Origin of the sequence: Bradyrhizobium sp. MOS002 (assembly GCF_003020115.1) — a bacterium.
In the GTDB taxonomy this organism is placed as follows: domain Bacteria; phylum Pseudomonadota; class Alphaproteobacteria; order Rhizobiales; family Xanthobacteraceae; genus Bradyrhizobium.
Map to the genome: position 1 here is coordinate 275,841 of NZ_PYFX01000007.1, position 54,261 is coordinate 330,101.

At 64.4% G+C, this 54,261-nt stretch carries 56 protein-coding genes, 3 tRNA genes and 1 pseudogene; 33 read left to right on the forward strand and 27 right to left on the reverse strand.

The genetic code is table 11. The annotated features are described in order from the left end of the window. Positions 1-386: 386 nt before the first annotated feature. The 4 genes and pseudogenes from C7G41_RS38325 to C7G41_RS22780 all read right to left on the reverse strand — a co-directional run bounded on the left by C7G41_RS38325 (position 387) and on the right by C7G41_RS22780 (position 3,177). Positions 387-608 carry a hypothetical protein gene (locus tag C7G41_RS38325; protein WP_245446630.1) on the reverse strand — a complete coding sequence of 74 codons (222 nt, stop codon included), beginning with the start codon at positions 606-608 and terminating at the stop codon, positions 387-389. A gap of 428 nt (positions 609-1,036) precedes the next feature. Then, a pseudogene (locus C7G41_RS39020) lies at positions 1,037-1,231 on the reverse strand (helix-turn-helix domain-containing protein); the annotation flags it as partial. A 267-nt stretch (positions 1,232-1,498) separates the two neighbouring features. Next, positions 1,499-1,732: a hypothetical protein gene (locus tag C7G41_RS22775; RefSeq protein WP_106944611.1), complete on the reverse strand. Its 234-nt coding sequence runs from the start codon at positions 1,730-1,732 to the stop codon at positions 1,499-1,501. A 191-nt stretch (positions 1,733-1,923) separates the two neighbouring features. Continuing rightward, complete coding sequence (locus C7G41_RS22780) at positions 1,924-3,177, reverse strand: site-specific integrase (RefSeq protein WP_106944612.1); 1,254 nt, start codon at positions 3,175-3,177, stop codon at positions 1,924-1,926. Between the two features lie 569 nt (positions 3,178-3,746). On the opposite strand from C7G41_RS22780, the gene C7G41_RS22785 reads away from it, so the two are divergent. Beyond that, positions 3,747-6,209, forward strand: a complete 2,463-nt coding sequence (locus C7G41_RS22785; RefSeq protein ID WP_106944613.1) for a bifunctional diguanylate cyclase/phosphodiesterase — start codon at positions 3,747-3,749, stop codon at positions 6,207-6,209. Here C7G41_RS22785 and C7G41_RS22790 read toward each other — a convergent pair. From C7G41_RS22790 to thrS, 3 genes are all read right to left on the reverse strand, one after another. Next, positions 6,195-7,463 carry a serine hydrolase gene (locus C7G41_RS22790; RefSeq protein ID WP_106944614.1) on the reverse strand — a complete coding sequence of 423 codons (1,269 nt, stop codon included), beginning with the start codon at positions 7,461-7,463 and terminating at the stop codon, positions 6,195-6,197. The two genes, C7G41_RS22785 and C7G41_RS22790, sit on opposite strands and share 15 nt — an antisense overlap. 63 nt (positions 7,464-7,526) lie before the next feature. Then, a complete protein-coding gene (locus C7G41_RS22795; RefSeq protein ID WP_199198544.1) occupies positions 7,527-8,090 on the reverse strand; it encodes a nitroreductase in 564 nt (187 codons plus the stop codon). Between the two features lie 93 nt (positions 8,091-8,183). Further along, on the reverse strand, positions 8,184-10,265 hold the full coding sequence (gene thrS / locus C7G41_RS22800; RefSeq protein WP_199198545.1) for a threonine--tRNA ligase: 2,082 nt from the start codon (positions 10,263-10,265) through the stop codon (positions 8,184-8,186). A gap of 186 nt (positions 10,266-10,451) precedes the next feature. Here thrS and C7G41_RS22805 point away from each other — a divergent pair, with 186 nt between their 5' ends. Continuing rightward, positions 10,452-11,624, forward strand: coding sequence for an MFS transporter (locus C7G41_RS22805; RefSeq protein WP_106944617.1), 1,173 nt, complete (start codon positions 10,452-10,454; stop codon positions 11,622-11,624). Positions 11,625-11,716: 92 nt separating this feature from the next. After that, entirely contained in the window at positions 11,717-12,106 is a 390-nt protein-coding gene (locus C7G41_RS22810; protein ID WP_106944618.1) for a hypothetical protein, read from the forward strand. 30 nt (positions 12,107-12,136) lie between these two features. Here C7G41_RS22810 and C7G41_RS22815 read toward each other — a convergent pair whose 3' ends face one another. Next, positions 12,137-12,463, reverse strand: coding sequence for a GrlR family regulatory protein (locus tag C7G41_RS22815; RefSeq protein WP_106944619.1), 327 nt, complete (start codon positions 12,461-12,463; stop codon positions 12,137-12,139). Positions 12,464-12,630: 167 nt separating this feature from the next. Then, on the reverse strand, positions 12,631-13,968 hold the full coding sequence (locus C7G41_RS22820) for an alpha/beta hydrolase (protein WP_199198546.1): 1,338 nt from the start codon (positions 13,966-13,968) through the stop codon (positions 12,631-12,633). Positions 13,969-14,295: 327 nt separating this feature from the next. Here C7G41_RS22820 and C7G41_RS22825 point away from each other — a divergent pair, with 327 nt between their 5' ends. Further along, positions 14,296-15,663 carry an APC family permease gene (locus C7G41_RS22825; RefSeq protein WP_106944621.1) on the forward strand — a complete coding sequence of 456 codons (1,368 nt, stop codon included), beginning with the start codon at positions 14,296-14,298 and terminating at the stop codon, positions 15,661-15,663. 2 nt (positions 15,664-15,665) lie between these two features. Further along, entirely contained in the window at positions 15,666-16,880 is a 1,215-nt protein-coding gene (locus tag C7G41_RS22830; RefSeq protein ID WP_106944622.1) for a hypothetical protein, read from the forward strand. A 21-nt stretch (positions 16,881-16,901) separates the two neighbouring features. Here C7G41_RS22830 and C7G41_RS22835 read toward each other — a convergent pair whose 3' ends face one another. Then, on the reverse strand, positions 16,902-17,465 hold the full coding sequence (locus C7G41_RS22835) for a helix-turn-helix domain-containing protein (protein ID WP_106944623.1): 564 nt from the start codon (positions 17,463-17,465) through the stop codon (positions 16,902-16,904). Between the two features lie 355 nt (positions 17,466-17,820). On the opposite strand from C7G41_RS22835, the gene C7G41_RS22840 reads away from it, so the two are divergent. From C7G41_RS22840 to C7G41_RS22850, 3 genes are read left to right on the forward strand one after another with little or no spacing between them, the layout of a single operon-like run. Then, complete coding sequence (locus tag C7G41_RS22840) at positions 17,821-19,134, forward strand: MFS transporter (RefSeq protein ID WP_106944624.1); 1,314 nt, start codon at positions 17,821-17,823, stop codon at positions 19,132-19,134. Between the two features lie 55 nt (positions 19,135-19,189). Continuing rightward, on the forward strand, positions 19,190-19,711 hold the full coding sequence (locus tag C7G41_RS22845; protein ID WP_106944625.1) for an MOSC domain-containing protein: 522 nt from the start codon (positions 19,190-19,192) through the stop codon (positions 19,709-19,711). After that, positions 19,708-20,664 carry a PDR/VanB family oxidoreductase gene (locus C7G41_RS22850; protein ID WP_106944626.1) on the forward strand — a complete coding sequence of 319 codons (957 nt, stop codon included), beginning with the start codon at positions 19,708-19,710 and terminating at the stop codon, positions 20,662-20,664. The genes C7G41_RS22845 and C7G41_RS22850 overlap by 4 nt, the downstream gene beginning before the upstream one ends. Positions 20,665-20,671: 7 nt before the next feature. On the opposite strand, the gene C7G41_RS22855 is transcribed toward C7G41_RS22850, so the two are convergent. Together C7G41_RS22855 and yidD are read right to left on the reverse strand one after the other, a co-directional pair. Beyond that, positions 20,672-20,884, reverse strand: a complete 213-nt coding sequence (locus C7G41_RS22855) for a hypothetical protein (protein WP_106944681.1) — start codon at positions 20,882-20,884, stop codon at positions 20,672-20,674. A 92-nt stretch (positions 20,885-20,976) separates the two neighbouring features. Next, positions 20,977-21,315 carry a membrane protein insertion efficiency factor YidD gene (gene yidD, locus C7G41_RS22860; protein WP_106944627.1) on the reverse strand — a complete coding sequence of 113 codons (339 nt, stop codon included), beginning with the start codon at positions 21,313-21,315 and terminating at the stop codon, positions 20,977-20,979. 241 nt (positions 21,316-21,556) lie between these two features. On the opposite strand from yidD, the gene C7G41_RS22865 reads away from it, so the two are divergent. Next, the gene (locus C7G41_RS22865) at positions 21,557-22,459 is read left to right on the forward strand and encodes a hypothetical protein (RefSeq protein WP_199198547.1); all 903 of its coding nucleotides are present in this window, start codon (positions 21,557-21,559) and stop codon (positions 22,457-22,459) included. A gap of 72 nt (positions 22,460-22,531) precedes the next feature. Here the strand turns inward: C7G41_RS22865 and C7G41_RS22870 are convergent, their stop codons facing one another. After that, a complete protein-coding gene (locus C7G41_RS22870; protein ID WP_106944628.1) occupies positions 22,532-22,987 on the reverse strand; it encodes an iron-sulfur cluster assembly scaffold protein in 456 nt (151 codons plus the stop codon). Positions 22,988-23,217: 230 nt separating this feature from the next. On the opposite strand from C7G41_RS22870, the gene folE reads away from it, so the two are divergent. The 4 genes from folE to C7G41_RS22890 all read left to right on the forward strand — a co-directional run bounded on the left by folE (position 23,218) and on the right by C7G41_RS22890 (position 26,997). Beyond that, a complete protein-coding gene (folE, locus tag C7G41_RS22875; RefSeq protein WP_085361751.1) occupies positions 23,218-23,910 on the forward strand; it encodes a GTP cyclohydrolase I FolE in 693 nt (230 codons plus the stop codon). Positions 23,911-23,937: 27 nt separating this feature from the next. Continuing rightward, entirely contained in the window at positions 23,938-24,360 is a 423-nt protein-coding gene (hisI, locus tag C7G41_RS22880; RefSeq protein WP_106944629.1) for a phosphoribosyl-AMP cyclohydrolase, read from the forward strand. An 84-nt stretch (positions 24,361-24,444) separates the two neighbouring features. After that, complete coding sequence (locus tag C7G41_RS22885; protein ID WP_199198548.1) at positions 24,445-25,524, forward strand: lytic transglycosylase domain-containing protein; 1,080 nt, start codon at positions 24,445-24,447, stop codon at positions 25,522-25,524. 297 nt (positions 25,525-25,821) lie between these two features. Beyond that, complete coding sequence (locus C7G41_RS22890) at positions 25,822-26,997, forward strand: DUF2336 domain-containing protein (RefSeq protein ID WP_106944631.1); 1,176 nt, start codon at positions 25,822-25,824, stop codon at positions 26,995-26,997. 109 nt (positions 26,998-27,106) lie between these two features. Here the strand turns inward: C7G41_RS22890 and C7G41_RS22895 are convergent, their stop codons facing one another. The 3 genes from C7G41_RS22895 to C7G41_RS22905 form a co-directional block, all read right to left on the reverse strand. Beyond that, a complete protein-coding gene (locus C7G41_RS22895) occupies positions 27,107-27,685 on the reverse strand; it encodes an Hpt domain-containing protein (protein ID WP_106944632.1) in 579 nt (192 codons plus the stop codon). A 31-nt stretch (positions 27,686-27,716) separates the two neighbouring features. Beyond that, positions 27,717-28,262, reverse strand: a complete 546-nt coding sequence (locus C7G41_RS22900) for a response regulator (RefSeq protein ID WP_007611745.1) — start codon at positions 28,260-28,262, stop codon at positions 27,717-27,719. Positions 28,263-28,350: 88 nt separating this feature from the next. Further along, a complete protein-coding gene (locus tag C7G41_RS22905) occupies positions 28,351-29,130 on the reverse strand; it encodes an NAD kinase (RefSeq protein ID WP_007602648.1) in 780 nt (259 codons plus the stop codon). Positions 29,131-29,385: 255 nt separating this feature from the next. Between C7G41_RS22905 and C7G41_RS22910 the strand changes: the two genes are divergently transcribed. Then, entirely contained in the window at positions 29,386-30,948 is a 1,563-nt protein-coding gene (locus C7G41_RS22910) for a S10 family peptidase (RefSeq protein ID WP_106944633.1), read from the forward strand. On the opposite strand, the gene C7G41_RS22915 is transcribed toward C7G41_RS22910, so the two are convergent. After that, complete coding sequence (locus C7G41_RS22915; protein WP_199198549.1) at positions 30,935-32,323, reverse strand: serine hydrolase; 1,389 nt, start codon at positions 32,321-32,323, stop codon at positions 30,935-30,937. The genes C7G41_RS22910 and C7G41_RS22915 overlap by 14 nt on opposite strands. Before the next feature lie 109 nt (positions 32,324-32,432). Continuing rightward, on the reverse strand, positions 32,433-32,975 hold the full coding sequence (locus C7G41_RS22920; protein WP_106944635.1) for a lipopolysaccharide assembly protein LapB: 543 nt from the start codon (positions 32,973-32,975) through the stop codon (positions 32,433-32,435). Positions 32,976-33,227: 252 nt separating this feature from the next. On the opposite strand from C7G41_RS22920, the gene C7G41_RS37910 reads away from it, so the two are divergent. From C7G41_RS37910 to C7G41_RS38800, 4 genes are all read left to right on the forward strand, one after another. Further along, positions 33,228-33,611 carry a His-rich protein BRANT gene (locus tag C7G41_RS37910; protein ID WP_199198550.1) on the forward strand — a complete coding sequence of 128 codons (384 nt, stop codon included), beginning with the start codon at positions 33,228-33,230 and terminating at the stop codon, positions 33,609-33,611. A gap of 237 nt (positions 33,612-33,848) precedes the next feature. Then, positions 33,849-34,244 carry a hypothetical protein gene (locus C7G41_RS22930; protein WP_106944683.1) on the forward strand — a complete coding sequence of 132 codons (396 nt, stop codon included), beginning with the start codon at positions 33,849-33,851 and terminating at the stop codon, positions 34,242-34,244. Positions 34,245-34,535: 291 nt separating this feature from the next. Then, positions 34,536-35,243 (forward strand): outer membrane protein, encoded by a 708-nt coding sequence (locus C7G41_RS22935; RefSeq protein WP_199198551.1) that lies wholly within the window; start codon positions 34,536-34,538, stop codon positions 35,241-35,243. Between the two features lie 252 nt (positions 35,244-35,495). Beyond that, positions 35,496-35,738 (forward strand): hypothetical protein, encoded by a 243-nt coding sequence (locus C7G41_RS38800; RefSeq protein ID WP_106944638.1) that lies wholly within the window; start codon positions 35,496-35,498, stop codon positions 35,736-35,738. Positions 35,739-35,786: 48 nt separating this feature from the next. On the opposite strand, the gene C7G41_RS22945 is transcribed toward C7G41_RS38800, so the two are convergent. Further along, positions 35,787-36,041 (reverse strand): hypothetical protein, encoded by a 255-nt coding sequence (locus C7G41_RS22945; RefSeq protein ID WP_106944639.1) that lies wholly within the window; start codon positions 36,039-36,041, stop codon positions 35,787-35,789. A 300-nt stretch (positions 36,042-36,341) separates the two neighbouring features. Next, on the reverse strand, positions 36,342-36,719 hold the full coding sequence (locus tag C7G41_RS22950; protein ID WP_106944640.1) for a hypothetical protein: 378 nt from the start codon (positions 36,717-36,719) through the stop codon (positions 36,342-36,344). A gap of 101 nt (positions 36,720-36,820) precedes the next feature. Here C7G41_RS22950 and C7G41_RS37915 point away from each other — a divergent pair, with 101 nt between their 5' ends. The 4 genes from C7G41_RS37915 to C7G41_RS22970 all read left to right on the forward strand — a co-directional run bounded on the left by C7G41_RS37915 (position 36,821) and on the right by C7G41_RS22970 (position 40,520). After that, the gene (locus C7G41_RS37915; protein WP_199198552.1) at positions 36,821-36,985 is read left to right on the forward strand and encodes a hypothetical protein; all 165 of its coding nucleotides are present in this window, start codon (positions 36,821-36,823) and stop codon (positions 36,983-36,985) included. 426 nt (positions 36,986-37,411) lie between these two features. Continuing rightward, entirely contained in the window at positions 37,412-39,109 is a 1,698-nt protein-coding gene (locus tag C7G41_RS22960) for a methyl-accepting chemotaxis protein (protein ID WP_106944642.1), read from the forward strand. A 255-nt stretch (positions 39,110-39,364) separates the two neighbouring features. Beyond that, positions 39,365-40,048: a class I SAM-dependent methyltransferase gene (locus C7G41_RS22965; RefSeq protein ID WP_106944643.1), complete on the forward strand. Its 684-nt coding sequence runs from the start codon at positions 39,365-39,367 to the stop codon at positions 40,046-40,048. 58 nt (positions 40,049-40,106) lie between these two features. Then, complete coding sequence (locus C7G41_RS22970; protein WP_106944644.1) at positions 40,107-40,520, forward strand: GFA family protein; 414 nt, start codon at positions 40,107-40,109, stop codon at positions 40,518-40,520. A gap of 17 nt (positions 40,521-40,537) precedes the next feature. Here the strand turns inward: C7G41_RS22970 and C7G41_RS22975 are convergent. Both C7G41_RS22975 and C7G41_RS22980 read right to left on the reverse strand, forming a co-directional pair. After that, positions 40,538-40,612 (reverse strand) — tRNA-Thr (locus tag C7G41_RS22975). 165 nt (positions 40,613-40,777) lie between these two features. Then, positions 40,778-41,287: a hypothetical protein gene (locus tag C7G41_RS22980; protein ID WP_106944645.1), complete on the reverse strand. Its 510-nt coding sequence runs from the start codon at positions 41,285-41,287 to the stop codon at positions 40,778-40,780. Between the two features lie 283 nt (positions 41,288-41,570). Between C7G41_RS22980 and C7G41_RS22985 the strand changes: the two genes are divergently transcribed. Both C7G41_RS22985 and C7G41_RS22990 read left to right on the forward strand, forming a co-directional pair. Then, positions 41,571-42,056, forward strand: coding sequence for a hypothetical protein (locus C7G41_RS22985; RefSeq protein ID WP_106944684.1), 486 nt, complete (start codon positions 41,571-41,573; stop codon positions 42,054-42,056). A 43-nt stretch (positions 42,057-42,099) separates the two neighbouring features. Next, entirely contained in the window at positions 42,100-42,636 is a 537-nt protein-coding gene (locus C7G41_RS22990; RefSeq protein ID WP_106944646.1) for a hypothetical protein, read from the forward strand. Between the two features lie 161 nt (positions 42,637-42,797). On the opposite strand, the gene rlmB is transcribed toward C7G41_RS22990, so the two are convergent. Then, positions 42,798-43,628 carry a 23S rRNA (guanosine(2251)-2'-O)-methyltransferase RlmB gene (gene rlmB / locus C7G41_RS22995; RefSeq protein WP_199198553.1) on the reverse strand — a complete coding sequence of 277 codons (831 nt, stop codon included), beginning with the start codon at positions 43,626-43,628 and terminating at the stop codon, positions 42,798-42,800. 205 nt (positions 43,629-43,833) lie between these two features. Between rlmB and C7G41_RS23000 the strand changes: the two genes are divergently transcribed. Beyond that, positions 43,834-43,919: transfer RNA gene (locus tag C7G41_RS23000), tRNA-Tyr, on the forward strand. A gap of 120 nt (positions 43,920-44,039) precedes the next feature. On the opposite strand, the gene C7G41_RS23005 is transcribed toward C7G41_RS23000, so the two are convergent. Further along, positions 44,040-45,071 (reverse strand): LLM class flavin-dependent oxidoreductase, encoded by a 1,032-nt coding sequence (locus tag C7G41_RS23005; RefSeq protein ID WP_106944648.1) that lies wholly within the window; start codon positions 45,069-45,071, stop codon positions 44,040-44,042. Between the two features lie 156 nt (positions 45,072-45,227). Further along, positions 45,228-46,157, reverse strand: coding sequence for a LysR family transcriptional regulator (locus C7G41_RS23010; protein ID WP_106944649.1), 930 nt, complete (start codon positions 46,155-46,157; stop codon positions 45,228-45,230). A 106-nt stretch (positions 46,158-46,263) separates the two neighbouring features. Here C7G41_RS23010 and C7G41_RS23015 point away from each other — a divergent pair, with 106 nt between their 5' ends. From C7G41_RS23015 to C7G41_RS23025, 3 genes are read left to right on the forward strand one after another with little or no spacing between them, the layout of a single operon-like run. Further along, positions 46,264-47,622, forward strand: a complete 1,359-nt coding sequence (locus C7G41_RS23015) for an MFS transporter (RefSeq protein ID WP_106944650.1) — start codon at positions 46,264-46,266, stop codon at positions 47,620-47,622. Beyond that, positions 47,619-48,116 (forward strand): GAF domain-containing protein, encoded by a 498-nt coding sequence (locus tag C7G41_RS23020; protein WP_106944651.1) that lies wholly within the window; start codon positions 47,619-47,621, stop codon positions 48,114-48,116. Before C7G41_RS23015 ends, C7G41_RS23020 begins: the two co-directional genes overlap by 4 nt. Positions 48,117-48,133: 17 nt before the next feature. Beyond that, complete coding sequence (locus C7G41_RS23025) at positions 48,134-49,381, forward strand: amidohydrolase family protein (RefSeq protein ID WP_106944652.1); 1,248 nt, start codon at positions 48,134-48,136, stop codon at positions 49,379-49,381. Here C7G41_RS23025 and C7G41_RS23030 read toward each other — a convergent pair. Continuing rightward, a complete protein-coding gene (locus C7G41_RS23030; protein WP_106944653.1) occupies positions 49,378-51,435 on the reverse strand; it encodes an ATP-dependent helicase in 2,058 nt (685 codons plus the stop codon). The two genes, C7G41_RS23025 and C7G41_RS23030, sit on opposite strands and share 4 nt — an antisense overlap. 129 nt (positions 51,436-51,564) lie before the next feature. Here C7G41_RS23030 and C7G41_RS23035 point away from each other — a divergent pair, with 129 nt between their 5' ends. Then, positions 51,565-52,155, forward strand: coding sequence for a TMEM175 family protein (locus tag C7G41_RS23035; RefSeq protein ID WP_106944654.1), 591 nt, complete (start codon positions 51,565-51,567; stop codon positions 52,153-52,155). A gap of 9 nt (positions 52,156-52,164) precedes the next feature. Here C7G41_RS23035 and C7G41_RS23040 read toward each other — a convergent pair whose 3' ends face one another. Then, entirely contained in the window at positions 52,165-52,551 is a 387-nt protein-coding gene (locus C7G41_RS23040; RefSeq protein ID WP_106944655.1) for a YciI family protein, read from the reverse strand. A gap of 166 nt (positions 52,552-52,717) precedes the next feature. On the opposite strand from C7G41_RS23040, the gene C7G41_RS23045 reads away from it, so the two are divergent. The 4 genes from C7G41_RS23045 to C7G41_RS39025 all read left to right on the forward strand — a co-directional run bounded on the left by C7G41_RS23045 (position 52,718) and on the right by C7G41_RS39025 (position 53,944). Continuing rightward, entirely contained in the window at positions 52,718-52,927 is a 210-nt protein-coding gene (locus tag C7G41_RS23045; protein ID WP_245446632.1) for a hypothetical protein, read from the forward strand. 29 nt (positions 52,928-52,956) lie between these two features. Further along, positions 52,957-53,160, forward strand: a complete 204-nt coding sequence (locus C7G41_RS23050) for a hypothetical protein (RefSeq protein ID WP_106944656.1) — start codon at positions 52,957-52,959, stop codon at positions 53,158-53,160. Positions 53,161-53,515: 355 nt separating this feature from the next. Beyond that, a tRNA-Gly gene (locus C7G41_RS23055) sits at positions 53,516-53,589 on the forward strand. Between the two features lie 142 nt (positions 53,590-53,731). Next, a complete protein-coding gene (locus tag C7G41_RS39025; protein WP_158268025.1) occupies positions 53,732-53,944 on the forward strand; it encodes a DUF2934 domain-containing protein in 213 nt (70 codons plus the stop codon). The last annotated feature ends 317 nt before the right edge of the window (positions 53,945-54,261 follow it).

Consider the following 54,261-nt stretch of genomic DNA (forward strand, 5'->3'; position numbering starts at 1 on the left):
TCCCGGCGTTCTATTGAGCGGATGTTTGCGCGGAAAATCCCTTGAGGTCAGCGTTCGGCCGATCCGCTGTTCGAGGCAACCGATGCATAGGCAGCCGTCCATTGGCCCAAGGCCCGCAGCTTTCCAAACCTCTTCCCTCACGATGTAGACCTCCGTGAGTTCACTGTAGATTTGCTCGACGCCACGATCGCTCCAATCAGCGGCGAAGGCCTGTTCCATTTCCGCGCGGTTCAAATGGCCAGGTGCGGTGTTGATGCGGCAGTCGACGCACCGCCAGGACTCAGGCACTCTGCCTCTCAGGTCCGCCGTTCATGATGACCATAGTCGTCCTCCTTGTTGCCGGCATCGCGCCGGTGCAGTCAGCCGATCGTATTCGGGGATCACGGTCATGGCGGCACCGACTCCGGTGGCGGCTTCGACTTGCGGACAATCACGTTGATCCGGTGCGCGCCGGTCAGATCCTCCAGATCGGTTGCGAACCAACTCTCGATACGCGCGGCGATGTAGCGAGCCGGAGCCGAAAGCTTGAGCAAACCGTCGCGCAACGAGACTTGCTCGACCTCATCGAACCACAGCAAATACGCCTGCTCACCGATCCGCTCGCGCAAGCGTGCTCCGAGCGGAATTCCGTTGAGCAAGCCGGCTGTCTCGCCGGCGTCGTTGATGCCGTTGGCTTCCGGCGCTCCTGGCTTCCTTCGGAGAGACTGCCTTGCTCTTGCCCGTTGAGGCCCGCGCCGAGCGCGTCAGCGCGCTGGCGAGGCGCAGGGCGGTCGTCGGTCGATCTCGCGCGCGAAGGTTCATTGATAGGTTCAAGGATAGGTTTAAGCCGCATGGTGCGGCCCGGTGGAGCCGCACGGTGCGGCTCGGTCAAACCGCATGGTGCGGCCCGGTCAGTATCCACCGAACCGCATGGTGCGGCTTGGTCCACCGAGCCGTATGGTGCGGCCCGGTCGATCAGCTTTTCGACGTTGATCTGGTATTCCCACGACGGCCATTGCCCGCGCACACGTCGCTTCCAGCGTTCGATCCACCCGTCCAGTTCGAGAGCCGCAAGCGCACGCTGGATAGTGTCGAGGGACAGTTCGGTTTCGCTCTCGATGACATCCTGCCCCGGAAAGCAGCTTCCCCCGAGCTTGTCGCAGTGGTTGGCGAGGGATAGCAGCACTGCCTTCGCTGCCCCGCCCAGGCCGACTCTGGCTTTGAATACGCGGTCGACAATTGCCCATGTCATGGCTTCCGTACTCTCGATCGAGGCCGGCCCTTGACGCACACGGTGAGCGGTTTGATATTCCAAGGCGTTAGTGTCCTCTGGAATATTGGAGCGGCCGTCCCGTTGTTTGCGCAGGGGCGGTCGTTTCTATGTGCTGGTGGTGGTTGGTTCGGGCTTGGCAAACATTGTGAGACGTCCCTCAACTTCGAGAAGGTGTCCCCTCATATTTGCTTGAACCGATGCCGGCCTCACACACCAGGCATCGGTCCTCGTACCATTCCGCAAAAGCTACTTTGCGGCGATGGTTTCGCGTTCGCGCCGCCACTCTGCACACGCCTCGATGCTGATCAACGTGCGGCTGCCGACCTTCATGATACGCGGCCCGAGGCCGGCGCGTCCCAGGCGATAATACAGAACTTCCGAAATGCCATGCGCCGCGCAAAATTCGGGGATCGAATAGGCGCCGTGCGGCACCTTGGGTTTCGCCTTGGGTGTTTTCTTGGGGTTCCGGCGTTCCGACATGGCGTGGCCTCGCGAGTGAAGGGGACCGTTGCCAGTTTATGCGGCGCATGTCGCTGACTTATCGTCAGCAAAACTGCATCCGTCGTTGCAGTTTGGCAAGCCCGCGCTAAACAAAAAAAAGGGTCAGTGCCAAGTGTTTGAATTCTCTACGCCCGCCAGTAGCAATTGTTACCTCACATTCGCCGGCGCCGTCACCGCGCCAGCGCCACGACGTTGTCGGTTCGTGAGTCGTGGTGGTGTAGCAGCGCAGCCCGCGAGAGGTCGTCACCGTGCTCGGCGATAAATTTTGAATAGTGCTTCTCGATCATCGCGACGCTGGTGTTGTGCAGCGACGCCACCAGCCTGATCGGGATGTTCTTCAACAGCATCCGAACAATCGAGCCGTGCCTCAACGCATACATCGTCACCTCGCTCGGATCGAGGCCGAGCGCCTTGACGATCCTGTCGACCTGGCGATGGCAACTCTGTCCGGGGTGCTGGTGCCAGCGGCTGCCGTCGCTTTGCAGCAATAACGGCGCATCGGCGCGGCCCTTGGCTGCCGCCCGCAGCTTGCCGGCGAGGTCGAGCGTGATCGGCACCGGATAGCGTTCGATACGCTTCTGCGCCCGGTTGCGGCCCCCGCCCTTCGCCGATTTCGGCATCATCAACCGCGGTCGCGCCGGGTGATGGTGCAAATCCTCGACCGACAGCCGCACAGCCTGGCTCGGCCGCGCGCCGGTGACCGCGAGCAAGTCGATCAGAAGCCCGAACTTATTGTCGAGCCCGTAGGCTTCGGCGACGAACGCGCGAACCTGATCATCGCCGAGGATGACATTGCGCACCTCGGTCGCATCGGGGAGCCCGGCGAGCCCGATTTCCCAAGCGTCGGGCTTGATGCGCTGATCGTGCTGCGCCGCCAGCGCCAGCGCTGCGTTGATGCAGCGGCACATCCGGTTGATTGTTGACGGCTTCATCGTGCCGATCAGCCCGTCGCGCCAGGCTGTCAATTCCTTCGAGGTCAACAGCGCCACCGGCTTCGACAACAGCGCGCTGGTGAGGTGCAGGCGGGGGTGTTCGGCGTTGTAGGGATTGCTTTGACGCGCGATAAGGTCGGCGCGGTAGTTTTTGAGCGCAGCGTCGACGCTGATCGGTGCGAACCCCGTGGCCGTGGTTTCGGTGTCGGCCTCGCCGCGCGCCAGCTTGCGGGACTGCGCCAGCGCCTGATCGTAGGAGTACACGCTCGTGTTGTCGGCAGGTTCGAGGTCGTCGGCGATGCCGAACTTTTTCAGCCAGCCCGAGGCGCTGCCATCCGCGAAACGCACCGACCAGGTGCCGAACCCGCTTTCATTGCGGCGATAGCCGAGAGCAATGTGCGGCGCGACGCGAACGAAATACGGCTGCTTGCGCGCGGCGAGCCTGGCGCGGGCGGTCAGGGTTTCCAGTGCGAGCTTGCGGGGTTTCGCCATGGTGATGCGGTGTCCTGTGTCGAGCCGGTGTCAAAAAAAGCCGAGGATAGCGCCTGATAAGCGCCCGATAAGTGGGCGACAGTAAACCGTGCTTTTACAATGACTTACTACCTATCTTACCCCTGTTTGGCACTTATCGGCAACTTGCAAAATTCCCCTGCGCCCTCTTTCATTTGAGGGTGAGGCGACCAAAGCAAAGCTCGGGCGAACACGCCGCGAGGATGCGAAGGTGTGGCTGCGAGTGAGATGCGAACCTAAGAGCGACGCTCTTGCCTATACTCCGTCATTGCGAGCGCAGCGAAGCAATCCAGAGTCTTTCCGCGTGTGCAGTCTGGATTGTCTCGCTGCGCTCGCAATGACGATGCTGATGCAGCGGTGCGCCAAAGCTTCGGTCCCACACGCTGCCTACGCAACGCCTTCGCACAACTGTCATAGTCTCTAACGCCCACTAACCAACGCCCGACTTTAAACTGTCATAATCGCGCAACGGAACCCGCACCCGCGCGCTCTTTACACGCCGTTAAGCGCGGCTGCATTGGATGCGGCGGGAAAGTGCGTTGGGGACTGCCATGAGTGCCGCGAAGAAAGTGTCGGGAAAACCGGCCGGCGAAATGTTCGACGACATCCCGGTGCTTCGGCGCAAATGGCGGGCCGCCTTGAAGGCGGGCGAACGGCTGCCGCGCTACGAGGACGTGATGCTTGGCAGCCTGGGACGGCTCGCCGACCACATCGCGCTGCTCAAGGGCGACGGCGCGCTCGAACTGTCGCGCAGTGGACGCTACGTGCAGAAATGGCTCGGCGAAGAGCGTTGGGACATCCCGGTCGCCTCACTATCGCCCGATTGCGCCACCGCGCTGTCGGAAGCCGCGGCGAGCGCGCTCGCCAAAGGGCAGCCGCACCAGGCGAGCGCCTATTGCGTGCGCGACGGCATGGTCAGGACCTACGACGTGCTGGCGCTGCCGACGGCCTCGCGCTGGGGCGCGACGCTGGTCGGCGCCTACATCAATGAACGCGGCGTGCAATACAATCTCCTGGACGCGATCTTCGCTTCGACCGACGACGCGGTGGTCTCGCTGGCGACGCTGCGCGACGCGGGTGGCAAGCCGTTCGATCTCCAGATCGTGCACCACAACAGGAGTGCGGGGCTGCTGCTGAAGGCCGAAGGCGCGGATCTGTTGTGGCGCCGGATCGGCGAGGGAGATACGCTGCTGGCCTCGCTCGAGGTCTTGGAATTCCTGCTCAAGGCCGTCTCCGGTGGCCGCGGCGAGCAGCTCGAGATCGAGAGCGACGGACGGCATCTCCGGCTGAGCGCCACCGCGTTCGCCGACGTCGTCTCGCTGACGATCTCGGATGTCACAGTATTGAAGCGGCGCGACGCCTCGTTCCGCCTGCTGTTCGACAGCAACCCGATGCCGATGTGGGTGTTCGACGCCGCGAGCAAGCAGTTTCTCAGCGTCAACGACGCCGCGGTCCAGCATTACGGCTACAGCCGCGCCACCTTCCTGCGCATGAAACTGCACGAGATCTGGCCGCAGGACGAGTGGGACAGCCATGCCGAGGCGCTCGAACGCATCGGCGACAGCTATCACTCCTCGCGCAACTGGCGGCATCTGCGCGCCGACGGCAGCGAGATCGAGGTGCTCACCTTCGGCCGCCGCGTCGCCTTCGACGATCGCGATGGCTATCTGGTCGCGGTGGTCGACATCACCGAACGGCGCAAGGCCGAGGCGCGGATCGCCCACATGGCGCACCATGACGGGCTCACCGATCTGCCGAACCGCGAATATTTCCAGGAGCGCCTGAGGGAGGCGCTCGGCCAGGCCGCCGGAAAACGGGTCGGCGTGCTCTACATCGATCTCGACCTGTTCAAGAACATCAACGATTCCTTCGGTCATCCAGTGGGCGACCGCCTGTTGAAGGAGGTTGCCGCACGTCTGAGCACCGGGGTCCGCGGCGCCAATCTCGCGGCCCGGCTCGGCGGCGACGAGTTCGCGGTGATCCTGGCGGCCGACGTCTCGCCGAACGAGGCCAGCGCCTGCGCGGGCTTGCTGATCGACATCCTGAGTGCGCCCTATGAGATAGACGGGCAGGAGATGGTGATCGGCGCCAGCATCGGCATCGCGCTGTCGCCGGGCGACGGTACGACGTCGGAAGAGTTGATGCGCAATGCCGACATGGCGCTGTACAGGGCGAAGTCGGATGGCGGCTGCGTGCATCATTTCTTCGAGCGCGAGATGGATCTGCAGGCGCAGAAGCGCCGCGACATGGAGCTAGATCTGCGCCGCGCGTTTGCCAATGGCGAGTTCGAGCTGCACTACCAGCCGCTGGTCTCGATCGCCTCAGACCGCATCTCGGGCTTCGAGTCGCTGCTGCGCTGGCATCACCCCGACAAGGGCATGATCTCGCCGGCGGAGTTCATTCCGGTCGCCGAGGACATCGGCCTGATCACCCAGCTCGGTGAGTGGGTGCTGCGCGAGGCCTGCTCCGAGGCGGTGAAATGGCCTGTCGATGTCAAGGTCGCGGTCAATCTGTCGCCGGCGCAGTTCCGCAGCCGCAATCTGGTTCAGGTCGTGATCTCGGCACTGGCGCAGTCCGGTCTGTCGCCGAAGCGGCTCGAGCTCGAGATCACCGAGTCGATCTTCCTGGCCGAGACCGATGCCAATCTCGCCATTCTGCACCAGTTGCGCGAGCTCGGCGTCAGCATCTCCATGGATGATTTCGGTACCGGCTATTCCAGCCTCAGCTATCTCCGCAGCTTCCCCTTCGACAAGATCAAGATCGACCGCTCCTTCGTCAAGGATCTGGCAGGGCGGCCCGATTGCGTCGCGATCGTTCGCGCGATCTCGGGGCTTGGCCGCAGCCTCAACATCACCACGACCGCGGAAGGCGTCGAGACCGAGGATCAGCTCGCGTGGTTGCGCGCCGAAGGCTGCAACGAAGTGCAGGGCTTCCTGTTCAGCGCGGCGCGGCCCGCCGCCGAGATCGCGAAGCTGCTCGCCGATTTCGGCCAGCGCGCTTCACGGGCGGCGTAGCTCGGGCGGGTAGCAATCGTAGACCAGCGCCTTGAAGGCAGGCGTGATGCGGCTGCGCTCGTTCTGCGTCTGCTGCATCAGCAGGTAGACCATGTCGAGCTTGGGATCGACGCCGAAATAGGTGCCGCTCCCTGAGTCCCATTTCAACTCGCCGATCGACCCCGCCGGCGGCGGCTTGGCGTTGCCGGGATCGGTGCGCACGCCAATGCCGTAGCCATAACCAAAACCGTCGCCCGGGAAATAGAAATAGTCGCGCCCCACACCAGAGCCGGGGCCGACGTGATCGGTCGTCATGGCCTTGAACGCCGCGCTGCTTAAGTAACGCTTGCCCTCGAACTCGCCGCCATTGAGCAGCATCTGCGAGAAGCGCTGATAATCGGTGATGGTCGAGAGCAGGCCGCCACCGCCGGATTCCCATTCGGGATGGTCGAGGCGGTCGCGCTCGCCGGCGAGCAAGACCGGGTCGTTCGGCAGCGGCCGAGCCATCCGTGCGCGCTCCTCCGGGCTCTTCAGCGCGAATTTGGTGCTGTTCATTCCGAGCGGATCAAAAATGCGCTGCTTCAGGAATTCGTACAGCGTCTGGCCCGAGATGATCTCGATCACGCTGCCCAGCACGTCGGTGGAATGCCCGTAGCGCCACAGCGTCCCGGGCTGACGCGTCAGCGGCAGCTCGGCGATGCGGTCGGCGAATTGTCTGTTGTTGAAGGGGCCGTCGAAAATTTTGGCGGCGAGATAAACCTCCATGACCCACGGGGCGCCGATATAATCGTAGCTGATGCCCGAAGTATGCCGCAGCAGATCCTCGATGTTGACGGGGCGGACCGGCGGTTCGAGTTCGACCGTCGTTGGGCCACCGGGCTTGGTGGTCTCGATGCCCACCTTGGTGCCGGCGAAGAGCGGGATGTATTTCGACACCGGGTCGGTGAGCGCAGACTTGCCCTCGTCGATCAGCATCATCGCGCCAAGGCACGTGATGGGCTTGGTCATCGAGTGAATGGCGAAGATCGTGTCGGGCGTCATGGCGAGACCCGTCCTGGTGTCGCGCACGCCGAAGTTCTTCAGATAGACCGGCTTGCCATGCTGCTGGACCAGCACCACGGCGCCCGGCAGCCGCCCGCTCGTTACCTCGTCGTCGAAGTACGCTGTGATGCGGGCGAGCCCGTCGGACGACGGCGCGGGGATGTCGCCTGCGCGGCTTCGCGCCATGGTGCCGGCCAGCAGCGCGGCTCCGACCAGAAATTCACGACGCTTCATCCGGGCTTCCTCCCTTGCCGGGATCAAAGCCGCAAGACCTCGAAGGCGTCAACACGCCTTCGATTAAAATCGCGTCACGATTTCAGAAAGGACCGGTCGCGGACGGTCCTCGCTCGGCTTGGTCGGCTTGCCGATATGGACGAAGCCGGCGAGTTTCTCGTCCGGCTTGAGGCCGAGGCCATCCAGCACGTCGCGATCGAACGAGAACCAGCCGGTCAGCCAGCAGGCGCCGTAGCCGAGCGCGGTCACGGCCGTGACGATGTTCATGACGCTGGCGCCAGCCGACAATTCCTGCTCGAAGGCCGGCACCTTCGGATGCGGCTTGGTGAAGCTGACGATGCCGATCACCAGCGGCGCATCCGTGAGGCGTTTGCGCTCGGTCTCGACATCGGCCGCCGGCGCGCCGGGATTCTTCCGGGCAAACACCTTGGCGATCACCTCGCCGGCGCGCTGGCGCGCATCGCCCTCGAAGATGATGAAGCGCCAGGGCGCGAGCTTGCCATGGTCGGGCACGCGCGCGCCGATGGTGAGGATCGTCTCGAGCTCGGCCGGGGAGGGGCCGGGTCCGGACATCTCGCGCGGCTTGACCGAGCGGCGGGTCTTCAGGAGTTCGATGGCGTCGGGCACTGCAGTTTCCTCTTCGGCTGGTCGTCGGGCGTGCAGTCCCCACATAGGAATGCACGCCCGCAACCGAAAGCGAGTTTAGACCGATTTCAGAAGTCAGGCCGCCTCGCGCGCCCGCCTGACGTCGGGCGGGGTGGCCTCCTCGACCAGCGCGGCGATCGCCTCCACCGTCGTCATCACGTTCTGCCCGTCGCTGCCGAGCCGGCGGATCGAGACCGACTGCGTCTCGGCCTCTTTCTTGCCGACCACGAGCAGTGCCGGAATCTTGGCCAGCGAGTGCTCGCGGACCTTGTAGTTGATCTTTTCGTTGCGCAGGTCGATCTCGGCCCGAAGTCCCGCACGCCGGACCTGCTCCAGCACCTGCTTGGCATACTCGTCGGCTTCCGACGTGATGGTGGTGACCACCACCTGCACCGGCGACAGCCAGAGCGGGAAGTTGCCGGCATAGTGCTCGATCAGGATGCCAATGAAGCGCTCCATCGAACCGCAGATCGCGCGGTGCACCATCACCGGCGGCTTCTTGCCGCTGTCGTGGTCGATGTAGAACGCACCGAACCGTTCCGGCAGGTTGAAGTCGACCTGCGTGGTGCCGCACTGCCAGTCGCGGCCGATGGCGTCGCGCAGCACATATTCGAACTTCGGCCCGTAAAAGGCGCCTTCGCCCGGATTGATCTCGGTCTTGATGTGATTGTTCTGCGACTGGATCTCGCGCAGCACCGTCGCCATCACGCGCTCGGCGTGATCCCACATCGCGTCGGTGCCGACGCGTTTCTCCGGCCGGGTCGACAGCTTCACGGTGAGATCGCCGGTGAAACCGAAATCGGCGTAGGTCGACAGGATCAGCTCGTTGATCTTCAGGCACTCGTCGGCGAGCTGATCCTCCATGCAGAAGATGTGCGCGTCGTCCTGGGTGAAGCCGCGCACGCGCATCAATCCGTGCATCGCGCCGGACGGCTCGTAGCGGTGCACCACGCCGAACTCGGCGAGCCGCAGCGGCAGGTCGCGGTAGCTCTTCAGGCCATGCTTGAAGATCTGCACGTGGCCCGGGCAGTTCATCGGCTTCAGCGCGAACCAGCGCTTGTCCTCGGCCTCGTCGCCCGCCGACTGCGCCGCGAACATGTTCTCGCGGTACCAGCCCCAATGGCCGGAGGTCTCCCACAGCGACTTGTCGAGGATCTGCGGGGCATTGACCTCGCTGTAGTCGCCGGCCAGGCGCCGCCGCATATAGGCGATCAGCTGCTGGAAGATGGTCCAGCCCTTGGCGTGCCAGAACACGACGCCCGGACCTTCCTCCTGGAAGTGGAAGAGGTCGAGCTCGCGCCCGAGCTTGCGATGGTCGCGCTTCTCCGCTTCCTCGATCTGCTTCAGATAAGCGTCGAGGTCCTCCTGCTTGGCGAATGCCGTGCCGTAGATGCGGGTCAGCATCGGGTTGTTGCTGTCGCCGCGCCAATAGGCGCCGGCCACCTTCATCAGCTTGAAGGCGTTGCCGACCTTGCCGGTCGAGGTCATGTGCGGGCCGCGGCAGAGATCGAACCAGTCGCCCTGGTAATAGATCTTGATCGGTTCGTTGCCGGGAATGGCGTCGACCAGCTCGACCTTGAACGCCTCGCCCTTGTCGCGGAACACCTGTTTTGTCTTTTCGCGATCCCAAACCTCCTTCGTAAAAGGTTTGTCGCGCGCGATGAGCTCGCGCATCTTTTTCTCGATCGCGGCAAAGTCTTCCGGCGTGAACGGCTCGTTGCGGAAGAAATCGTAATAGAAGCCGTTCTCGATCACGGGGCCGATGGTGACCTGGGTGCCCGGCCACAGCGTCTGCACGGCTTCGGCAAGCACGTGGGCGCAGTCATGGCGGATCAGCTCGAGCGCGCGCGGATCGTCGCGGTTGATCAGCTCGATCCTGGCATCGGCTTCGATTGCGTCGTCGAGGTCGGAGACCACGCCGTCGAGCGCCATCGCGACCGTGCGCTTGGCCAGCGACGGCGAAATGCCTTTGGCGAGTTCGAGGCCGGTGATGCTCTTGGCGTATTCGCGCCGGGCGCCGTCGGGAAAGGTGAGGGTGATTTTTTCCGGCGGGGTCACGGGCCTCAAATTGCTGAGGCTGTACTGGAAGCCGGATTCGGACTTGGGCTGCTCGGACTTGGATTGGTCCTTGGATTGGTCGTTGGGCTGGTCGGTCATTGCATGTCTCCTGAGGCTCACTCCTGCGAACGAGCGCAGGTAAGCGGGAACGAGCGATATATCAGGCGATTCGGCCTGCGCAATCCGGCATTTCCAAGAAACAGGCGCGCAAAAGCCGGGGCGTTGCACGAACTATTCCGGGCAACGCCCTTTAACTGGTCGCAAGGCGGCTCTACATGCGTTTGCATGGAAAATCCACGCGCAGCCCGTTTCGCGCCAACCGCCCTGATGCTTGGCAATCTCGTCACCGGCTGCTCGGTATTGGCACCGGCCGGCATGCTGCCGGAATTGGCGACGGGGCTCGACGTCAGCATCCATGCGGCCGGGCTCCTGATCACCTTCGGCGCCATCATCCTGTGCATCGGTTCGCCGCTGACGGCCTGGCTCACCAGCCGGATCGAGCGGCGGACGCTGCTCACCACGACGCTGGCGGTGCTTGCTTTCGGCAATCTGGCCTCGGCCTTTGCGCCGGACTATGCAAGCCTCCTCGTCATCCGCCTGGTGATGCTCGCGGTCGGCGCGCTCTACACGCCGCAGGCCGCCGGCACGGCGGCGTGGATCGTGCCGGTGGAGCGTCGCGGCAGCACGATTGCCTACATCTTTCTCGGCTGGTCGCTCGCTGCCGCCGTCGGCCTGCCGCTGATCACCTTCATCGCCAGTCGCTATGGCTGGCACGCGGCCTATGGCGGAATCGGCGCGCTCGGTTGCGTCAGCTTGCTGCTGTTGCTGATGCGACTGCCGGCGGGCTTGAAGGGGACGCCGGTGGATCTGAAGACCTGGAGCGCGGTCGGTCGCAACAGGACGATCCTGCTTCTGCTTGCGATCACGATGTTGCAGATGTCCGGGCAGTTCGTGGTGTTCACCTTCATGGGGCCGTTGCTCAACAAGCTGGCCGGCGCAGGGCCCGATGCGATCGGCATGATGTTCGCTCTCTATGGTGTCTGCGGCTTCCTCGGCGTTGTCATCGCGACCCGTATCGTCGACACCTCGGGACCCTATCGCACCTCGCTGCTGTTCACCTGTCTGCTGCTTGCAGGAATCACGGGCTGGGCGCTCGGCGCCGGCACGCTCGTTTTGATGGCGGGTGCGGTCGCGATCTGGGGCCTCGGCTTTGCCTCGACCAATTCGATGCAGCAGGTGCGGCTGGTCTCGGCCGCACCGTCGCTGGCTTCGGCGACCGTCGCGCTCAACACCTCCGTGCTCTATATCGGCCAGGCGGTCGGCTCTGCCGTCGGCGGACTGCTGTTTGCCCGCGAGCTCCTGCACACGCTCGGCTTCGTCGCGGTCGGTTTCGTCGTGCTGGCGCTGATCCTGGTGATCCTGACCCGGCCCCGGCCGGCAACTTCCGCCCCGGCCTGAACGGAAGCGTGTTCGTGTGCGCAAGGTGCTTGGCAAACCGCGCGCCGGGAGGCTAGAAGGCCGGTCATGGGGACCAAAGAGGGTTGACTGAGATGAGGATGATTCTGGCGGTTGCCGCGGTGCTCTATTCAGCTTCCGCTTTCGCGCAAGCCGACAAGCCACCAATGATCGGGGACAAGCCGTTGGTGCAGGTCAAGCCCAAGGGCGCCAAGGCAGGGACCAAGGAGGCTGCGGCCAAGCCGGCTGCGGCGCCGAAGGGCAAGCCCCAATCGATCGCGGCGCGGCTCCAGGCCTGCCTCGACCTCGATGACGGCACCAAGGACCGGCTCAATTGCTACGACGCCGTGATCCCCCCGGCGCCAAAGCCGAAGCCGGCGAAGGCCAAGGGCTACGCCGATTGCCGTTTCTTCAAGGAAGAGGACGAGCGGCTGGCCTGCTTCAACGGCTTTGCCGAGAGCATTCCGAAGCTGCCAAAAACCTGAGGCCGATCGCAAAGTCTGGGAGCCGGACGGTTAGTCGCTGATCCGGCTCAGCACGGCCCTGAAGGCAACGCCCGGCAGCTGCAGTGCGGTGCCTTCGAATTCCGCAGTGTCGCCATCCTCCCGGCCCGCGAGCGTCAGCGTGATCCGGTCGAGACCAAACAGCGCCTTGAAGCACGGGTCGGCATTGTGGCGCTCGGTCGAGATCTTGACCTTGATGCGGTCGCCTTCGCCGGTGTAGGTGCCGATGAACGCGAAAGCGGAATTGCCGCCGCGCATCTTCCCCTCGGTCACATAGACGACGCCGCAACCCGTGCCGTGAACCGTGTGGAAGTCGACCTTGTAGAGTCCCTGATGCACTGCCCGTCCCCGCAGAATTCAAAATACAACTTGGCCGGCAAAGTATGATTGTTGCCAGTGGAAGCAATCCAGTCAGCCCCGGGACTGTCGGCCATCAACATCACATTTTGATCAAGGCTCGAGAGAATTGCGGGCCGTGCAGCCAAATGCCGCCGGGCGCAATGTCGCTACCGGTTCGATGCGGATGGATTGGTGGATGCCACGCGCGTGAGCGCGAGTGATGGCGTCGCCGACATCTTCACCAGTACGTCCTTGAGCGGATCCCGCGTCCACGCTCGGGTCACATAGTCGCGATGGGTGATGCCGTCCCCGGTTTCGACGAACACCACGCTGCCCGGACGTAAGGGGCCGTCCATGTCTTCGGAGACGGCGATGCCTTTCTGCCGCAGCGTGCTCATCAGCTCGCGGTCGCGCCGCGCGGTGTAGTGGGTGTAGGAACTGACGAAGAAGCCGGAGCGGTGGCTCTCGATCCATGAGGCGAACTTGTCCATTTCGCCGTAGACGGCGTCGAGCAGCACGACGCCGCGGACACGGTCGCTGATGCCGCCGACCTCGAGGCTCCAGGCCGTCGGCAGGAAGCCGCCGCTGTAGCCGACGATCACGATCGGCATATTGGCGAAGGCGCGGGCGCTGTTGGGATCGCCGGTGAGCCGGGCCAGATGGTTCGCAGATTCGTCCAAGAAGCGCTTGAGGCCGCCGGCCTGCCAGAACTTTCCGGCGCTGGAATCGGCGGCGTCAACCGCCATTTGCGGCGCAAGCAGGATGGCGTTGGCGCCGGAATCGGTGACCTGCTGCGGCACCAGCTGTCGGTCGCGCACGTCGCGCTCGAGTGTTGCGCCATTGCCGTGGAAGAACACCACGATCACGCCCGGCTTCCGCACGTCGAAATGTTCGGGCACGTGCATCAGGACGCGGTTATCGCTGTAGGTCTCGTCCTGCCAGAATACACGCCCGGAATAGCTGCGGTGGCCGCGGCGGTCGCCCTTGGAGATGTTGAGGAAAGGCGTGTCGGAGGCGGGGTTGTTGCCGAAATAGGGGAAGGCTGACGACTTCATGCTGACGAGCGTCGTCAGGTCCTCGCGTGGCGGCCGCTGGTAGGGGGCCTGCGGCGCGAGCGAGGCGACCTTGTAGGGCGCCTGCTCCGGCTGTGGCTGCTGCTGCACGGCGCGGTTGGGTGAGAAGTCCGACATCTGCCGTTGCAGAAAACCCTCGCTCGCGGATGGGAAACGCTCCCTGAACTGGGGCGCCGGGAAGCGATCCTCGAACGTGTCGCTGCTTGCGACTTGCTGGCTTGTCTTCGCAACGACCTGGACGTTGGTTTGGACGTTGGCCTGCGAGTTCGCCGCGAGCGCGGCCGGATTGGGCGCCTTGCCGCATTGAACCAGCGTCAGCGACAACGGCACCAAGGCAGAGATCAGAGCGATCCGAAGCGCACGACCGCGCGCGCCGGACGTTGTCCGGTCAGCACGAATGTCAGCTCTCAGTTTCGGAACTGCCCCGACCATCCACCCATGACCCCAAGTCATGACTACAAGTCCATCGGCAATCATTAGGCAATTGAGCCGATGGGCGTTTAGGTGACGTTAAGTGTCCGGAGAAACTTCCCCACATCCGGAACGCTCAAAAGGACCACGCAATCGTGTCGTGATTGTGGGGGAGGGAAGCGGGATGTCCCGGCGTTTACGAAAGTTTATTGCCCCGGACTGTGCATTAATGGTGCCTGAGTACCGATTTGTCCCGCCTCATTTAACCCTTGTTAACCCTGCTTGAATTGACTGGACCAAACTGCACGATGCTTCCCACGAGGCGTGACGCCCGAGTTGAGGACGGCGATGACGGCATCAGATGCGGGTACAGCGCCCTGGACCGGCCGGCTGACCGGAAGCGGGGCGGGGGTTTCCGTTCTGGTCGCAACCGCCATCGTCGTGGCCGACATGATCGGGGTCGGCGTCTTCACCAGTCTCGGCTTCCAGGTCAAGGACATTCCCTCGGGCTTCGCGATCCTGTTGCTGTGGACCGTCGGCGGCATCGTCGCGCTGTGCGGGGTGTTCTCCTACAGCGAGCTCGGCGCGATGTTTCCGCGCTCGAGCGGCGAATACAATTTCCTCGGCCGTGCCTATCATCCCGCTTTCGGCTTTCTCGCCGGCTGGGTGTCGGCGACGGTTGGCTTTGCAGCACCCGTCGCGCTCGCCGCGATGGCCTTCGGCGAATACGCCAAATCGGTCGTCCCCGGTGTGCCGCCGATCCCGCTTGCCATCGCCGTGGTGTGGCTGGTCTCGCTCGTGCAACTGACGGGCGTCAGGCACTCCTCGACCTTCCAGTTGATCTCGACCATCCTGAAGGTCGTGCTGATCGTTGCCTTCCTGGTTGCCGGTTTCATCGTCGGCGTGCCGCAGCCGATCGCCTTCACGCCGCAGGCGAGCGATCTCGCGCACATCGTCAGCGCGCCTTTCGCGATCGGACTCGTATTCGTGATGTATTCGTTCTCGGGCTGGAATGCCGCGACCTACATCATCGGCGAGATGAACATGCCGCAGCGGGACCTGCCGCGTGCGCTGCTCGCGGGCACGCTGATCGTGCTCGTGCTGTACGTCGCGCTGAATGCGGTGTTTCTCTATTCCACGCCGGTCGTCGCGCTCGCGGGTCAGCTCGACGTCGCCAGCGTCGCCGGCAGCGCGATCTTCGGTAATCTCGGCGGCCGGATCGTCGGCGCGATGATCTGTTTCGGCCTGATCTCCTCGATCAGCGCGATGATGTGGATCGGCCCGCGCGTGATGATGACGATGGGCGAAGACATACCGGCCTTGCGGGTGTTCTCGAAGAGATCAGTGCGCGGCGCGCCGGCCTATGCCATCCTGTTTCAGCTCGCCGTCGCCAATCTGCTCCTGTTCACGCGCAGCTTCGAGGCGGTGCTCGACTTCATCCAGTTCGCGCTGCTGTTCTGCTCGTTCTTCACGGTCGCCGGCGTCATCAAGCTGCGCATCACGGATCCCGATTTGCCGCGGCCCTATCGCGCCTGGGGATACCCTTTTACGCCGCTCGTTTTCCTGCTCGTGACCGCGTTCATGATGTACTATTTGTTGACCGAGCGGCCCTTGCACTCGCTGTCGGGAATGCTCGTCATGCTCTCGGGCCTGTTGATTTATGCTGTTTTCCGCAGGCGGCCGGTCGCCGCTGGCACTTCATCACATCGCGAATAGACATGTTTCGACCTCTGAGAATTGCGGCCGTCGCTCTCGCCATGCTGGCTGCGGCCGTCTCGTCCGCGCATGCTGCCGAGGCAACCTTCGACGACACCGCGCGCTTCCTCGCGGGCATGCAGCCTTCGGCGGATTCGCCGCTGGTGCCGCTCACGAAGGACCCGGGTTGGCAGCGCCACGCGAGATTCTTCGACGGCGCCTTCGCCCAGCTCGAGCAGCGCCAGCTCTCGAAGATCCGCAGCTGGGCCGACGTCAATCTGGCGGCGCCTAGGCCGACCATGTTTTATTTGTTCAGCGGCCCCGACTTCCTCTATGCCAACGCCTTCTATCCCAAGGCCAGCACTTACGTGCTCGGTGCGCTGGAGCCGGTCGGTGCGGTGGCTGACCTGACGCGATTGCCGCGCGGTTCGGTCGGCGCCGCGCTCTACAATGTCGAGCGCTCGCTCGGCTCGATCCTGAGCTTTTCCTTCTTCATTACCAAGCAGATGAAGGTCGATCTGCACGCCAATCAAGTCAACGGTACCTTGCCGATCCTCTATGTTTTCCTCGTCCGCTCCGGCAAGAGCATCCGCAATGTCGAGATGGTCGCGCTCGACGACAAAGGCGGGATACATGTCGGCATCGACAATCCAGGACCGAATGCGACGCGCGGCGCCCGCATCACCTTTGCCGGCCCCGACGGCGAAGCGCGCACGCTGTACTATTTCTCGACCGATCTCTCCAATTCAGGTGCACGCGCGGCAGGGTTCCTGAAGTTCTGCGAGACGCTCGGTCCCGGCAACAGCCTGATCAAGAGTGCGTCTTATCTGCTGCACTCCGGCAACTTCACCGTCGCGCGCGATTGGTTGCTCGCCAACAGCGCGACTATCGTCCAGGACGATTCCGGCATTCCGCTTTCGAACTACAACGCGCGGCAATGGCGGTTCTTCCCGTTCGGCCGCTATCTCGGACCGATAGGCGAATTTCCCGGCCGCTACCAGGAACGCTACGCTGCATTGTTCACGCGCGCCCAGCCGATCGATTTCGGCGTCGGCTACCGCTGGCGGATGCACGAGTCGAACTTGCTGCTGTCGGTGAAGGTACCGGGAAGCGAGACGGCGCCGGGCGCGGAGACCACCTCGTCCGCCGAGCCGCCGCCGAAACCGCCGCGTCCGAAGCGGCCCCGTCCAGCCGAGCCGGTCCCGCCGCCACCCGGACGCTTTTTCTGGTCCCGCTAAGCCTGGTGCCAAGGCCCGGCGTTACGCCGCCGGGCTCTGGGCGACGACGACCAGGACCTCCGCCTTCTGCCGGCCGAGGCTCCTGACCTCGTGCGGTGTCTCGCCTGAAAAATACAGGCAATCCCCCTTGCCGAGGACGAGTTCTTCGCCGTCGAGCTTGATCGCGATCTTGCCGTTGATAACGAACAGCAACTCTTCGCCCGCATGCGAGGCGCGCGTCGCCGATTTGTGCGGCGGGCTGAGGAGGAACGGCTCCATCATCTTGCGGGTGCGGCCGGTTGCCAATGGTACCACGCCAAAGGTGTCCTGAAACAACGGCACGTTGCCGCCTTCACGGCGGAACAGCGTGTAGCGCGGCGCGGGCTCGGCGTTCGGGTCGAAGAAATTCGCGACGTTGACCTCGAGCGCGGCTGCCATCCGTAGCAGGGCGGCGAGCGAAGGGATCTTCAGGTTGCGCTCGACCAGCGAGATATAGCCGCGCGTGAGATCACTCTGCCTGGCAAGCTGGTCCAGTGTCAGGCCCTTGGCGATCCGCGCCTGGCGAATATTGGCCCCGACGGCTGCCGCTTTGCTGACATCAAGCACGCATGAGTCTCCCGAACTGCTGATGTCTCTTTTGCAACAGATGTCGCCCGACTGCCAGTCCGACGGGGCGCGCGGTCCCTTCCGCCTAGGCGCAAGTGTATTCCAAAGGAAAACTCATGCGCGGAAATTTGGAGCAAGGGCGCGGATATTGTAAGCAGAGGCTCTGGTATATCGTATAAATCAGCTCAAAATCAGTGCATTCAGCGCATTCTGCCGCTCCGTGCGGCATTTGCCGCGTTCCGCGTCGTTGATTTCCAACAGTAAACATGATCGATTTTTACCGTCCGGGCTGCCGATGGGCTCCGTGGACAGAACCAACTGCTTCCCCTGGCGCCGGTACTTTTTGGAGAGATCGATGACCGTAGCAGACGACGTAACCCTGAACGTAGCGCCGGACGAGGCGGCGAGCTTGCGGCGGATCGTGTGGTCGAGCGTGATCGGCACCGCCGTCGAATGGTACGACTTCCTCATCTACGGCACGGCGACCGCGCTGGTCTTCAACAAGGTCTTCTTCGCTGCCGGCAATCCAACGCTCGCCACCATCGCGGCCTTCGGCACTTATGCGGTCGGCTTTCTGGCGCGACCGCTTGGCGCCGCGATCTTCGGTCACTACGGCGACCGGGTGGGCCGCAAGGCGATGCTCGCGATCACGATCATGGTGATGGGCATCGGCACCTTCCTGATCGGCCTGCTTCCGACCTATCAGCAGATCGGGATCGCCGCGCCGCTGCTCTTGATTGGCCTGCGATTCCTTCAAGGCATTGGCCTCGGCGGCGAATGGGGTGGCGCGGTGCTGATGGTGGTGGAGAATTGCCCGACGCACCGCCGCGGTCTGCTCGGCAGCATGGTGCAGGTCGGTAATCCCATCGGCAACCTCGCCGCGATCGGCATGTTTGCGCTGGTGGCGAGCCTGCCGGAAAGTGAGTTCATGTCCTATGGCTGGCGCATTCCGTTCCTGATCTCGATCCTCCTGGTCGGCGTCGGTCTCTACATCCGCCTCAACATGGAAGAGACTGTGGCCTTCCGTCAGGTCCAGGCCAAAAAGGAGGTCGCAAGTCTGCCGCTGGTCGAAATCTTCAGGCATCACCGCCGTCCTTTCTTTACCGCGGTCGGGCTGAAGATCTCGGAGATCGCCTATGCCAGCATCGGCGGCGTGTTCGTGATGTCCTACGCCACGGCGAATCTTGGCTTGTCGCGTACGGTGGTGCTGAACGGCGCCTTCGCGGCATCGCTGGTCGCACTGCTCGCCATTCCGCTGTTCGGCTGGCTGTCCGACATCGTCGGCCGCAAAAAGATGTTCTATGCGAGCTGTCTGTTTTCGGCGCTGTTTGCCTTCCCGCTGTTCTGGCTGCTCAACACCCGCGATCCCACCATCGTCATCTGCACCATCGTGGTCGCGATTACTTTCGGGCAGATGGTGATGTTCGGCATCGGCGCGCCCTGGTATTCCGAGCTGTTTTCCGCGCGGCTGCGCTATAGCGGCGCCTCGCTCGGGTTTCAGGTCGGTGCTGCCATCAGTGGCGGATTGACGCCGCTGATTGCGGCGGCTCTGATGGCCTGGAGTGGCGGTGCCACTTGGCCGGTGTCGCTGCTGCTGATTGGCTGCGCCGCCATCACGGCGACCGCGACCACGTTCGCGCCGGAAATGGCGAACAAGGAACTGACCTGATCCCGCGGCGCGCCGCTGCTGGCGGCGCGCCATCGCTTCTCACAAGGATTTTGTCATGCTCGATGAGATAGACGCCGGCTCAGCCGATAGTACAGCACGCCTCGGCTGGTCCGGCTTGGTCCGCTTCCTCCATCTTGCTCCGCGCGCGTTTCTGCCAATGCGCGCGATGGAGCAGCTCGTTCTCGTCGCCGGCCAAGGGATCGAGGGCGACCGCTACATGATCGGGCGCGAGGAAGGATTTTATTCGCACAAGCCCGAAGAGGGCCGGCAGGTCACCCTGTTCGAGCTCGAGACCTTGGTCGCGCTCAAGCGCGACGCGGGAATCGAACTCGGTCCCGAGGAGCATCGCCGCAACGTGACGGTCGAGGGCGTGCCGTTGAACCACCTGGTCGGCCGCCGCTTCTGGTTAGGTGAGACCTTGCTGGAAGCAACCCGATTATCGATTCCATGCCGGCACATCGAGGAGATCACCGGCAAGGCGATCTTCGATCCGCTCATCAACCGCTCGGGCCTCAACTGCAGGATCTTGCAAGGCGGCATCGTCAGGGTCGGCGACACCGTGCGGAACGCGGCATGAGCGCGCGGCCCATAACGACAATCAAGACGGTTGTCGCCGGCATCGAAGCGGCTGGTACGGGGATCAAGGTGTTCACGCTGGCCGATCCCGACCGTTGGGACCTGCCGCCGTTCAAGCCTGGCGCCCACATCGACCTGCATCTGCCGAACGGTCTCGTGCGGACCTATTCCCTCTGCAACGAGCCCGCCGACAACACGCGTTACGTCATCGCGGTCAAACGCGAGGCCGATGGGCGCGGCGGTTCGCGCGCGCTTCACGACGAGGTTGGCATAGGCGACGTCATCGGCGTGTCACTGCCGCGCGGCGGGCTGGAGCCGGGTGCGGACATTGCGCGCCATGTGTTCGTCGCGGGTGGCATTGGCGTGACTCCGTTCCTGTCGATGGCACGTCACCTCCTGCGGATCGGCAATGCAGACTTTGTGCTGCACCTCATCGTGCGCGAGGAGGTGCCGCTTGCCGCACACCTCGCGCCGCTGATCGAAGCGGGGCGTGTCGTCGTGCACCGCACGTCCAGGGCTGGGCGTCCGGATCTGGCGTCGCTGGTCGGAGAGGTTGGCGTGCAGACGATGGTCGCCTGCTGCGGGCCGGAAGGCATGACCGACGAGTTCGAGGGCATGACCGCAGCGTGGCCCGCAGCCAACGTTCACATCGAGCGTTTCGTCGCGCCGCCACCGATGATCGACCCCGACGCCAAGCCTTTCGTGCTGTCGCTGGCGCGTACGGGGACGGAAATCCAGGTTCGCGCCGGCCAGACCATGCTGGCCGCCTTGCATGAAGGAGGCATCGATATACCGACGTCCTGCTGCGGCGGCATCTGCGGCGCCTGCAAGGTCGGCTGGATCGAGGGCAAGCCCGTGCACCGCGATCGCGTCCTGTCGCCGTATGAGCGCGAACGCTTTCTCATGGTCTGCGTCGCCGGATCGAACGCGGACCGGCTGGTGCTGGACCTCTAAGTCTAGCCTACCAGTGCACGCTCTGGCTCGGCACGATGAACGCCGTCGTGCTTTGGGGCGTGGCAAGACTCGTCGTCAGATACCAGCCGGAGCCGACGACGAGCACCAGCAGGGCGATGATGGCGAGCATGTCGAGGGTTCTGGGATCGTGGCCTCTCGGACCACCTCGGGAATCCGGTCCAAGCCGGAGCCGAAAATGAGGGCTGATTTTCCAGCGCATTGTTGTTTCCTCCCGCGGGAGCATGAACTCAACGCGAGGGAGGAATTTCGGTTCCACTCAAGGTAGCAACGCGTGATGCGCCGCATCAATTGTTAGGATGCGTTGACGCCGCGCCAGCGGCCGTAGCGCCAAGGCAGATACCAGCACGAAGCTTGCGGTGCGGTGAGGGGCACGTTGTCGATGCCCGAGGTGCCGAAGGGGTTGCAGCGGAGCAGGCGCGCCAGTGTCATCCAGCCGCCGGCCCACAGCCCGAACCGTTCGATCGCCTCGTCGCCATAAACGGAGCAGGTGGGCAGGTGCCGGCAATTGTAGCCGACCAGCGGCGAGAGCGTGTGGCGGTAGAGCCAGATCAGCGCGCGGCCGAATCTGCGCGGAAGCCGGACCGCGCCCGCGACGGGATTGGAACAGTGCTCGCAGGCTGATTGCTTCATGGGCGCTTTGCTGAGATCGTGGGCGAGGTTTTGCGCGGTTCCGACGCAGGGAACTGTAAGCTGTTGTTTGTGCGTCATATTTTGCATGCTTTTTGGGAGCAGTGCAGCAAGTGCCTATGGACGAGCTGTATTCCCCGGGATACCATTTTTGTGACGTTCATGTGAGACTCATTGGAACGTCAGAACGGGGCTTGGCTGAGTCGGCTCGCCGTAAGGCTTGGGACTTGGGGAAGGGACCAGTTTGAAACTTCTGAAGGTGCTCAAACTTCGCGGCTGGTTGCTGGTGGGAACCGCTGCTTGTGGTGTCGTGTTGGCTGGCGCCGTCGCGACGCTCGGGTCGTCGGCCCGAGCCGGTGCTGCACTCGAAGAGCGCAAGCTGCCGATGAAGTTCGGCTGGGTCGCCTGCGAACCGAATTGCCGCGGATGGGTCAGTGCAGTCGGCATCATCACCGCCGATACGCCCAGGGACTTCGAAGAGTTTTCCCGCGGGCGCCAACTCGGCGGCGCCACCGTGGTGCTCGATTCCAGCGGGGGTTCCGTCAACGACGCGATCACGCTCGGCCGGCGTTTCCGCAATCTCGGACTTCTGACCACGGTCGGCATCAGCCTTCAGAACCGCAGTGGGCAGTCGGCCCGTCCGGCGGTCGCGCCTGAGGCCTATTGCGAATCCATGTGCGTGTTCCTGTTGCTGGCCGGCAAGAAGCGCTACGTGCCGGAAGCGGCCCATGTCCGGGTTCATCAGATCTGGATGGGCGATCGTGCCGACGATGCCAAGGCGGCGAGCTACAGCGCGCAGGATTTGATGATCGTGGAGCGCGACATCGGCCGGCTCGCCAAATACACGTTCGACATGGGCGGTGCCGGCGATCTGCTGTCGCTCGCGCTCAGCATCCCGCCCTGGGAAGATCTGCACGAGCTCGATGCAGGCGAGCTCAAGCTCACCAATCTCGTGACGACGGATCTCGTGGCCGACGTGCTGCCGCATGTCGACATCTCCGCGCCGGCAATGGCGGAGCTTGCACCGAAGACCCAGGCGAGGTTCGGTGCGGAAGAACCGGAGCAGCCCGCCAAGTCGACCAAGACGGCGGAAGCCCTGGTGCCGACGGGCGGCGTGGCCACGCCGGTCGCGGCGTCGCAGAAGTAGCCTCGAATCTCTGATCTCATTGCCGGGCCCAGCAACGAGCCCGGGATCGGCCTCCGCAATCAGCCTCCGGACTCATCCTTGCGCCGTAGCCGGCTGCTTCGCCTTGGCCTCGATCTGGCCGATGGCATCGACCACGGCATCGAAGGTCAGGAGCGTCGAGGCGTGGCGCGCCTTGTAGTCGCGGACCGGCTCGAGGAACTTGATCTCTTCCCATTTGCCTTCAGGAGGCGCGCCGTTCTCCTTCAGCATCTTGCGAACAGTCTCGCGTAACTCACGGAGTTCGCTCGCAGTCGATCCGACGATCCGACTTGCCATGATGGATGAAGAAGCCTGTCCCAGCGCGCAGGCCTTCACGTCATGGGCGAAGTCGGTAACCTTGTCGCCCTCCATCTTGAGGTCGATCTTGACGGTCGAGCCGCACAGCTTGGAGTGGGCGGTGGCGGTGGCATCGGGATCCGGCAAGCGCCCGAGCCGCGGAATATTCCCGGCCAGTTCGATGATCCGCTTGTTATAAATGTCGTTCAGCATGTGATGGAGTCCAGCAGGATCGGCCTTGGCGTGCGCCGTCCACGGCCCTATATAGGGTCGGAACTGGCGGAAAAACAGTCCAGCGCAGTAGCAGTGGTGTGATCCAGAACCGTGCTGCCGGCGTTATAGTTGCAGACCTTTTCGCCAAAACTGTTCTCTCAGGCGTCCGGCGGTTCGCCGCCCCGTCTGCCGGTGACACTCCGGCCGCAAGGCCGTCGAACGGAGTAGACATGGACGCTACCATCAAATCCATCCGCCCCAACAAGCCCTCCGACCGGCAGCCCGACAGCCGCCCGGCGGAGCTTGATCCTTCCGAATTCCTCGCCGCCGCCGTCCGTGCCGACCAGCCGCGCCCTGCGCGCGCCGAGGCCGAGCAGGCGGTGAAGACGCTGCTCGCCTATATCGGCGAGAACACCAACCGCGAGGGCTTGCTCGACACGCCGCGCCGCGTGGTCGAGGCTTTCGACGAACTCTATCAGGGCTACCACCAGTGCCCGGCCGAGGTGCTCGATCGTACCTTCGGCGAGACCGCCGGCTATGATGATTTCGTCCTTGTGCGCGACATCGAGTTCACCTCGCAATGCGAGCATCACATGATGCCGTTCTACGGCAAGGCGCACATCGCCTACACGCCGGTGGAACGCGTGGTCGGCCTGTCGAAGCTTGCGCGCCTCACCGACATCTTCGCCCGCCGGCTCCAGACCCAGGAGCACATGACCGCGCAGATCGCGGCGGCGATCGACGAGAGCCTCAAGCCGCGCGGCGTTGCCGTGCTGATCGAGGCCGAGCATACCTGCATGTCGGTGCGAGGCGTCGCCAAACATGGCGCCTCCACCTTCACCAGCCGCTTCACCGGCATGTTCCGCGACAATCCGGCGGAGCAGGCTCGTTTTCTGTCCCTGGTGCGAGGCCTGCAGCGCTGACCTCGCGAACTGACCGGCGAGGGCGTTGTGTCCGCTCACTCCCATGAGACCGAGGAAGGTCTCGCCTTCCTTCCCAGATTCGACGCGGCCGGTCTCGTGACGGTCGTCGCGACCGACGTCGCCACCGGCGACGTGCTGATGGTCGCGCACATGAATGACGAGGCGCTGCGCAAGACCATCGCGACCGGCGAGGCCTGGTACTTCAGCCGCTCGCGCAATGCCTTGTGGCGAAAAGGTGAGACCTCGGGTCAAACCCAGCGCGTGGTGGAGATCCGCACCGATTGCGATCAGGATGCGGTCTGGATCCGCGTCGAGCAGATCGGCGCGGCGTGTCACACCGGTCGCCGCTCCTGCTTCTACCGCAAGGTCGAGGCCGAAGACGGCGGCGCCAGGCTCGTCTTCGTCGATGCGGACAGGCTGTTCGATCCGGACGCGGTGTACAAGAAGTAGCCCTGCCGTCACGCGGAGGGCGGGCGGCGGAATTAACCCCGAATTAACCATACCTGTCCCACGGTGAGAGGACAGGGCGCCGAGTTGCCGGCGCCATTCAACGCCGCGCGGGGCGGGCACTTCATCATGTCGGTCGACAATTCCAGTGCCTCTCAGACGGCGGTTCTCGATCCGTCGCGGGCACGCGTCGCCGGTGCGATCAAGCAGGCCTCGAACGTCGCCGGCGTCAGCTTCCAATACATGCTGACCACCGCCAAAATGGAATCGGATTTCGATCCCACGGCAGGGGCGACTACGTCATCCGCGCATGGGCTCTACCAGTTCATCGACCAGACCTGGCTCGGCACGGTGAAGGAAGCGGGCACCCAGCTCGGCTTTGGCAACTATTCCGACGCCATCACCAAGACGTCGTCGGGCACCTACACCGTCGATGATCCCGCGATGAAGCGGTCGATCATGAAGCTGCGCGACGATCCGGAGGCCGCCTCCAGCATGGCGGCTGCGCTGACGCAGTCGAACAGCTTCAAGCTCACCGGCCTGCTCGGCCGCAGGCCGTCCGACAGCGAGCTCTATATGGCGCATTTCATGGGCGTCGGCGGCGCCGCGAAACTGATCGCCAATGCCGAGGACAATCCGCAAGCGGTCGGCGCGCGGTTGTTTCCCAATGCGGCGTCCGCCAATCGCTCGATCTTCTACGCCAAAGACGGCCGCGCGCGCAGCGTCTCCGAGGTCTATTCGGTGCTGGATGCGCGCTACGCCAGCGCCGCAAATTCGAAAACAACCCGTAGCGCGATGGCGATGTATGGCGGCACGCCATCCACCACGCAGGTCGCGAGCGCCAACGGCGTACAGCCTGGCGCGCCGCTGATCGACAATGCCGCGTATCTCCAGACCTTTCCGAACACACGCGCGGTGACGCCGGTCAGCGCGACAGCGCCAACGACGGTCGCGGACAATGCACCGATCACGCCGGTGTTTCGCTCGATCTATCAGCCCGGCGACACCACCCAGCCGGTCTCGACGACCGTGCAGAAATTGTGGGGCAACAATGCCTCGCTCACCTCGGTCGCACCCGCGACCTCGGTCGCACCCGCGACGCCCGACGTTCGGCCGCCGCAGCCGCTTGATCTCTTCAGCGATCGCAGCGGCACGTTCTCGAGCTAATTCGCTGCCTAACTCTCGCTCGTGTCCCGGACGCGCTGCAGCGTGTAACGCTGCTGCGCAGAGCCGGGACCCACGCCCGCAGCAAATTCGTTCGTCAAGATGAGCCCCGGCTCAGCAGCACATCACTGCGTGCTGCGCTGCGTCCGGGGCACGCACCTTGGGTGCCGTTGCCCCTTAACAAAACGTCAATAAAACCAGCCAGTTATGGTGAACGCTTTGTTAAGCGTCGTGGTTTATTTTGTGTTGCAGGTGACAAGCCGTCACCGCTTCGTCTTCGTTGCGTAAGCCGGAAGCACCATGATTGTTCGGCAGTTCATCAACTGGATCAGGACGGCGCCCGCTGGCGAGCGGGCCGAGGCTACGCGGGCGCTGGCCCGGGCCTGGCTGATCTCAGACCTTTCCCATGACGACCGTGTTGCCGCCGAAGGCGCGCTTCTGATGCTGCTCGACGATCCCTCGCCGCTGGTGCGGCAGGCGATGGCCGAGGCGTTTGCGCGCAGCACCGAGGCGCCGGCGTCGATCGTGCGGGCGCTGTCGGCGGACCAGCCGACCGTCGCGCTGCCCGTGCTCGAACATTCTCCGTTGCTGATCGACGCCGATCTCGTCGACATCGTGGCGACCGGCAACGACGAGGTGCAGTGCGCGGTCGCGCGCCGCATCGCGCTGCCGGTATCGGTCTGCGCCGCCATTGCCGAAGTCGGCTGCGCGGCGGCAGCGCTCGAGTTGATCGAAAATTCTCATGCCGAGCTTGCGCCGTTCTCCTGGGATCGCATCGTCGAGCGTCACGGCCATCTCGCCGCGATCCGCGAGGCGATGCTGGTGCTGGAGGATCTGCCGTCAGCCACGCGCGCTGCGCTGGTGGCAAAACTCTCGGAGACGCTGGCTCAATTCGTCGTGGCCCGGAACTGGCTGAGTGCCGACCGCGCCGAGCGCATCGCGATCGAGGCGCGCGACCGCTCCACCATGAACATCGCGGCGCGCTCGCGCGGCGAAGACATGGAAGGTCTTGTTCGGCACCTGCGCATCACCGGCCAGCTCACCGCGGGTCTCATTCTGCGCGCGCTGCTGTCGAGCAATCTCGACCTGTTCCATGCGGCGCTGGCTGAGCTCGCCGAGCTGCCGCGGGCGCGCGTGTCCTCGCTGCTGCACGATCGTGGCGGCAACAGCCTGCAGGCGCTGCTTCGCCGCGCCGGGCTTCCCGAGGCGACGTTTGCGGCCTTCCAGGTCGCCCTCGATGCCTGCCACGAGCAAGGCTTCGTCGACAGCGACGACAATGCGGCACGGCTGCGCCGCCGCATGGTCGAGCGCGTGCTCACCCATTGCGAGACCGACCGCGGCGCGACCGAGCCGCTGATGGTCCTGCTGCGCCGCTTCGCCACCGAATCCGCGCGCGAAGAGGCGAGGCTGTTCTGCGACGAGCTGGTCGCGGACGAGGCGGTCGATCCGGTCTATGACGATCTGATTGCGGCGTAGTTCGAGGCCGACCCCGCACTCCGTCATGCGAGCGCAGCGAAGCAATCCAGAATCCCTCCGCGGGAACAGTCTGAATTGCTTCGCTGCGCTTGCAGTGACGAGAGGAGAACTACCCCGCCGGCGCGATGCTCGGCGCCAGGATCACCTCGAGATGCTCGGGGCGATCGCGGTTGACGTCGGCGAGATAGTCGTCGGCGACCTTGCGCAGGCGCCGGCTGAGCTCGGCGGAGACGCTGATGCTGTCGAGCTTGGTGTTCTCGTGCACGATGGCGAGGATGGCGTTGATGTGGTGCGTGAACAGCTCGGCCGGCACCTTTTCGAGATCGGGCGCGTGCTCGATGACGCGGCACAGGCTCTCGGCTACGCCCGCTGCCGCCGGATAGCCGAAGGTCGCGGCATCGCCCTTGATGTCGTGCGCGGCGCGAAACAACTCGTCGCGTCTGTCCTTGGTGAAGCCGCCGTGCCGGATGGCGACGTAGGCGGCCGACAGCCGGTTGATCTCGGTCGCCATCCAGTCCTTGAACTCGCCGGCGAGGCCCGCGAGCGCCTGTTCGGCGCGGCCGACCGGATCGTCCATGTCCTTCTCTTCGACGCGGCGCAGGACCGACCGCAGCGGGTTGGGCTGCGTGATGATTTGATGCGTGGCGAAGGCCGTGATCTCGATGTCTCTTGCGCTGTTCTTCGCCATGATATCGGCCTCGATCGTGAGAGACGTTGCGCTAGATGGAGGAGCGGGCCTTGTCGAGCAGCGAGGGCTGCTGCAGCACCTCGTGCTTTTCGCCGACGCGGCGCTCGGGGCCCATATAGGCGGAGTTGATGTTGCGGCGGCGGTCGGGGCCGAAATAGGTCTTGGTCTTGATGAAGGGGCGGGGACTGGCGACCACGTTGAGGATGCGCTGGTAGAGCCCCTTGGCTGAGATCGGTTTGGCCAGGAATTCGGTGACGCCGGCGTCGCGCGCCACCGTGACGCGGCGCTTCTCGGAATGACCGGTCAGCATGATGATCGGCGCGTAGGGATTGCCCTTGGATTCCGGCTGCCGGATCATCTGTGCCAGCTCGAGCCCGTCGAAGATCGGCATCGCCCAGTCTGTGATGACGATGTCGGGCACGTAATGGCTGTACATTTCCAGCGCCGTGGCGCCGTCCTCGGCCTCGTAGACTTCGCGCGCGCCAAAGGAATGCAGCAGCGTCCGCAGGATGCGGCGCATGTGCGGATTGTCGTCGCAGACGAGGAAACGCAGCTTGTTGAAATCGATGCGGAACATGGAGCCCGGGCCGGAGCGGTCAACTTTCGTTAACCATATCTCGCCGGGGGTTAATGAACGGTTGCGATCGGCAGTCCGGCGAGGAGGCTCAGGAGCCGAACTGTTCGCGCAAGATCCGCTCTTCCAGGCTGTGACCGGGGTCGAACAGCATGCGCATCGAGATGGTCCTGTCGGACAGCACCTCGACGCGGCGGACGTCGCGCACCTCGTCGTGGTCGGCGACCGCCGCCACGGGGCGCTTGTCGCCCTCCAGCACCTCGATCACGACATAAGCCGTGTTCGGCAGCAGTGCGCCGCGCCAGCGTCGCGGGCGGAAGGCGCTGATCGGCGTCAGCGCCAGGAGCGCGGCGTTGATCGGCAGGATCGGTCCCTGGGCGGACAGATTGTAGGCGGTCGAGCCGGCCGGCGTTGCCACCATGATGCCGTCGGCGATCAGCTCGGACATGCGCTCGCGCTCGTCGATCAGGATCCGCAGGCGCGCGGCCTGGTAGGTCTGCCGGAACAGGGCGACCTCGTTGATGGCGTGATGCAGGTGAACGCGGTCGTTGGCGTCGGTCGCGCGCATCAGGAGCGGGTGGATCTCGGATTCCTGCGCCGCCTCGAGACGAGCCCGAAGATCGACGGTCGAGTACTCGTTCATCAGGAAGCCGACGGTGCCGCGGTGCATGCCGTAGATCGGCTTGCCCGTATGCATGTGCTGATGCAGCGTCTGGAGCATGAGCCCGTCGCCGCCGAGTGCGACCACGATGTCGGCGTCCTTCGGATCGCAATTGCCGAAGTCCCTGGTGAGCTGGCCGAAGGCGGCTTGCGCCTCGCTGCTGGGGCTGGCGACGAAGGCGATCCGGTCGTATCGCGCTGGCTTGGTCATGGCTTCCGGGCAGGGCCGCTGGCTGGAGAAAGTTCCGCCGGGCTCGTCTAACGATCTCGACCTCGATTGTCGAGGATGACCGCCCGTCACAGCAGACCGGCAACTGCCCATCCCGATTTGAGGACGAAACCGGGTCGATTTGCGTCCAACCGGGCTCGTCAGGCACCGTTGTGGCCATGATCCCCCAAACCGTCGCAATTCCGCGCTAGCCTTGCGGTCCGCACCGGTGGTCGTCGCCGGGCAGGGAGAACGATCATGGCCACGAATATGCCGGCGCTCCGCCGTGCGACCCTGGTGCTGGCGGTGTCGGCATTCGCGCTCGCAGGATTTGCGCGCGCGGACGATCCGCCGCAGCCGCGCGCCGAGGCGGCGGCGCCAGCCGGACAGAAGGGTGGACGCGGCGGCGCACAAAGCGCGTCGCAGAATTCATCGTCAGCCGAGCCGCACCGTCTTCCGCCGGATTCGACCACGAAGCAGACGCTCGATCTTCCCGGCCGTACCCTCAATTTCACAGCGACCGCTGGTTCGATCCGCGTGTTCGACGGCAAGGGCGAGCCGGTTGCCGACATCGCCTATACATCCTATGAGCTCGACGGCGCCGACCGTGCGACGCGCCCCGTGACGTTCCTGTTCAACGGCGGGCCCGGTGCGTCCTCGGCATGGCTCCAGTTCGGCGCGGCCGGGCCGTGGCGGCTGCCGCTCGATGGCGAAGCGCTGTCGCCGTCCGCCTCGCCCGAGGTGAAGCCCAACGCGGAGACCTGGCTCGATTTCACCGATCTCGTCTTCATCGACCCCGTCAGCACCGGCTATAGCCGCTTTGTCGCGAGCAGCGATGACGCGCGCAAGTCGTTCTACTCCGTCGACGGCGACGTCAATTCGATCGCGCTGGTGATCCGCCGCTGGCTCGAGAAGCACGACCGGCTGACATCGCCGAAATACGTCGCCGGCGAAAGCTATGGCGGCATTCGCGGGCCGAAGGTGGTGCGCCAGTTGCAGCTCCAGCACGGCGTCGGCGTCAGGGGATTGATCCTGGTGTCGCCGCTGCTGGACTTCCGCGAGTTCACCGGCACCAGCCTCCTGCAATATGTGGCGACGCTGCCGAGCTATGTGGCGGTAGCGCGTGAGGCGAAAGGCCCGGTCAAGCGCGCCGATCTCGCCGACGTCGAGGCTTACGCGCGCGGCGAATTCCTGGCCGACCTCGTCAAGGGCGAGGCGGACAAGGAGGCGACCAATCGTCTTGCCGACAAGGTCGCCGAGCTGACCGGCATCGACCAGGCGGTGAGCCGCCGGCTTGCCGGCCGCTTCGACGTCGGCGAATTCCGCCGCGAGCTCGACCGCAAGAACGGCAAGGTGACGGGGCGCTACGATGCTTCGGTGCGCGGCTTAGATCCCTATCCGGATTCGAGCAGCTCGCGGTTCGGTGATCCCTCCGGCGATGCGCTGCAGGCGCCGCTGACGAGCGCCGCGGTTGACCTGTTGACACACAAGCTCAACTGGCGGCCCGATGGCTCCTACGAGGTGTTGAACGGCGCCGTCGAAGGCCACTGGGATTTCGGCCGCGGCATCAACCCGCCGCAATCGGTCTCCGAGCTGCGCCAGATCCTCGCCACGGATGCGAAGCTGAACGTGCTGGTCGCGCACGGCCTGTTCGATCTCGCCACGCCCTATTTCGGATCGAAGCGGGTGCTCGACCAGTTGCCCGCCTTCGCAACACAGCGGGTCAAGTTCGTGGTCTATCCCGGCGGCCACATGTTTTATTCGCGCGACGGTTCGCGGCAGGCCCTTCGGAGCGAGGTCGAGACTCTCATTCGGGAGTAGGCCGCCGCTTGCGAGGCTGGTATCTCCGCGCGATCTCGCGGGCTACGACGGCCGCAGGCTTGATGTTGGCGCCCGCGATCCAGACGTCGCTAACCTTGCCGCGCTTGTCGCGGACGCGGCGCACCGGCTCGCCGTGGCTGGAATAACCGGCGGCCCAGGCAAGCTTGCCGGTGTCGCGGCCGGTGACCTCGATCTCGGCGGCGTCCATGAACGGGTTGTTGAACTGGGGATTGGCGACAAGCACGCGGTTGCCCGCGGGTACCAGATCGGTCGCGCCCCAGATCGTCCACCAGCGACCGGTCCAGTCGCGCACGCGTCGGTCGGGTGCGCCACGGGCCTGGAAGACGCGCAGGATCTGCATCGCGCCGTCCATCCAGAACGGCGCCGCGCCGTCGATGGAGTTGCTGAGGATGCTGATCGCGAGTTCACAAGCAGGGATGGAGCAGGTCCGGGAGATGTAGCCCTGGAAGTGGCCGCCATGACCGATCCAGTCCCAGCCATCGAGCTTGCCGGCGTTGATACCCAGACCGTAATAGCTCTCGAAACTCTGCGGGATGCGCCAATGATGCCGCGTCATTTCGCGGCGACTTGCAGCCGACAGCAGGCTCTTTTTCGCATTGGGCGCGAGCTGCGCGAAGAAACGCGCCGTATCGGCGGCGGTGGCGGCGAAACCGGTGGCGGATGCCATCGCGTGCGTGGGATTGTCGCCGGGGATCACGCAACGCTCGCCCAATGGCACTTTCCGCGTGTGGCCGCGCGCAAATAATGCACCCTTCGGAAGCGGCGCGTCAGGCTCGGTTTCGCGCAGGCCTGCGGCCTCGATGATCTCGCGTTTGATCCAGACGGAGTAGGGCTCCTTCGTCACGGCTTCGACGACAAGACCGAGCAGGCCAAAGCCATGGTTGGAATATTTGAAGCGCGTGCCGGGCTCGATCACGGTCGGCAGCTTCAGCTCCGCGAGCAACTCCTTGGCGCTCAGATACGGACGACGATCAATGAACTGGCCGGAATCGGCGCCATCGCGCGTCAGCCCGGCGCTGTGCGAGAGCAGCTGCGCGATGGTCGTTTCGGCAACGCGCGGATGCAGGCCGCCGATATATTGGCCGACAGTGTCGTCGAGCCGGAGCTTGCGCTGCTCGCGCAGCTTCATGATGCCGGCCGAGGTAAAGCTCTTCGAGTGCGAGGCGATTCGGAAACGGTGGCGCGGGGTGAGCTTCTCGCCAGTGTCGAGATTGGCGAGGCCGAACGCATGCTCGGCAACGATTTCGCCGCGATGGACGAAGGCGACGAGGACGCCCGGCTGCTGGATTGTGGTGTGCTGGAATTCGATCCAGGAGCCGATGTAGTCGATCGCGGATCGCAGCCACTTGTCCATTGCGCACCGATTAGCGAGGAGAGGATTTGATCGAGAGGCTAGCCGAGAACGCAGAACGGGCACAACCCTGAGGTTGTGCCCGCTCGCTTCGTTCGAAGATGCGCAGTCTTTAGTAGACGAGCGTCGCGCCGGTCGGCTTGTCGAGCGCGGCGGCGAGCGAGCGATATTCGGAGCTGTCGGTGCCGGCAAGCGAGGCGAGCTTGTTCAGGTGATACTGCGCCTGCTCGCGGTTGCCCTGCTCGAGCTGCCAGAGGCCGTAATACTGCCAGGTGCGGACGTGGTTCGGATCGTCCTTCAGCGCCAGCTCGTAATAGACCTTCGATGACTGGTAGTCGCCGAGCTTGCGATAGGAGTAGCCGATCAGATTGGCGACGTCGGCGACGTCGTCGCGCTTGAGCGACTTCAGCTGGCCGATCGCGCCGGTGTAGTCGTGATTGTCATAGATCGTGGTGTAGGCGGTGCGATAGGCAGCAAGGAATTTCGGATCGCTGACGGAGGAGCTCTTCTTCTTGCCCTTTTTGGTCGAGGTGTCCGACGACGGCGGCGACGAGGGGGTGTCGCCACCTGCGGCATAGGCGCTGGTCAGAGCCGGCCCGGCCGCCAATGTCATGGCGACAAGTCCCGGCACAAGAAGCGTTGAGAGTTTGCGCATCTAAGTTCTCCCGTATGGAACGTGGCGATCCTACACGATTGCCCAAAGACCGGAACACCCATCAGGCAAAAACATTCCCGGCATCCTGGCCTATTCGCCCTGCGGGCGGATGACAAACTTGTCATCCAGATGAACGGAAGCCTGCTGCGGGCTTCAGATTGGGTTCAGTGCGTGCCCCCTAGGCTCCAACCTACGATCGAAGGGTTGGCGAGAGGGCGCCCGCCTCAAGATCCTTCCAAGAGGAGACCAACCATGTTGAAGACCATTTCCGCAGCCTTGCTCGCAGCTTCCGTGATCGCAGCCCCGGCCTTCGCAGCCGAGACCGCCAAGACCACCACGACCACGCCGGTGATCAAGGCAGACCAGAGCCGGACCAAGGTGTCGACCACCGCCGCGAAACCCGATGCCGGCCTCAAGGCCGATGCCAAGACTTCGGACGTCAAGACTTTGGACGTCAAGACCGACGCCAAGGTGGATGCCAAGTCGAAGGCGATGAACGCCAACGCTGCGGTCACGCCCGACGAGCACAAGACCGTGCGCACGCATCGCCATCACCACAAGCATCTGTCGGCGAAGAAGTCGCTGACGACGCAGCCGGACGCGACCAAGCCGGCGACGATGGACAAGCGCAGCTAACCACTGATCCTGCCGCGGCGGCGTCCATTGCCCAGCCGCCGCGCGAGGAATTCAGGCCCGGCCCGTCGTCTCGGTGTCTTGCGCGAAAGCGCAAGGCACCGGCGGCGGGCGGGCGGGTGCGTTGCGGAAGCGAATTCCCTTCATGCAGCCTTGGGGCTAGAACGTCTCCCGAGTATGGGCGAGCGGAGAGCGTGACCGGTGGGGCGATTGACGATACGAGCGGCGCGCCTGGCATTAATCCTGGCATTGCCGTTGGCGCTCGCGGCATGTTTCGGCAGCGATGGTGACCGTCCAACCCTGATGGACGGGACCCAGGCCGGCGGGCCGCAGCCGTTTCCCGACAATTTTCGCGGCGATATGCTGGCCTTGATGCGCAGCTATCTGAACAACCCCGTCGGCGTGCGTGACGCAAGCATGGCCGAGCCGGTGCAGCGCGAGGTCGGCGGCCGGCAGTTCTATGTCAGCTGCCTGCACTTCACCTCACGCGAGACCGACGGCACCTACAAGGCCATGAGGGAACGCGCCGTCATCTTCGTCAACGGCCGGGCGGACCGCGTCGTCGATCGCGCCAGCGAGCTGTGCGCGGGCGCGGTTTACGTACCCTTTCCGGAACTGGAAAAGATGACGCGGTAGCGCAAAGCCCGCCTTCATCGCCGGATGGTACAAGGGAGCCCGCCGGAGCTGCTGGATCACATTTCGGCGAGCTTTGAACGGGGTGGTTTTTCCTTGCGACAAATTGTTACGGCAGGTCTTGTCCGCGCTGGTGAAGAAAGCAGCGGCCAAAGGGACATTTGACGGAACAAAATCGCGTTGTTGCCGCTGCGTCACAGTTACGAACGATCAACGTTCCGGCATCGCCGCGAAGCAACCCAATTCACGCCACGTTGTTTCCTGAGTGTCGCAATTGAAAGAACGGGGATGATCATGAAGAGGATTTTGCTGGGCGCAGTCGCTCTGCTCGCGCTGGCCGCGCCGGCCGCCGCAGCCGACATGCAGGCGCGCACCTACACCAAGGCTCCGGCCTACACGCCGCCGCAGGTGATCTACAACTGGACCGGTTTCTACATCGGCGGCCATGTCGGCGGCGCCTTTGCGGGCGACAGCAGCTTCCAGTCGAGCGACGCGCGGTTCCTGGGCGGTGTCCAGGGCGGCTTCGACTATCAGTTCGCGCCTAATTGGGTCATGGGTGTCGAGGCGCAGTATTCCTGGCTGCCGACGAACAACGGCGGTGCCACGTTCCCGTTCGGAACGCAGGTGACCTCCAATACCGACCAGCTTGGCTCAGTGACCGGTCGCATCGGCTACACCTGGGGACCGGCGCTGCTCTACGCCAAGGGCGGTTATGCCTGGCGCAACGGCGGCCTTGGCGTCAACATCGCCGGCGTCCCGCAGCCCTTCACCGCCACCGGCAACAGCAAGGACGGCTATACGGTTGGCGCTGGCCTCGAATACATGTTCGCGCCAAATTGGTCGGCCAAGGCCGAGTACCAGTATTACAACTTCGGCAGCACGACGATCACCTCCGGTCCGGTCGACGTCGTCGGCGTGCGCGGACGGGACGACGAGCATACCGTCAAGGTCGGCGTGAACTACCGCTTTGGCTGGGGCGGTCCGGCAGCCTCGCGCTACTGACGCGCCACCAACGACCACGATCTGACAAAGGCCGGCTCCCGCCGGCCTTTCGTTTGCCGGGCCCTCGCTTGCCGGCCTTCTGTTTGCGTTGCGTCAACCATCTGGCGCGTCATTTGCAAGCAAATGATCCGGTGGGCGCTTTCTCACGCGCGTCATGGAGCTCGGGTAAAGCAAAAATAATTTTTGCGGATTACGGAACTCGCGCGCCGGAACGCGTTATATGACAATTACCGGGCTGGTGGGACGACGGACATGCGTAACTTGGTGTCGGCAGTGGTGCTCTCGTGTTTCGTCAGTTTGCCGTGCGCTGCCCAAACAATCCTCAAATCCGAGCCTCTGATGCTAGCACCCTATGAGGTGGCCTTCGTCAAGGATGCCTCGTGCTCTTCCGGCAAGGTGCTGAAGGTCACCGGCGCGATCCGTGGGCTGCATCGCCGGAAGGCCTGCGTGGCTCTGGCGGGCGAACAGGCCTCGCTCGCGACCGCGACGCCCTGATTTCCTGAGATTTTCCTGAGCTCTGACGTCCCGGCTTCCGGCCGGACCTTACGAATTCAGCTCGAGCTCCATCCTGGCCTGGCGATCGGCCTCGGCCTTGTTCAGGGCTGGGTCCTCGCCCTGTGCGGCCCGGCACGGCTTGATCTCGTAATCGTTGTCGAGCACCCGGCGTGGCCCCGGGCGGTTGTCATCCGCAGAGACGTCCACGACGAGGCCACTCCGCTGCGCGAGCCTCCAGACGTCGGACTCATCAGGATAGGCCTTGCTGATTTGGGCGTCGTTGCAGAATAGGGCGTAGGGCATTCTTCCCGCTCCCGGATAGCGCGTTAACGACTTTCCGGGGGGAGGGGTTCCACTCGGCCGGTCGGTCACGCGGCCGTGATCGAAGTCGCCGGGGCCTGAGTCCTTAACGAGTCCTGAATCCCGAAAAAAAGAATCCCCGGGACTCATTTGGCGGAATCAGGGGATGTTTTCGGCCATGACGACCGACCTGAAAACCTCTTGCGGGCACATGCTGCTGCCCCTCACGCTGGCCCTGTTCGGCGCCTGCGCGGCCAATCTCTGGCTGGTGTGGTCCTGGCTGTAGCCCGCGATGGGCCGGCTTTACTTTTCAGCCGGTCGACGGGGAGAGGCGTCGCGGATGGCGGCGCGCAGTTTGGTCAGGGTGGCCGCGCAATATTCCTCACGCTCGCGCTCGAACCGCTCCTGATGCTTGCGGAAATTGGCGATGCGGGCCTGCATCTCGGTGCGGACGTCGTGGCTCGCCGCCCGCGGCGGCGGGAGAGGTAAGGGCTGCGTCGGCGGAGCGGCCTGAAGTGGCCCGGTCTCGACGACGGTGTTGACGGGCACGATCTGCACCGACGCGGCCGCTGTCGCCATCGGGCTCTCCGGTGGATGCAAGGCATCCTTCTTGCCGGTTACCGATTGGACGAAAGCCATTGTCTGCGCAATCAGCGCGTCGCGTTCCGCGATCCACTTCATGGTGCACCCCTGTTGAGGCTATTCCAGCAAAGCTGGCCGGCCGAATCAAGAAGGTGCTGGGCGGAGATTGCATATTTTTCCCGGTCGGCCGACAGTGGGGGATGGATGCCAAAGCAGACCATTCAGCCGAAGCGCAGGGCTTGAGGCTCATCCGCGCGTTCCTGTCGCTGCCGCCCGACAAACGGGCGGAGGTGATCGCCTTCGTTGAAGAATTGGCACGCGCCAAACACCGTCCCGGGGAGGGCGCTGACGTCTCGCCGGGGTGAGGGCTAGCGCTCCCGCGGATTGAGGTTGGGCTCGAACGGAGCCCCGACCACCCGAACCGGCGTCGGAGCGGTCACGTTCATCGCTGCTCGTTCGGCCTGCTGCCTTGCCGGAGCCGGTTCGAACAGCGCAATTGCTCCGGCCAAGACGCCACAGCACAGCGTCACCGTCGCCAGCAGAACTATGTTTCGGTTTTCTTCTCTGATGCGCATGGGCCGACAACCGTCGAGGCCAGCGACCGGTTCCGGCTTTCCACACCCTGGCTCGCGTCGCGGAACAGGCTGAAGCTTACACGAAGCTTACGGCGGAAGCCTAAATGGTTAGTTTTCCGTAAGGCCCCTGGACAATTAGCATCAAATTCTTAACGCCAGGCGGTTCCAATGCACGGTGCTGGGAATATGCATCGGAAAATCATTGGGGCGGCTGCAATGAGCGTTTTGAACAATCTGAAAATCGTGTGGAAGGTCGCGCTGATCGTGGCCGTGATGGGCTTTGCCATGGTCGCCGTCGCGGGCTTTGGCACGCGCGAACTCTCGGCGACGGTCGACGGCTTCGCCGAGCTCTCCGCCGCGCAATCCTCGGCGCTCAACCTGACGCGGGCCCAGCGCCGCGCAGAGACCTATCATGCAGCGCTCTATGCGGTCTTCACCGAGGCGACGGAGGCGGGCAACGCCAACCGCCTCAAGACCGCGACCCAGAACCGCGACGAGATCCGTCAATTCCTGGAGGCGGCGGAGCAGGATGATCAGGCGCGTGCGAGCCAGATCAAGAGCATCGGCGACCAGTTGAAAGCCGTGTTCGCCGGCTGCGATCCGGTGCTGAAGGCAGGCTCGCTGGCAAGCAGCCCCGAAGAGAATGCCAAGGCAGCCGAACGTGCGCACAAGGAGTGCGATCCGGTGATGGATGCGGCTCTGGGGCGCATTGCCCAGTTCGTGGGCGAGACCGCACAGGCGGTCGCCAAGCGCAAGGACGCCATCAACCGCGACGCCAAATCCGCGACCTGGACCGTGATCGGCGTCAGCGCCGGTGGCCTGATCCTGGGTATCGCGATCGCACTGTTCATCGGCCTCACGGCGATGTCCCGGCCGATCGCCCGCCTTAAGCTCGCCATGGAGGGCCTTGCCCGCAACGACCTCAAGACCGAGGTGCCCGAGAAGGACCGGCGCGACGAGATCGGCGACATGGCGAAGACGGTCGAAATCTTCAAAACCAACGGGATCGAGGTCGAGCGCCTCAAGGCTTCGCAGGTCGAAATTGAGAAGCAGGCCGCCGATCAGCGCAAGCGCGACATGGTCAACCTTGCCGACGGCTTTGAGCGCGCGGTCGGCGAGATTATCGAGACGGTAGGCTCGGCGTCCACCGAGCTCGAAGCGTCGTCCTCGACGCTGGCCACCACCGCGCAGCGCGCGCAGGAGCTGACCTCGGTCGTCGCGGTTGCCTCGGGTGAAGCCACGGGCAACGTGCAGTCGGTTGCGACCGCCACGGAGGAGCTGTCCTCCTCGGTCAACGAGATCAGCCGGCAGGTGCAGGAATCCGCGCGGATGGCGGGCGAGGCCGTCACCCAGGCCCGTACCACGACGGTGCGCGTCAGCGAACTCTCGGTTGCGGCGACGCGCATCGGCGACGTCGTCGAGCTGATCAACACCATTGCCGGCCAGACCAACCTTCTGGCGCTCAACGCCACGATCGAGGCGGCACGTGCCGGCGAGGCCGGCCGCGGCTTCGCGGTCGTCGCCTCCGAGGTGAAGACGCTGGCCGAGCAGACCGCGAAAGCGACCGGAGAGATCAGCCAGCAGATTTCCGGCATCCAGACCGCGACCCAGGAATCCGTCAACGCGATCCGCGACATCTCCGCGACGATCGAGCGGCTGTCGGAAGTGTCCTCGACTATCGCCGCGGCGGTCGAGGAGCAGGGCGCCGCGACCCAGGAGATCTCGCGCAACGTGCAGCAGGCCGCCCACGGCACCCAGCAGGTCTCCGCCAACATCGCCGACGTGCAGCGCGGTGCGGCCGAGACCGGCTCGGCCTCCTCGCAAGTGCTTTCCACCGCCAAGATGCTGGCGACCGACAGCAACCGGCTGAAGGATGAAGTCGGAAAATTCCTCCGCACGGTGCGCGCCGCCTAAGTCAGCGCGGCGGCTTTCGTCCGCCGCGCCGCGCACTCATCGCGCCAGCAGAAATCCCATGGCGAATGCGAACAGCACGGCCGTCATGACGACGGCCGCCGCCGCGCCGGCGGCGATCCTGGCCTTCTCTTTGGTTGTGGTGGAGCGCATGGGGGCGGGACGCGACAGATGATGTAAGCAGGTTCGCTTGCGGACCATTTCGGACCGCTCGCTTTGCCTGTATAGTGCGGCTGCGCCGGAATTCACATCCCGCCCATGATCTCCAAGCGTCCACCCGTGCTCGCCCATGAGCGGTTCGCCGCCGACCGCGATAATTTCGCGGGCCTCGATCTCGCCGCGCGGTTCGAGCGGATCGAGCAGACCAACCTGTGGGGCGCGGCCAGCTCGGTGTCGGGCCTCGGCTCCGAGGACCCCGCGACCGCCGCGATCGGCGAGGCGCTTCCTGCACTGCTGCAACGGCTCGGCGCGCGCTCGCTGCTCGATGCGCCCTGTGGCGACGCGGGCTGGATCGGCCGCATGAAGCTCGAGATCGACTATACCGGCATCGATATCGTGCCGTCGCTGATCGCGGCCAACAGCGAGCGCGCGGCCCGCGGAGAACTCGTCGGCCGCTTCCGCGTTGCCGACATCACGCGCGATGCGCTGCCGAAAGCCGACGTCATTCTTTGCCGGGATTGTCTGGTCCATTTGAGTTTTCACAACATCGTCCGCGCCGTCGCGAACTTTCGCGCCAGCGGCGCGGATTTCCTGCTGGTCACGACGTTTCCCGAATGGGACGGCAATCGCGATTGCGAGGACGGCGACTGGCGCGCCTTGAACATGGAGAGGGCGCCGTTCAACTGGCCGGCCCCTTGCGAGCTGATCAACGAGCGCTGCGAGGAGGGCGGCGGCGGCTGGCGCGACAAGAGCCTCGGGCTGTGGCAGCTCGATCAATTGTAGCGGGATAGCGCTGCGCTTCATCCGAACTGCAGGACCAACGAGGGAGGAGTGGATCGCGATGATCAATGCCCAATGCAGGTGCGGCGCTCTCGCGCTGTCGCTTCCAGGACCATCCAGCCTCGTCGTCGCCTGTCATTGCGTCGACTGCCAGCGTCGAACGGGCGCGCCGTTCGGTGTCGGCGCGTTCTATCCGGCGGAGGCCGTCACGATCTCGGGGACGTCGAAGGAATACGTCCGGACAGCCGCAAGCGGCGGCAACGTCCGCAGCTATTTTTGTCCTGAGTGCGGTTCGACGGTCTACTGGAAGGCCGACAATCTGCCGGCGATGATCGGCGTTGCCGTCGGCGCGATCGCGGCTCCAAATTTCCCAGCTCCGATCAAGTCGGTTTTCGAGCGGTCGAAACATGCCTGGGTGGAAATCCCTAGCGTTGAGCACTTCCGGCAAAGCAGCGCGACGAAGCATTCGACATGAGCGTTGCGCTCAAAAGCTGGTGCCGGCTGAGGGGATTGAACCCCCGACCTTCGGTTTACAAAACCGCTGCTCTACCGCTGAGCTAAGCCGGCGACGCCTGGAGAAGCGGGGCAGGGCCGGCGTATGCCGGGGCTGTCCGCCCATGCGGGCGCAATACCAGACTTGACCGGAAAGTGCCAGAACCCGCGATCCTCGATGCAGACATGAATCAGGCGGCCCGAAGGCCGCCTGATCTGTCGCATTCGGTTCAAACGGCCTTACTGGCAGATGTGCCGGCGGCCGTCGTCGCCCTTGAACCAGGTGCCGGGCGTGCAGACGAAGCCGTTGCGCTGGGCGTAGCTGCGGGTGTCCCAGCCGCGGTTGTCCCAAGAATTATTCCACGAATTATCCCAGCCATTATCGTAGGCGTAGGCGTCGTTCGTGGCACGGAACGGGGCGGTTGCGATGGCGCCTGCAGTCCCGATGGCTGCGCCGGCCACGCCAGCGGCTGTTCCGACCGCGCCAGCGGCGACGTCGGTTGGCCAGAAGCCGGTGCGGCTCCTGTTCCAGTCGGTATTCCAATCGCCGTTGTTGGTCTGGCGATAGGACACGCGACGATGCCGATAGCCGCTATCGGTGTACGGATTTCCCGGTCCGACGTTCTGGCAGTTGGCGTTGGGGAATTGCGCCGCGCAACGGCCGGGATTGGTGATCACGGCCTGCGCCATGGCAGAGCCTGCCACCAGGGTCGCCGCAATCGCCGTGGCTCCGAGAAGTTTGATGTTCATGATTGTTTGGCTCCCGTTTTGTTGACGGGGGCTAAACGCCGAGGACGCCGGACGTTCCGCTGAAACCGGCGGATTTTCGTCAACGATAGTCAAACGGAAGTGAGCACGCGCCATGGTTCCGGACTGCAGGATCCGGCGACGTTAATGCTTCGCTAGTTCGCCTTGCAGCATTTGAGTGGCGCGCAATCCTTACACATTAGGCTTACCGGCAATTGGTGAGAGGGCCTTAACCCTCTCTGCGTCGCCATCGGGTAGGTTGTCGCCGGACAAATGGGATCTCCTCATGCGCGCTGTGGCGCTCGCTGCCTTTCTGATCGGACTGCCCGCGACGGCGTTTGCCGGCGGCGGCTTCGATATCGTCGTTCCCGGCCGGCCGGGCGTGCCGATCATCATCAACAATATCGACGCGTCCTATACCGTGATCGAGGGGACCTGGGGCCTGGGGAAAAACGTCCAGGTGCAGCCCACGATCTATGGCGGGCGCTATGTCGCCGAGCGCCAGCCCAGCGACGTCGGCCATTACTACCCGACGCTGGGCCTGCGGCCCGGCTATGGCCGGCTCGAGGTCGAGCCGCCTGCGAACCGCAAATTGCCGAAGCCCGCCGAGAGTTATTACCAGAGCTGGGGCGCGCAATCGGCGCCGCTGCCGCCGCAGATGGACGTGCCGGTCAATCCGCCGCCGGTGATCCTCGCGCCTGACATCAACGACTATCCGCGGCGTCCTCGACCGCGGCCGCGTGCAGAGATACCCGGCAGGCCGCCGGGTTAAGAAACGACAAAATCCAAAAAACGAAAATCAACAGGAGAGAGTAATGCGTCAGATGATTTCGGGACTGGTCGCGGCGGCTGCCGCGATGTTCGTCGCTACCGCGCCCGCCGCTGCCTGCGGCTTCAATCCGTGCCAGCCGGTCGCGCCGGTCTATTCCGGCTGCAACACCGGCTGCGGTGGCTATGGGGCCGGCTACGGCTATGGCTACGGCGCCTATGAGCGTCTCGCCGAGCCCACCACGCAGTATTATCACGTCAACCAGGGCCCGACCTACACCGGCCCGGGCGCCTTCGCGCCGTATCCGACCTACCGTGAAGACGCGGTGGTTGCGCCCGCCAATTACGGCTACGGCCATCGCTATGGAAATGGCTATGGCTACGGAAACGGCTACGGTTATGGTGCCGCCGCGGTCGCAACCGGCGCCTATCATCGTCCTTACTATCGTCCGTATCGCTACGGCTACGGCCCGCGCGCCGGCTATCTGCCGCGCACGCACTATGGCTACGGCCCGCGCTACGGCTACGCTCATCGCGCCGCTCCCTATTACGGCGGCCATCGCGCGCTGCGCCGCTACTACTGATCTCTGATCGGTTGAACCGACGAAACGCCCGTCTGCGCGATGCGGACGGGCGTTTTGTTTTGTCGGAGCCATGTTCCGATGAAATCGGAACGCGGCTCTAGCGTTTATTTTGACGCGTTTTCTTTACTCGAACCGGTATCCCCTCCGCTCGAAAACGCTCTCTAGCGCTTCATCAGCCCGAGCCGGCTGGCGCCGACATAGAGCGAGAGCACGGCGGCATTCGAGACGTTGAGGCTCTTGATCTGTCCGGGCATGTCGAGCCGCGCCACGACGCTGCAGGTCTCGCGTGTCAATTGCCGCAGGCCCTTGCCTTCCGCGCCCAGCACCAGCGCGAGCGGTTCGCGCAGGGTGACCTCGGAGAGATCCGCGCTGCCTTCACTGTCCAGCCCGACGGTCTGGAAGCCGAGCTCGTTCAGCGTGGTCAGTGCGCGGGCGAGGTTTTGCACCGTCACCATCGGGACCAGCTCCAGCGCGCCGGAGGCGGCCTTGGCCAGCACGCCGGTCGCTTCCGGACTGTGACGCGCGGTGGTGACGATCGCCTTCACCGCGAAGGCCGCCGCCGAGCGCAGGATGGCGCCGACATTGTGCGGATCGGTGATCTGGTCGAGCACCAGCACCATGCCGTCCTGCTCCAGATCCTCGATGTCGGGCGAAGGCAGGGGATCGGCCTCGGCGAGCAGGCCCTGGTGCACGGCGTCGGGCGACAGCAGCCGGTCGATCTCCTGGGGCCGGACGATCTCGGGCGTGACCGGCATTGCGATGTTCTCGTCCGCCAGACGCCTTGCAGCGTTCTCGGTCAGCGTCAGCTTGCGGATCTGCCGCTGGGGGTTGGCGAGCGCCATGGTGACGGTGTGCCAGCCATAGAGGATGACAGGCCCGTCGGTGTCCGAGTCGCGATCGCGCCGGGCCGGGCGACCGGCCGATTTTCCGGGCCTGTTGAAGGGCTTAGACCCGCCGCGGGGCCCCCTCGGGTTGAATTTTCGATCCTTCATGGGCTCGCTTGTGTCACGGGTTCCGGAATATGGCAATTTGGGTGGCTTCGGGGGCGATTTTAGCTGTTCGCCTCGGTTGACTTTACCCCATCGCTTCGCCGATAACCGCGCCCGGTCGCGTCCCCATCCGGGCTGTTGCGGCTTCTTGTTTCATGGCCGTCTTCGGTCGCCGGAAAGGTCCGGCCCGATTGTGCTGCCGTCAAACGGGGGAGTGTCCCGAGTGGCAAAGGGAGCTGACTGTAAATCAGCCGTCTTATGACTTCGAAGGTTCGAGTCCTTCTTCCCCCACCATCCTTCGCTCGCTTCGCGAGCTACGGCTGGGCAAGCCAGCCCAGATCAGCATCACGCGAAGCTAACGAAGGCTACCGCTCCGTAGCCTAAAGGCGCAGGGCAGCTTTCGCAGCGCGCAAGTCACCCCATCATCTCCCGCACCATCGGCACCACCTTCCGCCCATAGAGCTCGATGCTCTTCATCAGCTTCTCGTGCGGCAGCGGGCCCGCCGAATACTTCAGCTGAAAGCGCGAAATGCCGAGTGCCTTTGCCGTCTTGGCGATCTTGCGCGCGACCGTCTCCGGCGAGCCGACATAGAGCGAACCGTGCTCGGCCTCGTTCACGAACTCGTCGCGGCCCATCGGTGGCCAGCCGCGTTCCTTGCCGATGCGGTCGCGCATCGCCTTGTAGTCGGGCCATAGCTCTTCGCGCGCCTGTTCGTCGGTCTCGGCGACATAGCCGGGCGAGTGCACACCGATCGGCTGTGCCGGGCGGCCGAACTCCCTAAACGCGCGATGATAGAGATCGAGGAAGGGCGCGAAGCGCGCGGGATCGCCGCCGATGATCGCGAGCATCAAGGGCAGGTCGTAATGCGCCGCGCGCACCACCGATTGCGGACTGCCGCCGACGCCGATCCAGGTCTTCAACGTGCCGTTCTCGACCGGGGGATAGACCAGCTGATCCTTCAGGGGCGGACGCAGCTTGCCTTCCCAGGTCAGCGGCTTCTGCGACAGCAGTGCAGCGAACAGATCGAGCTTCTCTTCGAACAGAGCTTCGTAAGCCCGCAGGTCGAAGCCGAACAGCGGAAAAGATTCGGTGAACGAGCCGCGGCCGAGGATCACCTCGGCGCGCCCGTTCGAGAGCGCGTCGAGCGTCGCGAAGCGCTGGAAGACGCGGATCGGATCGTCCGAGCTCAGCACCGTCACGGCCGAGCCGAGATGGATGCGCTTGGTCCGCGACGCGATGGCGGCCAGCACGGTCTCAGGGGAGGAGATCGCGAAGTCGGCGCGGTGATGTTCGCCGAGGCCGATGAAGTCGAGGCCGAGGTCGTCGGCCAGCACTGCCTCGTCGACGACGTTGCGGATCACCTGCGCGTGCGGAAGCATTGCGCCGGAGGCGTCCCTCGTGACGTCGCCAAACGTGTCCAGTCCGAATTCAAGCGGTGCGGTCATTGATGAGGTCTCTGCGGGCGCGGCTTGTGCGCCTGTCACTGGGTGAGGGGATTTCTTTGGGTTGGAGGTAAGCAGTGGCGACCGGTGCAACAATGCTGCTTCGAGAAACCCATTGTTTCCGCTTTTTCATGGTGTCGGGTCTCGCCGCCCGCGGCTTCAGTCGGACCTGGCGAACATCTCGACCAGGGTCTCGCGCAGCCAGCGCTGCGCTGGCACGGTGTCGTTGCGCTGGTGCCAGAACAGGCTGACGATGCGGGGCGGGGCCTTGAGCGGAAGCGGCATCGCGTGCAGGAACGGCGCGTGCCGGGATTGCGAGCGCAAATCGCTCGGCAGCACGGCGATCAGGTCGGACTGGCGCACGACCTCGTAGGCGGCGCTGTAGTGATTGACGGTCGCGACCAGGTTGCGCGACAGGCCGCGCGATGCGAGGAAGAGGTCGTAGGACGGCAAGGTCTTGCCGGCGAGGCTCACATCGACATGACCCGCGTTGAGGAAGCTGCGCGTGCTCAGCCGCTTCACCGCCGCGAGGGGATGACCGCGCCGCATGAAGCAGGCGTAGTCGACGGTCCACAGCGAGCGCGAGCGGATGGCGGCCGGCTGCTGCGCCTCGTTGACATAGACGCTGAGCACGCAATCAACGCGATTGTCTTCGAGCTGGTCGGCGATCTCCACAACGGTGTTGGGGACGGTATGGATTCGTGCCTTCGGCGCGACACTGCCGAAATGGTTCAGCAGGTTCGGCATCACCAGCGAGGCGACGTAATCCGACATCGACAGGCTGAACTCGGTCTGCGCACGGCGCGGATCGAACACCTGCTCGTCGAGCGCGCCGCGAACGGTTTCAAGCGCTTCGCCGATCGGCTCCCACAGCACCACGGCGCGCTGGGTCGGACGGATGCCGGTGCCGGACCTGACGAACAGGGGATCGCCGAGCGAATCGCGCAGGCGTGCGAGCGCGTTGCTGACCGCCGGCTGCGTCATCAGAAGCGCGTTGGCGGCCCGCGTGACGCTGCCCTCGGTCATCAGGGCCTCGAAGACTTTCAGCAGGTTGAGGTCGAGCGTTCGGAACGACAGAACATTCACCATAGTGATGTACTAGATCATGATTATAAATTATGACGATAATATCTCCTTGTCTATGGTTCCCTCGGGAAAGAGCGGAGTGCCGGGCCGCCAGACAGAGGGGACTTTCATGTCGATGATTTCGGCGCGCATCGAGCGCCTTCCATTTGCGCGCTTCCACACGCATCTGCTGCTGATGGGCGGGCTCGGCTACATGTTCGACGCGATGGACGCGGCCGTGCTGGCGTTCATCCTGCCGGTGCTGCGCACGACCTGGAATCTGTCGAGCATCCAGATCGGCGTGCTCGGCAGCAGCACCTATATCGGCTTCCTGTTCGGCGCGCTGCTGGCGGGCACGCTGGGTGACCTGATAGGCCGTCGTGCGGTGATGATGTCGGCGCTGGCGCTCTACTGCGTCGCATCCATCGTCAGCGCAGCGGCGGACGACTGGTCGTCCTTCTTCGCCGCACGCGTCGTCGCGGGCATGGGGACCGGCGCCGAAAGCGCGATCATCGCGCCTTATCTCGCCGAGTTCGTGGCGCGGCGCTACCGGGGCAGTTTCACGGGCGCGCTGGCCGGATTTTTCTCCTTCGGTTTCGTCGCGGCAGCCTTGCTCGGCTATTTCATCGTGCCCGCCTCTGAGAACGGGTGGCGCATCGTTCTGGTGATCACCGCGGTGCCGGTCGTCATGCTGCTGTGGTGGCGCAGGGCGCTGCCGGAATCGCCGCGCTGGCTGGAAAGCCGGGGCCGGGAGAAGGAAGCCGAAGCCGTGCTGGACAGGATCGAGGCCGGCTTTGCGAGCCGAGGCCATGTCCTGCCGCAACCGGTCGTCGAAGCCACGGCGCCTGCCGGGACTGGTGGGACGCTGCTTGCCAATTTCGCCGCGCTCCTCGCCGGCCGTCAGGCGCGCATCACCATCATGACCTGGATCATGTGGCTTGCGATCACGTTCAGCTACTATTCCTTCTTCGTCTGGATCCCCGGCCTTCTGGTCCAGAACGGCATGAGCATCACCAAGAGCTTCGCCTATTCGATCGCGATCTACTGCGCGCAGATTCCCGGCTATTTCAGCGCCGCGTATTTCAACGAGCGCATCGGCCGACAGGCGACGATCGCCTCCTACATGGTGCTCGGCGGCGCCAGCGCGCTCGGGCTTGCTTTCGCGCAGAGCGACCAGCACATCATGGTGGCGGGAATTTTGCTGTCCTTCTTCATGAACGGCACCTATGCGGGCGTTTATGCCTATACCGCCGAGGTATTTCCGACGGCGGTCAGAACCACCGGCGCCGGGCTCGCCTCCGCGATCGGCCGCATCGGTGCGATCGTCTCGCCGATCCTGGTCGGCTATCTCTATCCCAATTTCGGCTTCGCCGGCGTGTTCGGCTTGACCACAAGTGTGCTGCTGATCGGTGCGCTCACCGTGGTGGTGATGGGCGTGCCGACGCGCGGCCGTTCGCTGGAAGAGATTGCGGCGGGTGAAGTCGCATGAGGGAGACGAAACGCCGGTCCGATCCGTTGCTCTGCGCCGTGGCGGCCGCGCAGGGCGGGGCGGATCAGCCCGAGGCTCTGTTCTCGGCGCTGGACGAGGCCTTGAAATCGGCGATCGGGCATAAGCTGTTCACGATCCTGACCTATGACGACGACACAAGGGAAGCAGCGCGCGTGTATTCCAATCTCGCCGGACCTTACCCGGCGGGCGGACGCAAGCGCCTGGCGCAGGGGCCGTGGACCGAGGCCGTGCTCGACCGCGGCGAGGCCTATATCGGCCGCACCCGGGACGATCTGCGCGAGGTGTTTTCCGATCACGAGCTGATCGCTTCGCTCGGCTGCGAAAGCGTGCTCAACATGCCCGTGCGCTGGCGCGGGCGCACGCTCGGCTCGCTCAATCTGCTCCATGAGGCAGGCTGGTACGGCGAGGACGATGTCGCTGCGTGCCTTCCATTCGCCCAGCTGGCCTTGCCCGCGCTGCTCACCCAGTCCTGATAAGACAGGAAGTCGTCATGTCCCGTGTGCTCTTCAAGAACGCCGCTCTGCTCGATCCGCTTCAGGCGGACCTCCTGGAGGGACATCACGTGCTGGTCGAGGACAATCTGATCAAGGAGGTCTCCGATCGGCCGCTCCAGGTGGAAGCCGACCGCACCGTCGATCTCAAGGGCAAGACGCTGATGCCCGGCCTGATCGACCTGCATGTGCATGCGATCGCCGTCGAGCTCAATCTGGCGCAGCAGGTACACATGCCGAACGTGCTGGTGACGCTGCGCTCGACCCTGCTGCTGCGCGGCATGTTGCGGCGGGGCTTCACCACCGTGCGCGACGCCGGCGGCGCCGGCCACGCACTGAAGCAGGCGATCGAGACCGGTCTCACCGACGGTCCGCGGCTGTTCGTCTCGGGACGCGCGCTCAGCCAGACCGGCGGGCACGGCGACATGCGGGCCCGCTCGGACTACCTCGCCAGCGACGCACCGTGCCCCTGCTGCGTGCGTGTCGGCGCGCTGGCACGCGTTGCCGATGGTGTCGACGGTGTGCGCAGGGCGGCGCGCGAGGAGCTGCAGATGGGGGCGGACCAGATCAAGATCATGGCTTCCGGCGGCGTCGCTTCGCCGACCGATCCGGTCGGTGCCTTCGGCTACTCCGAGGACGAGATCCGCGCCATCGTCGAGGAGGCGCGCGGGCGTCAGACTTATGTGCTGGCCCACGCCTACACCGCTGCCGCGATCGAACGCGCCGTGCGCTGCGGGGTACGCACCATCGAGCACGGCAACCTGGTCGATGCTCCGACCGCGCAGCTGATGGCCGAGAAGGGCGCCTATGTGGTGCCGACGCTCGTCACCTACGAGGCGCTGGCCAACGAGGGCGCCCAATATGGCCTGCCGCCCGAGAGCGTTGCCAAGATCGCCGATGTCCGCGACGCCGGCCTGCGTTCGCTCACGATCTACCGCGACGCCGGCGTGAAGATGGGGTTCGGCAGCGACCTGCTCGGGCCGTCGCAGCGTCTGCAGAGCGACGAATTCCGCATCCGCGCCGAAATTCTCGGGCCGCGCGCCGTCATCGCCAGTGCGACATTGGTCGGCGCCGAGGTGCTCGGCATGGAGGGCAAGCTCGGTCGCATCATGCCCGAATCCATTGCGGACCTGCTGGTGGTCGACGGCAATCCGCTCCGCGACGTGGCCTGCCTGCTCGGCCAGGGCGAGCACATTCCGCTGGTGATGAAGGCAGGCAAGGTCCAGTTCGACCGGCTGGGCGCCTAGCGCCACATTCCCCGCATCCGCGCCCCGATGTCGACCTTCGGGCCCTGCGCGGCCGTGCGGGCCGCGCCGGCGGCGGCCTTCGGCCAGGCGGTGCGCTCGAACAGATAGACGAGCTGCTCGGGGATGAAGCGGGTGCGCGAGGCGTAGACGTGGCGATCGCCCTTGGCGGCCTGGCCATGGGTGAAGAAGCGCTGCGGCACTACCAGGTGCAGATCGTCCTTGGCGCGCGTCATCGCGACATAGAGCAGGCGGCGTTCCTCCTCGAGCTCGGCGCTGGTGCCGGCGCCGAGATCCGACGGCATGCAGCCGTCGACGACGTTGAGCACGAAGACCGATTTCCACTCCTGGCCCTTTGCCGAGTGGATGGTCGAGAGGATCAGATAGTCCTCGTCGCGCAAGGGTGGCCCGGATTTGTCGCTGGTCGCGTCCGGCGGGTCGAGCGTGAGCTCGGTCAGGAATTTCTCGCGCGAGGCGTAGCCGCTTGCGATCTGCTCGAGCTGCATCAGATCGGCGCGGCGCGTTTCCGAATCCTCGTGCAGGCGATCGAGATGCGGTTCGTACCAGAGCCGCACGCGTTCGAGATCGGTCGGCCATTCCGAATAGCGCAAATTTTCGATGGTGCGGACGAAGCCGGTCCAGTCCGCGCCGGTGCGCGGCGGCACCGGGAGCTGGCCGAGCGCGGCGAGCGGATCGGAGCTCTCCGCCATCTGGTCGAGCACACGCTGCGCCGTCGCAGGTCCGATGCCCGGCAACAGATGCAGGATGCGAAAGCCGGCGACGCGGTCGCGCGGATTCTCGGTGAAGCGCAGCAGCGCCAGCACGTCCTTGACATGCGCGGCGTCGAGAAACTTGAGCCCGCCGAACTTGACGAAGGGAATGTTGCGGCGGGTGAGCTCGATCTCGAGCGGGCCCGAATGCGAGGACGTCCGGAACAGCACCGCCTGGTGCTTCAACAGCGCGCCTTGCTCGCGGTTGGCCAGCACCTCCTCGACGATGTAACGGGCCTGGTCGGCCTCGTCGTGCACGGTGACGAGCTGTGGTTTTTGCGTGGCGGCGCGGTCGGTCCAGAGGTTCTTTGTGAAGCGCTCGCGGGCCAGGCCGATGACGCCGTTGGCCGCCGCCAGCACCGGTTGCGTCGAGCGGTAATTGCGGTCGAGCGTGATCATCTCGGCGCGGGGCGAGAAGCTCTGCGGAAAATCCAGGATGTTGCGGACAGTGGCGGCGCGGAACGAATAGATCGACTGCGCGTCGTCGCCGACGACGGTCAGGCCGCGTCCGTCCGGCTTCAGCGCCAGCAGGATCGAGGATTGCAGGCGGTTGGTGTCCTGATATTCATCGACCAGTACATGATCGAAGCGGCCGCCGATTTCGTCCGCGATCGTCGCATCGCTCATCATCTGCGACCAGTAGAGCAGGAGGTCGTCGTAATCGAGCACGTGCTGGGCCTGCTTGGCCTCGACATAGGCCGCGAACAGGCCCTTCAGCTCGGCCGCCCAGCCTGCGCACCAGGGATAGTGCGCCCCCAACACCTTCTCGATCTCCATCTCGGCATTGACGCAGCGGGAGTAGATCGACAGGCAGGTGCCTTTGGCGGGAAAGCGGCTCTCCGTCTTCGACAATCCGCGCTCGTGCCGGACCAGGTTCATCAGGTCGGCGGAATCCTCGCGGTCGTGGATGGTGAAGGCAGGATCGACACCGATCCGCTCGGCATATTCGCGCAGCAGCCGTGCGCCGATGCCGTGGAAGGTGCCGGCCCAGGCGAGCGCGTCGCGCATGATCGCGGCATTGTTCTCGCCGAGCACTTTTCGGGCGATGCGCTCGACCCGGCCGGCCATCTCGGCCGCGGCGCGGCGCGAGAACGTCATCAAAAGGATGCGGCGCGGATCGCTGCCGGCGACGATCAGGTGCGCGACGCGATGGGCCAGCGTATTGGTCTTGCCGGAGCCCGCACCGGCGATGACGAGCAGGGGCCCGCCCACGGTCGCGCCATCGGCCACGCCATGCTCCACGGCGCGGCGCTGCTCCGCATTGAGCGTGTCCAGATATGTCGCCACGAATCGCCCCGGTGAAACAGCCAGAGTCGGCGATCCCGCTGCGAATCGCAATGCGTCTGGACGGGACCGATGTTAAGACCTAGGGACAAGACGGCCCCAGGTTCCATTCCGAAAAGCGCGCCCCCCGGCATGACCGAGCTCAAATCCGACCAGTTCGAGATGCGGCGGCTGGAATCGCTCAGCAACACCATCTTTGGCGTCGCCATGACGCTGCTCGCCTACGACCTGCCCAGGGCCGCGGTCTTCACCAGCGCGCCCGACTGGAACGATCTCGCCCGGGTCTATTCCGGCAAGCTCGCGGGTCTCGCGCTCAGCTTCATCATCGCCGGCGTGTTCTGGATCAGTCATCACCGGCGGCTGGCGCGCCAGCCCGTCGGCAGCCGCGGCGCGGTGATCCTCAATCTGTTCTTCCTGCTGTCGATCGTGCTGCTGCCGGTGACCAACGGCCTCTACACCAACTACCCCATGAGCAGTGCGGTCGCCGTGCTGTACGGGCTGCACCTGACTGCGATCGCCGGCCTCAATGCCTGGCTGTGGTGGAGGATCCTGGGCGGCTGGCGCCACGAGATCATGGCCTCGCTGTTTCCGCTGCTGGTGTTTATCCCGGGCACGGTCGTTGCGACGTTCGCGCCGCAAGTCGCGCCGTTCGTGTGGTTCATCGCCTTCGGCGGCCTGCTGATCCGGCGCTTCTATGTCGGGCCGACCGGGCCGAACACATAGGCTTGCCGTTCATTCGCCGGAGGGCGGCGCGCCGAACCCGTCGGCCGGCACGTAAAGCTTGACCGGGCGGATTTCATAGACCGCGGACGGATTGACCTGGCGCAGCGTCCGCGCGGCCGCGATGGCCTCCTCATCCGTGTCGTATTCGACGAGGTGGAAGCCCAGAAGCTGCTCCTTGGTCTCGGCAAACGGGCCGTCCAGCACCACGCCCGCGCCGGGGCCACGCAAGGTGCGGGCCTTTCGCGTCCCATCCAGGCGGGCGGCCGGGCCGAAATGTCCGCTTGCTCGGAGGGGCGCCTGAACCTCGATGACTTTGGCCACGACCGCGGCGTCCTTCTCGGGCGTCCAGGACAAGATCTCGTCTTCCACGTGATAGGCCAGGATGGCGTAAAGCATCGTCACCTCGTTGATTTTCGCTGCGCGCGTCCAAAGGACGTATCACCACCGTCGCGGCCGACAATGGGGCTGGAGAAAATATTGCGTCGCGGGTCCGGCGACGAAACCTTCCCGAAACCCGATTGCGGCCGAAAGGTGTGAACGCAGCCCGAATGCGGCGCGACTGATGGCCACCAAGAACACTTCGGAGGCGGCCATGTCGACCATCAAGATCATCTGCGACGCGCGTCGGGCGGGAAAGTCGGACGCTGCGGATCTGCATGACCAGAGCGGCCACCACCGCTATTACGGCAGCTCGGCCGAGAGCGGCGGCGAGCGCATCGTCGAAAGCAGGCGCGGCAAGCGCCCGCGCGCAATGAGCGTTTGCGGTTTCTAAGCCCAACGCTTGCGAAACATCCTGTGACCATGAACGTCGTGCAGATATCGATCGCCGCGATGCCGTTCCTGCTCTCGCTCGCGAGCAGGTCCGGCAAGGCGATCGCGCCATGTCTGCTTGCGGGCATCTTCACTGTGCTGCTCGGCAGCGAGCCGCCGCGGGCGGCCATGGCCTGGTGCGTCGGGCTGTTGATCGCCGCGGTAGCGCTGCGGGAGCGGCTTCGCACGACCTGAGCCGTCGAGCCGCCCTCATGATTCCAAAAGAAAAGGCGCGGCGGGGAGGCCCCGTCGCGCCCGATTCTTGCTCGCTGGTCCAGGGCTGAGAGCGCCCCGATGCCAAGCCTTTCTTCAAAGCTTAGCGGGCGATCCCAGCGAGGTGACAGCGCTTGGTAAGAGACACTGGATCACCTCCTTTCGTTGGTTGCGGAAGATTTCAATATAGGCGGCAATTCCGGTGTTGTTAAGGGGAGGCGGGTCGGGAGGAACCAGCGGCCGTTCGCAAGGCCGGGCGGCGCCGGAAAGTCCTCAATTGGGCAGTTGATCCTGGGTAGTTGAGACCGCCGCCCGACCGTGTTAGGGAGCCCCTGTCGCGGGTGTAGCTCAATGGTAGAGCAGCAGCCTTCCAAGCTGAATACGAGGGTTCGATTCCCTTCACCCGCTCCAATGCTTTCAAAGCTGCTGATAGCAGATGTCGGGACGAACTCTCATAGCCAGGCAAGCGACGGACAGCCTTGTTCCATACGCCGGCTTGAAATGTTGTTAACCGTCTACCGGCAGGATGCCGCTCCGAAATCGGAGGAGCACGATGTCTGATCTGGAGCAAAACATTCGCGAACGGGCGTACCAGCTGTGGGTTGAAAACGGCTGTGAGCACGGTAAGGCCGAGATGCATTGGCTAGATGCTCAGCGCGAAGTCCTTGCAGCTGCACTCGGAGGTGTGGCTCGCTTGTCGAATACCGGGAGCGGTAAGTTGAAGGCCAAGGCGAGCGCTCCCCGGAAAAAGCGGCGAGCTGCCTAGCCCAACGCTTCTTGGCCTTAGCGACCGGCGCCGAGCGCAGGCAACCCCGAGCTCAATTGGTTCGGTCGCCGCGCCTGGCCTTCTTGGGTGACGCAACACCTCGCTCCCGGCGAGACTTCGCAGGAGCTTCAGGTTCGATCCCGTTCTGCCGGTCGAACTTCCTGATCCATGATTGAATGTAGCCCGGATCATCCGGACAAAGCTGCTCAAGTAAACGAAGGTTCTGTGAGCTGCTGCCGGTTTGATGGACAGCGGGTTAAGCTAATCCCACCTTGCGCTCGAACTCAACAGGGCTGAGGTAACCGATCGTCGAGTGA

What these genes read in the sequence shown, in the direction of transcription:
- C7G41_RS22775 (WP_106944611.1), bottom strand. Translation starts at nt 1,732, where the DNA reads ATGTCGGAACGCCGGAACCCCAAGAAAACACCCAAGGCGAAACCCAAG.
- C7G41_RS22780 (WP_106944612.1), bottom strand. Translation starts at nt 3,177, where the DNA reads ATGGCGAAACCCCGCAAGCTCGCACTGGAAACCCTGACCGCCCGCGCC.
- C7G41_RS22785 (WP_106944613.1), top strand. Translation starts at nt 3,747, where the DNA reads ATGAGTGCCGCGAAGAAAGTGTCGGGAAAACCGGCCGGCGAAATGTTC.
- C7G41_RS22790 (WP_106944614.1), bottom strand. Translation starts at nt 7,463, where the DNA reads ATGAAGCGTCGTGAATTTCTGGTCGGAGCCGCGCTGCTGGCCGGCACC.
- thrS (WP_199198545.1), bottom strand. Translation starts at nt 10,265, where the DNA reads ATGACCGACCAGCCCAACGACCAATCCAAGGACCAATCCAAGTCCGAG.
- C7G41_RS22805 (WP_106944617.1), top strand. Translation starts at nt 10,452, where the DNA reads ATGGAAAATCCACGCGCAGCCCGTTTCGCGCCAACCGCCCTGATGCTT.
- C7G41_RS22810 (WP_106944618.1), top strand. Translation starts at nt 11,717, where the DNA reads ATGAGGATGATTCTGGCGGTTGCCGCGGTGCTCTATTCAGCTTCCGCT.
- C7G41_RS22820 (WP_199198546.1), bottom strand. Translation starts at nt 13,968, where the DNA reads ATGGTCGGGGCAGTTCCGAAACTGAGAGCTGACATTCGTGCTGACCGG.
- C7G41_RS22825 (WP_106944621.1), top strand. Translation starts at nt 14,296, where the DNA reads ATGACGGCATCAGATGCGGGTACAGCGCCCTGGACCGGCCGGCTGACC.
- C7G41_RS22830 (WP_106944622.1), top strand. Translation starts at nt 15,666, where the DNA reads ATGTTTCGACCTCTGAGAATTGCGGCCGTCGCTCTCGCCATGCTGGCT.
- C7G41_RS22840 (WP_106944624.1), top strand. Translation starts at nt 17,821, where the DNA reads ATGACCGTAGCAGACGACGTAACCCTGAACGTAGCGCCGGACGAGGCG.
- C7G41_RS22845 (WP_106944625.1), top strand. Translation starts at nt 19,190, where the DNA reads ATGCTCGATGAGATAGACGCCGGCTCAGCCGATAGTACAGCACGCCTC.
- C7G41_RS22850 (WP_106944626.1), top strand. Translation starts at nt 19,708, where the DNA reads ATGAGCGCGCGGCCCATAACGACAATCAAGACGGTTGTCGCCGGCATC.
- C7G41_RS22855 (WP_106944681.1), bottom strand. Translation starts at nt 20,884, where the DNA reads ATGCGCTGGAAAATCAGCCCTCATTTTCGGCTCCGGCTTGGACCGGAT.
- yidD (WP_106944627.1), bottom strand. Translation starts at nt 21,315, where the DNA reads ATGAAGCAATCAGCCTGCGAGCACTGTTCCAATCCCGTCGCGGGCGCG.
- C7G41_RS22870 (WP_106944628.1), bottom strand. Translation starts at nt 22,987, where the DNA reads ATGCTGAACGACATTTATAACAAGCGGATCATCGAACTGGCCGGGAAT.
- folE (WP_085361751.1), top strand. Translation starts at nt 23,218, where the DNA reads ATGGACGCTACCATCAAATCCATCCGCCCCAACAAGCCCTCCGACCGG.
- C7G41_RS22890 (WP_106944631.1), top strand. Translation starts at nt 25,822, where the DNA reads ATGATTGTTCGGCAGTTCATCAACTGGATCAGGACGGCGCCCGCTGGC.
- C7G41_RS22895 (WP_106944632.1), bottom strand. Translation starts at nt 27,685, where the DNA reads ATGGCGAAGAACAGCGCAAGAGACATCGAGATCACGGCCTTCGCCACG.
- C7G41_RS22900 (WP_007611745.1), bottom strand. Translation starts at nt 28,262, where the DNA reads ATGTTCCGCATCGATTTCAACAAGCTGCGTTTCCTCGTCTGCGACGAC.
- C7G41_RS22905 (WP_007602648.1), bottom strand. Translation starts at nt 29,130, where the DNA reads ATGACCAAGCCAGCGCGATACGACCGGATCGCCTTCGTCGCCAGCCCC.
- C7G41_RS22910 (WP_106944633.1), top strand. Translation starts at nt 29,386, where the DNA reads ATGGCCACGAATATGCCGGCGCTCCGCCGTGCGACCCTGGTGCTGGCG.
- C7G41_RS22915 (WP_199198549.1), bottom strand. Translation starts at nt 32,323, where the DNA reads ATGGACAAGTGGCTGCGATCCGCGATCGACTACATCGGCTCCTGGATC.
- C7G41_RS22920 (WP_106944635.1), bottom strand. Translation starts at nt 32,975, where the DNA reads ATGCGCAAACTCTCAACGCTTCTTGTGCCGGGACTTGTCGCCATGACA.
- C7G41_RS37910 (WP_199198550.1), top strand. Translation starts at nt 33,228, where the DNA reads ATGTTGAAGACCATTTCCGCAGCCTTGCTCGCAGCTTCCGTGATCGCA.
- C7G41_RS22935 (WP_199198551.1), top strand. Translation starts at nt 34,536, where the DNA reads ATGAAGAGGATTTTGCTGGGCGCAGTCGCTCTGCTCGCGCTGGCCGCG.
- C7G41_RS38800 (WP_106944638.1), top strand. Translation starts at nt 35,496, where the DNA reads ATGCGTAACTTGGTGTCGGCAGTGGTGCTCTCGTGTTTCGTCAGTTTG.
- C7G41_RS22945 (WP_106944639.1), bottom strand. Translation starts at nt 36,041, where the DNA reads ATGCCCTACGCCCTATTCTGCAACGACGCCCAAATCAGCAAGGCCTAT.
- C7G41_RS22950 (WP_106944640.1), bottom strand. Translation starts at nt 36,719, where the DNA reads ATGAAGTGGATCGCGGAACGCGACGCGCTGATTGCGCAGACAATGGCT.
- C7G41_RS37915 (WP_199198552.1), top strand. Translation starts at nt 36,821, where the DNA reads ATGGATGCCAAAGCAGACCATTCAGCCGAAGCGCAGGGCTTGAGGCTC.
- C7G41_RS22960 (WP_106944642.1), top strand. Translation starts at nt 37,412, where the DNA reads ATGAGCGTTTTGAACAATCTGAAAATCGTGTGGAAGGTCGCGCTGATC.
- C7G41_RS22965 (WP_106944643.1), top strand. Translation starts at nt 39,365, where the DNA reads ATGATCTCCAAGCGTCCACCCGTGCTCGCCCATGAGCGGTTCGCCGCC.
- C7G41_RS22970 (WP_106944644.1), top strand. Translation starts at nt 40,107, where the DNA reads ATGATCAATGCCCAATGCAGGTGCGGCGCTCTCGCGCTGTCGCTTCCA.
- C7G41_RS22980 (WP_106944645.1), bottom strand. Translation starts at nt 41,287, where the DNA reads ATGAACATCAAACTTCTCGGAGCCACGGCGATTGCGGCGACCCTGGTG.
- C7G41_RS22985 (WP_106944684.1), top strand. Translation starts at nt 41,571, where the DNA reads ATGCGCGCTGTGGCGCTCGCTGCCTTTCTGATCGGACTGCCCGCGACG.
- C7G41_RS22990 (WP_106944646.1), top strand. Translation starts at nt 42,100, where the DNA reads ATGCGTCAGATGATTTCGGGACTGGTCGCGGCGGCTGCCGCGATGTTC.
- rlmB (WP_199198553.1), bottom strand. Translation starts at nt 43,628, where the DNA reads ATGAAGGATCGAAAATTCAACCCGAGGGGGCCCCGCGGCGGGTCTAAG.
- C7G41_RS23005 (WP_106944648.1), bottom strand. Translation starts at nt 45,071, where the DNA reads ATGACCGCACCGCTTGAATTCGGACTGGACACGTTTGGCGACGTCACG.
- C7G41_RS23010 (WP_106944649.1), bottom strand. Translation starts at nt 46,157, where the DNA reads ATGGTGAATGTTCTGTCGTTCCGAACGCTCGACCTCAACCTGCTGAAA.
- C7G41_RS23015 (WP_106944650.1), top strand. Translation starts at nt 46,264, where the DNA reads ATGTCGATGATTTCGGCGCGCATCGAGCGCCTTCCATTTGCGCGCTTC.
- C7G41_RS23020 (WP_106944651.1), top strand. Translation starts at nt 47,619, where the DNA reads ATGAGGGAGACGAAACGCCGGTCCGATCCGTTGCTCTGCGCCGTGGCG.
- C7G41_RS23025 (WP_106944652.1), top strand. Translation starts at nt 48,134, where the DNA reads ATGTCCCGTGTGCTCTTCAAGAACGCCGCTCTGCTCGATCCGCTTCAG.
- C7G41_RS23035 (WP_106944654.1), top strand. Translation starts at nt 51,565, where the DNA reads ATGACCGAGCTCAAATCCGACCAGTTCGAGATGCGGCGGCTGGAATCG.
- C7G41_RS23040 (WP_106944655.1), bottom strand. Translation starts at nt 52,551, where the DNA reads ATGCTTTACGCCATCCTGGCCTATCACGTGGAAGACGAGATCTTGTCC.
- C7G41_RS23045 (WP_245446632.1), top strand. Translation starts at nt 52,718, where the DNA reads ATGGCCACCAAGAACACTTCGGAGGCGGCCATGTCGACCATCAAGATC.
- C7G41_RS23050 (WP_106944656.1), top strand. Translation starts at nt 52,957, where the DNA reads ATGAACGTCGTGCAGATATCGATCGCCGCGATGCCGTTCCTGCTCTCG.
- C7G41_RS39025 (WP_158268025.1), top strand. Translation starts at nt 53,732, where the DNA reads ATGTCTGATCTGGAGCAAAACATTCGCGAACGGGCGTACCAGCTGTGG.